This window comes from Corynebacterium guangdongense, from assembly GCF_030408915.1.
Lineage (GTDB): Bacteria > Actinomycetota > Actinomycetes > Mycobacteriales > Mycobacteriaceae > Corynebacterium > Corynebacterium guangdongense.
In genome coordinates, this window is sequence record NZ_CP047654.1 from 2549632 (window position 1) to 2606133 (window position 56502).

50 protein-coding genes and 1 tRNA gene (1 of these 51 only partly in view) are annotated in these 56502 nt (G+C 68.3%); 19 read left to right on the plus strand and 32 right to left on the minus strand.

From position 1 onward, the window contains the following. Positions 1-143 precede the first annotated feature (143 nt). Complete coding sequence (locus CGUA_RS12040; RefSeq protein ID WP_290196004.1) at positions 144-1592, minus strand: DHA2 family efflux MFS transporter permease subunit; 1449 nt, start codon at positions 1590-1592, stop codon at positions 144-146. A 108-nt stretch (positions 1593-1700) separates the two neighbouring features. Further along, on the minus strand, positions 1701-3059 hold the full coding sequence (locus tag CGUA_RS12045; protein ID WP_290196006.1) for a sodium/glutamate symporter: 1359 nt from the start codon (positions 3057-3059) through the stop codon (positions 1701-1703). A 133-nt stretch (positions 3060-3192) separates the two neighbouring features. Here CGUA_RS12045 and CGUA_RS12050 point away from each other — a divergent pair, with 133 nt between their 5' ends. The 3 genes from CGUA_RS12050 (at position 3193) to CGUA_RS12060 (ending at position 6780) form a co-directional block, all read left to right on the plus strand. Next, positions 3193-4359: an NAD(P)-binding domain-containing protein gene (locus CGUA_RS12050; protein WP_290196008.1), complete on the plus strand. Its 1167-nt coding sequence runs from the start codon at positions 3193-3195 to the stop codon at positions 4357-4359. Positions 4360-4481: 122 nt separating this feature from the next. Further along, entirely contained in the window at positions 4482-5549 is a 1068-nt protein-coding gene (locus tag CGUA_RS12055) for an LLM class flavin-dependent oxidoreductase (RefSeq protein ID WP_290196010.1), read from the plus strand. A 46-nt stretch (positions 5550-5595) separates the two neighbouring features. Then, the gene (locus CGUA_RS12060; protein ID WP_290196012.1) at positions 5596-6780 is read left to right on the plus strand and encodes an FAD-binding oxidoreductase; all 1185 of its coding nucleotides are present in this window, start codon (positions 5596-5598) and stop codon (positions 6778-6780) included. 14 nt (positions 6781-6794) lie between these two features. Here CGUA_RS12060 and CGUA_RS12065 read toward each other — a convergent pair whose 3' ends face one another. After that, positions 6795-7607, minus strand: coding sequence for a nitrilase-related carbon-nitrogen hydrolase (locus CGUA_RS12065; RefSeq protein ID WP_290196014.1), 813 nt, complete (start codon positions 7605-7607; stop codon positions 6795-6797). 91 nt (positions 7608-7698) lie between these two features. On the opposite strand from CGUA_RS12065, the gene CGUA_RS12070 reads away from it, so the two are divergent. Together CGUA_RS12070 and CGUA_RS12075 are read left to right on the plus strand one after the other, a co-directional pair. Then, a complete protein-coding gene (locus CGUA_RS12070) occupies positions 7699-7953 on the plus strand; it encodes a hypothetical protein (protein ID WP_290196016.1) in 255 nt (84 codons plus the stop codon). Next, positions 7950-9179 (plus strand): alpha/beta hydrolase, encoded by a 1230-nt coding sequence (locus tag CGUA_RS12075; RefSeq protein ID WP_290196019.1) that lies wholly within the window; start codon positions 7950-7952, stop codon positions 9177-9179. The genes CGUA_RS12070 and CGUA_RS12075 overlap by 4 nt, the downstream gene beginning before the upstream one ends. 22 nt (positions 9180-9201) lie before the next feature. On the opposite strand, the gene CGUA_RS12080 is transcribed toward CGUA_RS12075, so the two are convergent. The 4 genes from CGUA_RS12080 to dnaK all read right to left on the minus strand — a co-directional run bounded on the left by CGUA_RS12080 (position 9202) and on the right by dnaK (position 13629). Further along, positions 9202-9678 carry a heat shock protein transcriptional repressor HspR gene (locus CGUA_RS12080; RefSeq protein ID WP_374725078.1) on the minus strand — a complete coding sequence of 159 codons (477 nt, stop codon included), beginning with the start codon at positions 9676-9678 and terminating at the stop codon, positions 9202-9204. Positions 9679-9693: 15 nt separating this feature from the next. After that, a complete protein-coding gene (dnaJ, locus tag CGUA_RS12085; RefSeq protein ID WP_290196024.1) occupies positions 9694-10884 on the minus strand; it encodes a molecular chaperone DnaJ in 1191 nt (396 codons plus the stop codon). Positions 10885-11068: 184 nt separating this feature from the next. Next, a complete protein-coding gene (grpE, locus tag CGUA_RS12090; protein WP_290196026.1) occupies positions 11069-11773 on the minus strand; it encodes a nucleotide exchange factor GrpE in 705 nt (234 codons plus the stop codon). Positions 11774-11775: 2 nt separating this feature from the next. Continuing rightward, positions 11776-13629, minus strand: coding sequence for a molecular chaperone DnaK (gene dnaK / locus CGUA_RS12095; protein WP_290196028.1), 1854 nt, complete (start codon positions 13627-13629; stop codon positions 11776-11778). A 377-nt stretch (positions 13630-14006) separates the two neighbouring features. Here dnaK and CGUA_RS12100 point away from each other — a divergent pair, with 377 nt between their 5' ends. Next, positions 14007-15527 carry an AI-2E family transporter gene (locus CGUA_RS12100; protein ID WP_290196031.1) on the plus strand — a complete coding sequence of 507 codons (1521 nt, stop codon included), beginning with the start codon at positions 14007-14009 and terminating at the stop codon, positions 15525-15527. Here the strand turns inward: CGUA_RS12100 and CGUA_RS12105 are convergent. From CGUA_RS12105 to CGUA_RS12150, 10 genes are all read right to left on the minus strand, one after another. Continuing rightward, complete coding sequence (locus tag CGUA_RS12105) at positions 15524-16903, minus strand: M20 family metallopeptidase (RefSeq protein WP_290196033.1); 1380 nt, start codon at positions 16901-16903, stop codon at positions 15524-15526. The two genes, CGUA_RS12100 and CGUA_RS12105, sit on opposite strands and share 4 nt — an antisense overlap. A gap of 1 nt (position 16904) precedes the next feature. Further along, a complete protein-coding gene (locus tag CGUA_RS12110; RefSeq protein WP_290196035.1) occupies positions 16905-18548 on the minus strand; it encodes an AbgT family transporter in 1644 nt (547 codons plus the stop codon). Positions 18549-18738: 190 nt separating this feature from the next. Then, positions 18739-19380: a nucleosidase gene (locus CGUA_RS12115; RefSeq protein ID WP_290196037.1), complete on the minus strand. Its 642-nt coding sequence runs from the start codon at positions 19378-19380 to the stop codon at positions 18739-18741. A 19-nt stretch (positions 19381-19399) separates the two neighbouring features. Continuing rightward, positions 19400-20404, minus strand: a complete 1005-nt coding sequence (locus tag CGUA_RS12120; protein WP_290196039.1) for a sulfite exporter TauE/SafE family protein — start codon at positions 20402-20404, stop codon at positions 19400-19402. Between the two features lie 318 nt (positions 20405-20722). After that, positions 20723-21403, minus strand: a complete 681-nt coding sequence (locus CGUA_RS12125; protein WP_290196042.1) for a sirohydrochlorin chelatase — start codon at positions 21401-21403, stop codon at positions 20723-20725. Between the two features lie 5 nt (positions 21404-21408). After that, positions 21409-22704 (minus strand): sulfate adenylyltransferase subunit 1, encoded by a 1296-nt coding sequence (locus CGUA_RS12130; RefSeq protein ID WP_290196044.1) that lies wholly within the window; start codon positions 22702-22704, stop codon positions 21409-21411. Next, positions 22704-23621 (minus strand): sulfate adenylyltransferase subunit CysD, encoded by a 918-nt coding sequence (cysD, locus tag CGUA_RS12135; RefSeq protein WP_290196046.1) that lies wholly within the window; start codon positions 23619-23621, stop codon positions 22704-22706. Before cysD ends, CGUA_RS12130 begins: the two co-directional genes overlap by 1 nt. Before the next feature lie 35 nt (positions 23622-23656). Beyond that, a complete protein-coding gene (locus CGUA_RS12140) occupies positions 23657-24454 on the minus strand; it encodes a phosphoadenylyl-sulfate reductase (protein ID WP_290196048.1) in 798 nt (265 codons plus the stop codon). Between the two features lie 3 nt (positions 24455-24457). Then, positions 24458-24751 carry a hypothetical protein gene (locus CGUA_RS12145; protein WP_290196051.1) on the minus strand — a complete coding sequence of 98 codons (294 nt, stop codon included), beginning with the start codon at positions 24749-24751 and terminating at the stop codon, positions 24458-24460. Then, entirely contained in the window at positions 24751-26427 is a 1677-nt protein-coding gene (locus CGUA_RS12150; RefSeq protein ID WP_290196053.1) for a nitrite/sulfite reductase, read from the minus strand. The genes CGUA_RS12145 and CGUA_RS12150 overlap by 1 nt, the downstream gene beginning before the upstream one ends. A 366-nt stretch (positions 26428-26793) precedes the next feature. Between CGUA_RS12150 and CGUA_RS12155 the strand changes: the two genes are divergently transcribed. Next, complete coding sequence (locus tag CGUA_RS12155) at positions 26794-27327, plus strand: ferredoxin--NADP reductase domain-containing protein (RefSeq protein WP_290196056.1); 534 nt, start codon at positions 26794-26796, stop codon at positions 27325-27327. A 46-nt stretch (positions 27328-27373) separates the two neighbouring features. On the opposite strand, the gene CGUA_RS12160 is transcribed toward CGUA_RS12155, so the two are convergent. The 3 genes from CGUA_RS12160 to CGUA_RS12170 all read right to left on the minus strand — a co-directional run bounded on the left by CGUA_RS12160 (position 27374) and on the right by CGUA_RS12170 (position 30196). After that, entirely contained in the window at positions 27374-28672 is a 1299-nt protein-coding gene (locus tag CGUA_RS12160; protein WP_290196058.1) for a nuclease-related domain-containing protein, read from the minus strand. A gap of 294 nt (positions 28673-28966) precedes the next feature. Next, positions 28967-29626, minus strand: a complete 660-nt coding sequence (locus tag CGUA_RS12165; protein ID WP_290196060.1) for a DedA family protein — start codon at positions 29624-29626, stop codon at positions 28967-28969. A gap of 150 nt (positions 29627-29776) precedes the next feature. Beyond that, positions 29777-30196, minus strand: a complete 420-nt coding sequence (locus CGUA_RS12170) for a thioesterase family protein (protein ID WP_290196062.1) — start codon at positions 30194-30196, stop codon at positions 29777-29779. A 140-nt stretch (positions 30197-30336) separates the two neighbouring features. Here CGUA_RS12170 and CGUA_RS12175 point away from each other — a divergent pair, with 140 nt between their 5' ends. Beyond that, positions 30337-31077 (plus strand): FMN-binding negative transcriptional regulator, encoded by a 741-nt coding sequence (locus CGUA_RS12175; protein WP_290196065.1) that lies wholly within the window; start codon positions 30337-30339, stop codon positions 31075-31077. Here CGUA_RS12175 and CGUA_RS12180 read toward each other — a convergent pair. Continuing rightward, on the minus strand, positions 31074-31643 hold the full coding sequence (locus CGUA_RS12180) for a histidine phosphatase family protein (RefSeq protein WP_290196067.1): 570 nt from the start codon (positions 31641-31643) through the stop codon (positions 31074-31076). The genes CGUA_RS12175 and CGUA_RS12180 overlap by 4 nt on opposite strands. Positions 31644-31829: 186 nt before the next feature. Here CGUA_RS12180 and CGUA_RS12185 point away from each other — a divergent pair, with 186 nt between their 5' ends. From CGUA_RS12185 to CGUA_RS12195, 3 genes are all read left to right on the plus strand, one after another. Next, positions 31830-33560, plus strand: coding sequence for an ABC transporter ATP-binding protein (locus CGUA_RS12185; RefSeq protein WP_290196070.1), 1731 nt, complete (start codon positions 31830-31832; stop codon positions 33558-33560). Further along, a complete protein-coding gene (locus CGUA_RS12190) occupies positions 33560-35527 on the plus strand; it encodes an ABC transporter ATP-binding protein (protein WP_290196072.1) in 1968 nt (655 codons plus the stop codon). The genes CGUA_RS12185 and CGUA_RS12190 overlap by 1 nt, the downstream gene beginning before the upstream one ends. Positions 35528-35770: 243 nt before the next feature. Next, positions 35771-37258, plus strand: a complete 1488-nt coding sequence (locus tag CGUA_RS12195) for an ATP-binding cassette domain-containing protein (protein ID WP_290196074.1) — start codon at positions 35771-35773, stop codon at positions 37256-37258. A gap of 174 nt (positions 37259-37432) precedes the next feature. Here CGUA_RS12195 and CGUA_RS12200 read toward each other — a convergent pair whose 3' ends face one another. From CGUA_RS12200 to exaC, 4 genes are all read right to left on the minus strand, one after another. Further along, a complete protein-coding gene (locus CGUA_RS12200) occupies positions 37433-38224 on the minus strand; it encodes an ABC transporter ATP-binding protein (protein WP_290198390.1) in 792 nt (263 codons plus the stop codon). Further along, positions 38224-39096 carry an ABC transporter permease gene (locus tag CGUA_RS12205; protein WP_290196075.1) on the minus strand — a complete coding sequence of 291 codons (873 nt, stop codon included), beginning with the start codon at positions 39094-39096 and terminating at the stop codon, positions 38224-38226. Before CGUA_RS12205 ends, CGUA_RS12200 begins: the two co-directional genes overlap by 1 nt. Then, entirely contained in the window at positions 39093-40109 is a 1017-nt protein-coding gene (locus tag CGUA_RS12210) for an ABC transporter substrate-binding protein (protein WP_290196078.1), read from the minus strand. Before CGUA_RS12210 ends, CGUA_RS12205 begins: the two co-directional genes overlap by 4 nt. Positions 40110-40355: 246 nt before the next feature. Further along, positions 40356-41876 (minus strand): acetaldehyde dehydrogenase ExaC, encoded by a 1521-nt coding sequence (gene exaC / locus CGUA_RS12215; protein WP_290196080.1) that lies wholly within the window; start codon positions 41874-41876, stop codon positions 40356-40358. 170 nt (positions 41877-42046) lie between these two features. On the opposite strand from exaC, the gene CGUA_RS12220 reads away from it, so the two are divergent. Continuing rightward, the gene (locus CGUA_RS12220; protein ID WP_290196083.1) at positions 42047-42988 is read left to right on the plus strand and encodes an urea transporter; all 942 of its coding nucleotides are present in this window, start codon (positions 42047-42049) and stop codon (positions 42986-42988) included. Here the strand turns inward: CGUA_RS12220 and CGUA_RS12225 are convergent. Next, complete coding sequence (locus CGUA_RS12225) at positions 42985-43359, minus strand: DUF2200 family protein (RefSeq protein WP_290196085.1); 375 nt, start codon at positions 43357-43359, stop codon at positions 42985-42987. The two genes, CGUA_RS12220 and CGUA_RS12225, sit on opposite strands and share 4 nt — an antisense overlap. Before the next feature lie 131 nt (positions 43360-43490). On the opposite strand from CGUA_RS12225, the gene CGUA_RS12230 reads away from it, so the two are divergent. The 4 genes from CGUA_RS12230 to CGUA_RS12245 all read left to right on the plus strand — a co-directional run bounded on the left by CGUA_RS12230 (position 43491) and on the right by CGUA_RS12245 (position 50112). After that, positions 43491-46526 carry a (Fe-S)-binding protein gene (locus tag CGUA_RS12230; RefSeq protein ID WP_290196088.1) on the plus strand — a complete coding sequence of 1012 codons (3036 nt, stop codon included), beginning with the start codon at positions 43491-43493 and terminating at the stop codon, positions 46524-46526. Between the two features lie 80 nt (positions 46527-46606). After that, positions 46607-48061 carry a hypothetical protein gene (locus tag CGUA_RS12235; protein WP_290196090.1) on the plus strand — a complete coding sequence of 485 codons (1455 nt, stop codon included), beginning with the start codon at positions 46607-46609 and terminating at the stop codon, positions 48059-48061. Positions 48062-48125: 64 nt separating this feature from the next. Further along, complete coding sequence (locus CGUA_RS12240) at positions 48126-48761, plus strand: DUF1707 SHOCT-like domain-containing protein (protein ID WP_290196092.1); 636 nt, start codon at positions 48126-48128, stop codon at positions 48759-48761. Positions 48762-48801: 40 nt separating this feature from the next. Beyond that, positions 48802-50112 carry a pyridoxal phosphate-dependent aminotransferase gene (locus CGUA_RS12245; protein WP_290196093.1) on the plus strand — a complete coding sequence of 437 codons (1311 nt, stop codon included), beginning with the start codon at positions 48802-48804 and terminating at the stop codon, positions 50110-50112. Positions 50113-50177: 65 nt separating this feature from the next. Here the strand turns inward: CGUA_RS12245 and CGUA_RS12250 are convergent, their stop codons facing one another. The 5 genes from CGUA_RS12250 to dcd all read right to left on the minus strand — a co-directional run bounded on the left by CGUA_RS12250 (position 50178) and on the right by dcd (position 54588). Further along, positions 50178-50546, minus strand: coding sequence for a hypothetical protein (locus CGUA_RS12250; RefSeq protein ID WP_290196096.1), 369 nt, complete (start codon positions 50544-50546; stop codon positions 50178-50180). After that, positions 50543-51853, minus strand: coding sequence for a UDP-glucose dehydrogenase family protein (locus CGUA_RS12255; RefSeq protein ID WP_290198391.1), 1311 nt, complete (start codon positions 51851-51853; stop codon positions 50543-50545). The genes CGUA_RS12250 and CGUA_RS12255 overlap by 4 nt, the downstream gene beginning before the upstream one ends. 113 nt (positions 51854-51966) lie before the next feature. After that, positions 51967-52521, minus strand: coding sequence for a hypothetical protein (locus CGUA_RS12260; protein WP_290196098.1), 555 nt, complete (start codon positions 52519-52521; stop codon positions 51967-51969). Next, positions 52521-53963, minus strand: coding sequence for a tryptophanase (locus CGUA_RS12265; RefSeq protein ID WP_290196100.1), 1443 nt, complete (start codon positions 53961-53963; stop codon positions 52521-52523). The genes CGUA_RS12260 and CGUA_RS12265 overlap by 1 nt, the downstream gene beginning before the upstream one ends. A gap of 61 nt (positions 53964-54024) precedes the next feature. Further along, positions 54025-54588, minus strand: coding sequence for a dCTP deaminase (gene dcd / locus CGUA_RS12270; protein WP_290196103.1), 564 nt, complete (start codon positions 54586-54588; stop codon positions 54025-54027). A gap of 64 nt (positions 54589-54652) precedes the next feature. Here dcd and CGUA_RS12275 point away from each other — a divergent pair. From CGUA_RS12275 to CGUA_RS12285, 3 genes are all read left to right on the plus strand, one after another. Continuing rightward, positions 54653-54726, plus strand: a tRNA-Gly gene (locus CGUA_RS12275). Between the two features lie 68 nt (positions 54727-54794). Continuing rightward, positions 54795-55157 (plus strand): DUF5655 domain-containing protein, encoded by a 363-nt coding sequence (locus CGUA_RS12280; protein WP_290196105.1) that lies wholly within the window; start codon positions 54795-54797, stop codon positions 55155-55157. Between the two features lie 39 nt (positions 55158-55196). Then, on the plus strand, positions 55197-55439 hold the full coding sequence (locus CGUA_RS12285) for a hypothetical protein (RefSeq protein WP_290196107.1): 243 nt from the start codon (positions 55197-55199) through the stop codon (positions 55437-55439). A 99-nt stretch (positions 55440-55538) separates the two neighbouring features. Here CGUA_RS12285 and CGUA_RS12290 read toward each other — a convergent pair whose 3' ends face one another. Beyond that, a protein-coding gene (locus tag CGUA_RS12290) for a zinc-binding alcohol dehydrogenase family protein (RefSeq protein ID WP_290196109.1) crosses the window boundary here: on the minus strand, positions 55539-56502 show its 3' portion. 20 nt of this gene lie beyond the right edge of the window; 964 of the gene's 984 nt are visible here — the last part of the coding sequence; its start codon lies beyond the right edge, outside the window — the gene reads right to left on this strand; it ends in the stop codon at positions 55539-55541.

The following is a 56502-nucleotide window of genomic DNA, read 5'->3' on the forward strand; positions in this document are numbered from 1 at the left end:
CTTTAGTCGCGTGCACTCAAGTTGACTTCCATTCTAGGCGGATGCCCGGCCGCCCGCAGTAGCCCGAAGGGCGGGGACGACCGGCCCCGGCCTGCGAACTTCACGTCCGGCCCGCGCGCCGCGACCGGCCCGCCCACCATCCGCTAGTCGAGGCTGTCCACCACAACCTCACGGGTCCCGGCCGGCCGGGTGATGAAGAAGGACAGGGCGACGGCCACGAGGCTGACCACGGCGGCGACCAGGAATGCCCGGGCGGTGCCGTCGGCCATGGCGGCCCGGTTTCCTCCCCCCGCGACGTTGATATAGGAGAACACCGCGATCAGCACGGCGGTGCCCGCCGCCCCCGCGAGCTGAAGCAGGGTGTTCATGATCGCCGAGCCGTGACTGTAGAGGTCGGCGGACAGGGATCCGAGGGAGTTCGTCATCAGCGGTGTGAGCACCATCGCCAGGGCGACCGAGAGAACGGCGAACATCCACACGACGGTGCCGATCGCGGTGTTCTCGTCGATGGTCGACAGCCAGAACAGCGACGCGGACATGATGATCGTGCCGGTGATGATCAGCGGGCGCGGACCGACGCGGTCATAGAGGGCGCCGGCGATCGGCGAGAGCACGGTCTCGACCAGGCCACCGGGCAGGTTGACCATCCCGGCCGCCAGCGCGGTCGCCAACAGCGCGCCCTGCAGGTACATCGGCAGCAGGTTGACGACGCCGAAGAGGGCGAACTGGATGGTGACCATGGCGGCCAAGCCGAAGCTGAAGTTCCGGACGCCGAAGGGCCCGAGGTCGAGCAGCGCCCGCCCCTTTTTGCCCATGGCGATCTGGCGCCAGATAAAGAGCACCAGCGAGAGGACTCCGACGAGGGCCGCGGCGACGACGATCAGCGCGCCACGGCCACCGTCGAGGACGATGCCGATCGAGCTCAAACCGTAGATGAGGCCGCCGAAGGCCAGCGCCGAGAGCAACACGGAGATCAGGTCCAGCGGCGTGGCCTTGAGCTCACCGACGTTGCCCAGCTTCCAGGCGCCGATCACCCCGGCCGCGGCGATGCCCGGGACGAGCACCCAGAAGATGAGGTGCCAGGAGCCGATGGTCATCATCAGGCCCGCGAAACTCGGCCCCAGCGCCGGGCCGACGGCCATGACCACGGAGATGACGCCCATGATCGAACCGCGGCGTCGCGAGGGGACCACCGTCATCACGACGGTCAGGAGCAGTGGCATCATCACGGCCGTCCCCATCGCCTGGAAGACCCTGCCCAGGAGCATGACCCAGAACGCCGGCGAGACCGCCGCCAGCACCGTGCCGAGAAAGAACACGATGACCGCGAAGAGATAGACGGCGCGCGTCGTGAAGCGATCCAGGATCCAGCCGGTGGTCGGCATCATGATCGCCATCGTCAGCATCACGCCGGTCAGCAACCACTGGGCGATCGCCGCGGTGACGTCGAACTCCGCCATGATGTGCGGCAGCGCGACCGAGAGCGAGGTCTCGTTGATCATCATCACGAAGGAGGTGAGCACCAGCACGACGAGGGCCATGACGACCTCGCCGGACAGGCGGTCGGCGGGGCGGTTATCGGGAGTCGACAAGGGTGTTTTCCTTCCACGTGACGCCTCCCGCGGGGGCGGAAAGCAACGAGGGCCACCGGCTCTGGGCCGGTGGTCACCGTCGCAATACTACTGGGGGGTGGGGCGGTGTCAATCGTCCGCCAGGGTGGTGGCGGAGGGCCGCCCCTCCCGGACCGGAACCCACTTCAGGAAGAAGGCCGCGCCCATCACGACGACGGCGATGATGAGCGCGGTCCAGCCGAACCCGGCGGTGAAGCCGGCCAGGACAGCGATCGGCGCGAAGATGGTCATGGCGATCTCGAAGGGGGCGAAGCCGACGTAGGCCAGGCCGTACTCGTTGAGCGTGCCGGACTTCTGCTTCGGGTCGACCATCTTCAGCAGGGCGATGCCCGTGGCGACGGCGGCGGTGCCCCAGCCCCAGGAGAAGATGCCGCGCTCGAGCCAGTTCCTGCCGAAGAACACGGGCGAGACAACCAGCAGGAAGATGACGCAGAAGACGACGCCGAGGACGAAGAGGACGAGCAGCTCCACCCAGTAGCTGACGATGGCGGCCGGGACGATGGAGGCGATGCCGAAGGCGATGAGGTAGTCGGTGGCGGCGCCGGAGATCGAGCCGATCGTCGGCTTGTCCAGGTAATCCGGGCGCTTGGTGACGCCGAGAATGACCCGGCCGAGGAGGCCGATGACGAAGCTCATGGCGAACAGCGGGATGGACACGCTGGGGAAGAGGTCGTTGACCAGGCCGTTGACGAGGTAGGCCACCAGCACAGTGAAGACGACCACGCCAATATGCAGCGCCATCGGTTCGATCGAGGAGGGATTGGTGGTGGCGCGTCCGATGGAGGGGCGCTCCTCGAGGTTTTTGATGTAGCCGGTGCGCATGTCGTCGGGGAGCTCCCCGTCGGTGAAACCGGATGCCCGGCCGGTGCGCATGCCCCAGTTGGCCACGATGATGCCGCCGACGATGGCGGCCAGGGTGCCGACGGTGGCGGCGGTGAAGCCCAGGGAGCTGGCCCCGGCGGCGTCGGCCGCCTCCAGGGAGGAACCGACCGCCGCGGCGGTGCCGAAGCCACCGACGAAACCGACCGGCAGCATCATGCCGAACCAGTCCTCGGTGCCGAAGACCGGCTTGAAGAAGTACACGCCCAGCAGGACGAACAGGCCCCACTGCCCCATGAACATGCCGGTGGAGTAGCTCCACATGTTGCGCGCGCCCTTGGTCACGGTGCCGCCGAGCTCCATGGAATACGCCATGGAGGCGAACACGATGGCGATCAGGATGGTCGTGTAGGTGCCGATCCGGTCGGAGAAGCCGATCCAGCCGAGCACCTCCGGGCCGAACGCGAGGCCCAGCAGGCCGGCGGTGATCGAGGCCGGGAGCAGGAGCTGCTGGAAGATCCTGACGCGGTTGCGGAGGAAGTTGCCGATGATCATCAGCAGGGAAATCCAGCCGACGTCGATGAGCATGTTGTACGGCGTGTACTCCACGCGAAACACCTGCCTAGATAAGTAGTCCGATAAGTAATGCCGGGCTCATGTTAGGGGACGTTGAACACCGTCAAGGCGGGCAGCCCCCTTCCAATCCTGTTGACACGTCAGCAATCTGGCGTAGGATGGCGCCATGACACCCCACTTCCAGGCCATCATCATCGGGGCCGGCCAGGCGGGCCTGGCCGCCGCCCACGAACTCGCCCGGCGCGGACTCGTCCCCGGCGTCGACTTCGCGGTCCTCGACGCCAACGAAGGCCCCGGCGGCGCCTGGCGCCACCGCTGGGACTCGCTCACCCTGGGCAAGGCCCACGGCATCGCCGACCTGCCCGGCCTGCCCATGAAGCGCCCGGACCCGACCGTGCCCTCCTCCACGCTGGTCACCGAGTACTACGGCGACTACGAGGACACCTTCGACCTCAAGGTCATCCGCCCGGCGAAGGTCTCGCGCGTGGAGCCCGCCACTGAGCGCGAGCCCGCCGGACCGCTGCGCGTGATCAGCCAGGCCGGCGAGTTCACCACCGACGTCCTGCTCAACTCCACCGGCACCTGGGACAACCCCTACGTCCCCTATATTCCGGGCATCGAGGACTTCGAGGGCCTGCAGCTGCACACCAGGGACTACGTCAGCGCCGAGGAGTTCCGCGGCAGGAAGACCCTCGTCGTCGGCGGCGGCCTCTCCGCCATCCAGTTCCTGCTGGAGCTCGAGGATGTCACCGAGACCGTCTGGGCCACCCGTCGCCCGCCGAACTTCACCAACCGCTGGAAGGACGAGGACAAGCAGTGGGGCCTCGACGTCGAGGACGCCGTCCGCGAGCGCACCTTCGCCGGCGAGCGCCCGGCGTCGGTCGTGCGCACCACCGGCATCGGCATGATCCCGGACTACGTCGATGGGGTGAGGCGCGGGCTGCTGGTCTCGCGCGGAATGTTCGACCAGATCACCCCCAACGGCGTGATCTTCGGCGAACCCCTGGCCCAGAAGGCCGAGGGGCTGGGCCCCTCCGAGAACGCCGAACTGGTCTTCCCGGAGTCCTGGGCCCCCTTCCCCGCGGGCACCGTCCTCGGAGACGTCGACGTCATCTTCTGGAACACCGGTTTCCGGCCGTCGCTGCGCCATCTCGCCCCGCTCAAGCTGCGCAGCCGCCTCGGGGGCATCGAGATGGCCGACGAGGTCACCACCGCCGTCAACCCGCGCGTGCTGCTGGTCGGCTACGGCTCCACGGCGTCGACGATCGGCGCGACGCGGGCCGGCCGCAAGGCGGGACGGGTGGCGCACCAGTTCCTGCGGGCACAGGCGTGACGACGCCCCTTCGCCCCCCCAGCCCCCGCCCCGAAACTTTAAACTTCACCCTTGTCGCACGTTGACATGTCACCTATACTGGCCTGCAGGCCAACACACAATTCTTTAGGAGAACACCCACCATGAAGGCTTTCGGCTTTCTGAGCTTCGGCCACTACGCCATCGGCGGCCAGCAGGGCCCGGGCGCGGCCCAGGTTCTCAAGGACGGGCTGGCGATCGCCCAGGCCGCCGACGAGATCGGCGTCAACAACGCCTCCTTCCGCGTCCACCACTTCGCCCCGCAGGGCGCGTCGCCGATGCCGCTGCTCGGCGCGATCGTCGGCTCGACCAGAAACATCGAGGTCGGCACCGGCGTCATCGACATGCGTTACGAGAACCCCCTCTACCTGGCAGAGGAGGCCGCCGCGCTGAACCTGCTGTCCGACGGACGGGTCGCTCTCGGGGTCTCCCGCGGTTCACCGGAGCCGGCCTGGAAGGGATGGGAGGCCTTCGGCTACACCGCGGAGGCGGAGAACGGCGCGGACATGGCCCGGACCAAGTTCGAGTCATTCCTGGCCGCGATCGACGGTTATGGCGTCGCCAAGGCCGCCCCCGTCGAGAAGCAGTACCCGCGCATGTACCGCTCGGGCACCCCGCTGCCGGTGTTCCCACAGGCCGAGGGGCTGCGCAAGAACATCTTCTGGGGATCCGGCACCAACGACACCGCGATCCAGGCCGCCAAGGACGGGGTGAACCTCATGTCCTCGACGCTTGTCTCGGAGGCCGACGGCCGCACCCTGGGTGAGGTCCAGGCGGAGCAGATCCGGGCCTTCCGCCAGGCATGGAAGGAGGCCGGCCACGACTGGACCCCGCGCGTGTCCGTCTCCCGTTCGATCTTCCCGATCGTCAGCGACCGCGACCGCCAGCTCTTCGCCACCTCCGCGACCGGGGAGGATCAGATCGGTTCGCTGGGCGAGGGCCGCAACGTCACCTTCGGCCGTTCCTACGCCGCCGAGCCCGACGTGCTCATCGAACAGCTCAAGGCCGACCCGGCGATCGAGGCCGCGGACACGCTGCTGCTGACCATCCCGAACCAGATGGGCGTGGATCTCAACGTCTCGATCCTGCAGAACTTCGCCGAGCACGTCGCCCCGGCGCTCGGCTGGATCCCGAACACCGAGGGCAAGGTCACCGGTTACGCGATCGACTAACCGGGCCGCCACGAAAGAGGCGGGCGCGTCAGGCACAATGGAACCCATGTCTGACACGCCCGCCTCCTTCGCTCCTCTGGCCGGGCTTCTGCGCGAGCACGCCGAAGAATTCCGTGTGCTCGCCCAACAGCGGCTCTACACCCGTGAGCTGCAGGCCCGCCAGCTCTTCCCCATGCGCGACGCCGACGCCCACACCCAGCTCGCCCCCTCACTGGCGTGGGTGCTGGAGCGGTCGACGCCGGGTGCGCGCATCCCCGACGAGGTCCTCGCCCGCATGCGCCGGGTCGGCCTCGCCCACCGCCGGCACGGCTTCCCCGCGGAGCTCTACCGGGACTTCGGGCAGGCGCTGACCGAGACCCTCCGTGAGCTGGCCGGGCGCCACGGCGGCGTCGACAAGGGGCTTCTCGACGCCGCGGAACGGGCGGTGGGCGGCGTGGTCACCGCCATGAGTTCCTCGGCCCGCACCGCCGACGTCGCGGGGATTCCGGCGGCCTGGATCGGGGAAGTCTCCCAGGTCCGGCGCGTGACCCGTCGGCTGGCGGTCGTCCACCTGGAATCGGGCCTGCCCTTCGACTATCGCGCGGGCCAGTCACTGCCGGTGTCGTCGGGTTACCTGCCCGGCATCTGGCGCATGCTCACCCCGGCCACTCCCCCAAACGAGTACGGCACGCTGGAGCTGCACGTCAGGCTCGTCGAGGAGGGCCGGGCCTCCCAGTTCCTCGCCACGCCGCGCCCCGGCGACCTCTGGTCCTTCGGCGCCGGCCGCGACGGGGTCAGCCTGCCGGAGGGGCCCTGCACGATCGTCGCCTACGGCACCGGCCTGGCCGCGGCGAAGGCGCTGATCCTGGATCGGCTGGGCACCCGGCGCGCCCCGGTGCACCTCATCCTGGCGGCCGAGTACCCCGCCGAACTCTACGACTGGGACGTGATGTCCACGCTGGCCGCGCAGCTGGACTGGCTGAAGGTGACGCCGGTGAGCCGCTTCGGCCACAACCCGTGGGCGCTGCGCGCCGCAGCGCCGGGTCCGGTTCCCGAGATCGGCGGCACCGTCGCGGAATTCGTCGACTCCTGGCTCGACCCGGCGCGTCTGGGCGACCAGGAGGTCATGGTGCTCGGGCCGGCCGCCGAGGTGGACGCGACCATCGTGCGCCTGAGCTTCCGCGGGCTGGCCTGGTCGCGCATTTCCATGCTGCGCTACGACGAGGGCGTCCCCTGGCCCCGACCGCTGTAGACGGCGGCGACCCGCTACAGCCCCAGGACCGGCAGTGCCCTGCGGACCTTGTCGATCTCCGCCACGTCGACGTCGACGACGAGGATCTCCGGTTCGTAGCCGGCCTCGGCCAGGCGGCGGCCGTTCGCGGCGACGACCGCGGAGTGGCCGATGCCGGTCGGGCCGCTCTCCTTCCCGGCCTGGTCCACCCCGCCCGGCCGGGCCTGGCCGGTGGCGACGATGACGCTAGTCGAATCCAGGGCCCGGGCCGCGGTCAGCGTGCGCCACTGCTCGAGCTTGCCCGCCCCGTCCGCCCAACTGGTGGGGAGGGCGATGATTTTCGCGCCCTGGCGGGCCATCCGGATGAACAACTCGGGGAAGCGGACGTCGTAGCAGACCGCGACCCCCACGCCGACCCCGTCGACCTCCACGACCAGCGGCTCCTCCCCCGGGTGCACGGTGTCGGACTCGCGGTAGTTGAAGGCGTCGTAGGTGTTGATCTTGTCGTAGCCGGTGTGCAGCCCCGCGCCCGTGACCAGCGCGGTGTTGTAGACACGGTGGATGGATTTCCCCCGGTCGTTCTCGATGGTGTCGGCCGGGCGGAACATGCCCGCCACGATCACGACGTCGAGCTCGGCCGCCAGCTCCCGCAGACCCGTGGCGAAGGGCCCCTCGAGATCCTGGGCCTGGCCGTCGAGGCGCCCGGTGTCGAAGGCCTGGGAGGTCGCCTCCGGCAGGACGATGAGACGGGCGCCCCGGGCGGCGGCCTCCCGCACCTGCGCCGACGCGTGCGCGAGATTCTCGGTGGTGTCCGGTCCAGTGGTCATCTGTACGGCAGCAATCCTCATGCGCCCAGGCTACCTGTGGACAACGCGAGTTATCCACAGGCCGGCGGCGGCCCGCGCCCGCGCAGACCGCTCCCGTCGCATAATGCGGGGCATGACGCTCACCACCACCACCTCCAGCCATGACCACGCCCTGGCCTGCCGGGACCGTCCCCGCACGGTCGCCCTGCCCGCCGTCGTCCCCGCCGGGTCCCGCACCGCGGCCGCCCTCGCGGCCTGCCTGGCCGACTGGTCCCGGCAGATCGGCGCACTGGCGCACACCCTCCACCGGGACTGGTCGGAGGTCGTCCGCGTGCACCGGCGCGTCGAGACGCAGGACGGGGACACCGCCGCGGAGCTGCGCCGATGACCCTTCCCCTGGGCTCCCGGGAGCTGGGCGAGCAGGCCGGGCTGCTTGCCGACGCCGCCGACCACCTGCGCCGTGAACGCGCCGCCTCCTACGCCGAGGCAGACCTGCTGCCCGGGACCGGCTTCACCGGGCTCTCCGCGGACGCGGCGCTGCGTGCCCTCACCACCGCCGCCGGCGGATGGACGCCCACCATCCTCGCCCTGAGTCGGGCCGCCGAGGTGCTGCGCCTGGCGGCGTCGCTGCAGCTGGACCTGGAGGCGGTGCTGTCCCGGCTCACGGTCCTCGCGGGGCCCCGGTTGGACGTCAGCGCGCCGGTGGTCCTCCTCCTGGGCTGGCTTCACGCCTCGGGTGAGCTGCTCGACGCCATGACCGCCACCTCCCTACTTGCGCTGCGCCACGGCGATGGCGCCAGCGTCGACCCGCCCGCCGGGTGGGGGGAAGACCGGGCCGCCGAACTGCAGGCCGCCCACGACCTGTACTACGACGCGGCGTCACCCCGGGTGCGCGAACTCGCCGACGCCCACGGTCTCACCCTGCTGCAGCTTCCCGAGGTCGGCTTCGTCGCCGCGGCGGCGGATCCGCCGACCCTGGCCGCGAGCACGCACCTGATCACGCACGTGCCCGGCGTCGGCAGCCTCGACCCCGGCAGCTGGGACAGCCACGTGAGCCAGGCCCGCGACATGGCCGCGGCGGTGGACGGGGAGGGAGGCGGGGTCGGGGTGGTGTGGCTCGGCTATCAGGCCCCACCCACCGTGCTGCACGGCGGGGACTCCTTCCCCGCCCGCCGCGGCGCGGTCGACCTGGCTAGTTTCCAGCACCAGCTGGGGCTGCGCTTCCCCGACGCCGCCAGGACGGTGGTCGGGTACAGCTACGGCTCGGTGGTGGTCGGTTATTCCGCCCACCCGCGCACCGGCGGGTTGTCCGCCGACGACGTCGTCTTCGTCGGTTCCCCGGGGACCGGCGCGCGCCACGCCTCTGAGCTGCAGTTGCTCAGTCAGGATCCGCGGGTCCACGCGGTCACCGTCGCCGGGGATCCCATCTCCCTGGCGACCGGCCCCCTCGCCGGGGTGCACGGGGTGGACCCCACCTCCCCGGGCTTCGGGGCGAACGTGTGGGAGATCGACGCCGGCGTCATGGGCGATCACTCCTGGTATTTCCGCGCCGGGCCGGACTCGACGTCCGCGTTCCTCGACGCCTTCGGAAAGGAGGTGGGCCCCCGCCCGTAGGCGGTGGCCCGGTCCCCGTCGACTACCTCACGCTGCGGCGACGGTTGCGCAGTCGGCGTGGTTCCCACATCACCACGGCGGAGCTGCGCGGGACGTGGACCAGCTCCCGCCCGGGCGGGACGCTCGATCCTTCCGCGATCCGTTCCCGCAGCTCGCGGTTGCTGGCGCGCTCGGCGGCGAGCTCGGCCCGGAGTCGATCGTTTTCCCGGGTCAGCCGGATGATCTCCTTGATGCCGGCGAGGTTGACGCCGTCCTCCTGGGACAGCCGGGAAATCTCGCGGAGCCGGTCGACGTCACGCCAGGTGTAGCGGCGCCCGCCGCCGGACGTGCGGCGCGGCGTGACCAGGCCGATGCGGTCGTAGGTGCGCAGGGTCTGCGCGTGCAGCCCCGACATCTCGGCCGCGACAGAGATGACGAAGACCTCGGCAGTGTCCCTGGCCCCCTGCTTGTCGGTGGCCTCGGCGCCCTTGTTCTTGGCGTCCCCTTCGGAACTCATCAGATCGTCACCTCCTCATTACTTGGCGTTACCGGCCCATCCGGCACGCGGGTCGAATCCGGAGTCCTTCTCCGCCTGCGCATAGGTGCGCAGCGCGCTGGTGGCCGCAGGGTCCAGGGTGGTCGGCACCTTCACCTGCACCGTGACCAGCAGGTCGCCGGCGCTGTCCCCGCGCTTGGGGACGCCGCGGCCGCGCACGCGCAGTGTGCGGCCGTCCGGGGTGCCGGCGGGGATCTTCACCTTCACCGGGCTGTCGAGGGTCGGCACCGTGACGGTGCCGCCCAGGCTCAGTTCGGCGAAGGAGACCGGCACGGTCACCTCCAGGTCGTCGCCGTCCCGGGTGAACACCGCGTCCGGCCGGACGTGGACGGTGACGAAGAGGTCGCCGGAGGGAGTCCCGTTCGGGCCCGCCTCCCCCTGTCCCGCCAGGCGCACCTTCTGCCCGTCGATGACGCCGGCGGGGATGCGCACGGTGATGGAGCGGGTGCGGTGCACCGTGCCGGTGCCGTGGCAGCTCGGGCAGGGGTCCTCGATGACCTTGCCGGTCGTGCCGCACTTGTCGCACGGCTGGGAGAGCCCGAAGGCGCCCTGCTGCTGGGTGATGTAACCGACGCCGCCGCACTTGTCACAGGTGACGGGGTGGCCGGAGCGGGAACCCGAACCGTGGCAGGTCGTGCACGGGGCGTTGCCGCTCAGCTGGATCGGGAACGTCGTCCCCTTGGCCGCTTCCCGGAAGTCGAGCGTGATTTCAGTTTCGACGTCCGCTCCCCGCTTCGGCCGAGCTGTCCGGCCAGCACCGCCGCCACGGTTAAAGAGGCCACCGAAGATATCGCCCAGACCGCCGTCCGCGCCAAATCCTCCGCCCGCTGAAGCCGATCCGAAGACGTCGGAGAAGTCGAAGTCGCCGGGCGCTGACGTCGTCGTGCGAAACCCGCCGGGGAATCCGGCGCCTCCGAACCCACCGCCGGAGCGGAGCATCCTGCGCAGCTCGTCGTACTCCTTGCGCTTGTCCTCGTCGCCGAGGACGTCATAGGCGGTGGCCGCCCTCTTGAAACGGTCCTCGGCGGCCTTGTCGCCCGGGTTCTTGTCGGGGTGGTTTTCTCGAGCGAGCTTGCGGTACGCCTGCTTGATCTCGTCGGCTTTGGCGGACGAGGAGACGCCGAGATCGGCGTAGAAGTCCTTCTCCGCCCATTCACGTGGGGCTGTCATCGCACGCTCCCTCCTTTCTGAATCGTGGTCATCTCTGGTCGTGTCCTAATTCTTCGTTTATCGCTAAGTATCTAATCACGTGAAAACGCACCGCCACCCAGGATGAGCGTGCCTTCCCAGGGGTCGATCCTGGCGGGCCGGCTGTCGCGGGTGGCGGTGCGTACGTCACGAACTGCGGGAACGGTTACTCCGAGGCGGCGGCGTCGGCGTCCCGATCCGCGATGATGACCATCGCGGTCCGGACCAGGCGGTCGCCTACCCGGTAGCCCTTACGCAGCACCGTGCCGAGAGCCTTCTCCTCGCCGGAGGACAGGTCCTGCACGGCCTCGTGGATCTCCGGGTCGAAGGCCTCGCCCTCCTCGCCGAAGGGTTCCAGCTTCTGGCTCTTGAGGGTGTCGCGCAGCTTGTCCGCGAACGCCCTCAACGGCGAGCCCTCCTCCAGATCCCCGTGCTGCTGGGCGAGCTCGAGGTCGTCAAGCACCGGCAGCAACGAGGTCAGGACCGACGCCTTGGCGCTGAGCACTAGGCCCTCCCGGTCCCGCTCGGTGCGGCGACGGTAGTTGGCGTACTCGGCACTCACGCGCTGCAGATCCTCCGTGCGCTCGGCCAGTTCAGCCTCGACGCTCGGAGCGGATTCCTGGTCGGCCAGTTCCGCCTCGATGTCGGAGAGAGCTTCGTCGACCTCGGCGGACAGGGTCGCCTCCATGGTCGGGTCGATCTCTCCGTCAACGGTCGGGTCCGGCTGCGTGGTGTACACGTCGTCGTCCTCGTCGACACCCTGGGCCTCAGCCGCAGCGGCGGCTTCAGCTTCAGCCTCGTTCGGGCTGAGGTTCTGCTCGTCGGTTTCGTCCGGGTTGCCCGGATCGTTCGGCATGCCTGGGGTGGTCATTCTTACTTGTCTCCGTCCTTCTTGTCGGACTCCTCGTCCTCGACGACCTCGGCGTCGACCACGTTCGGGTCGGCGTCGGCGTCGGCGGCACCGGCCTGGGTGGCGCCCTCGTTGGCCTGGGCCTCGTAGATCTGCTTGCCCATCTCCTGGCTCTCGGTGTTGAGCTTCTCGACGGCGGCCTTGATGGCCTCGAGATCCTCACCCTTGAGTGCCTCGTCGACGGCGTCGGCGGCCTCGGTGACCTTGGTCTTGACGTCCTCGGAGACCTTGTCGCCGTTCTCCTCCAGGAACTTGCGGGTCTGGTAGGCGGCGGACTCGGCGGAGTTGCGGGTCTCCTGCTCCTCGCGGCGCTTCTTGTCCTCCTCGGCGTGCGCCTCGGCGTCCTTGACCATGCGGTCGATCTCCTCCTCCGACAGGGCGCCGCCATCCTGGATGGTGATGGTGTTCTCCTTGCCGGTGCCCTTGTCCTTGGCGGACACGGAGACGATGCCGTTGGCGTCAATGTCGAAGGTGACCTCGATCTGCGGGACGCCGCGCGGTGCCGGGGCGATGCCGCCGAGCTCGAAGGAGCCGAGCAGCTTGTTGGCCGAGGCCATCTCGCGCTCGCCCTGGAAGACCTGGATCTGGACCGAGGGCTGGTTGTCCTCGGCCGTGGTGAAGGTCTCGGAGCGCTTGGTCGGGATGGTGGTGTTGCGCTCGATGAGCTTGGTCATCACGCCGCCCTTGGTCTCGATGCCGAGGGACAGCGGGGTGACGTCGAGCAGCAGCACGTCCTTGACCTCACCGCGCAGGACGCCGGCCTGCAGGGCGGCGCCGACGGCGACGACCTCATCCGGGTTGACGCCCTTGTTCGGCTCCCGGCCGGTCAGCTCCTTGACCAGGTCGGTGACGGCCGGCATACGGGTGGACCCGCCCACGAGGACGACGTGGTCGATGTCGGAGACGGAGAGATCCGCGTCCTTGATGACCTGGTTGAACGGCTGCTTGGTGCGGTCGAGCAGGTCCTGGGTGATCTTCTGGAACTCGGTGCGGGACAGGGTCTCGTCCAGGAACAGCGGGTTCTTGTCCGCGTCGACGGTGATGTACGGCAGGTTGATGGAGGCCTGCTGGGAGGCGGAGAGCTCGATCTTCGCCTTCTCGGCCGCCTCGCGCAGACGCTGCATGGCCATCTTGTCCTTGGACAGGTCGACGCCGTTGGAGGTCTTGAACTTCTCGACGAGCCAGTCGACGATGCGCTGGTCCCAGTCGTCGCCGCCGAGCTCGTTGTCACCGGCGGTGGCGATGACCTCGACGACGCCGTCACCGATCTCCAGCAGGGAGACGTCGAAGGTGCCGCCACCCAGGTCGAACACGAGGATGGTCTGCTCCTTGTCGCCCTTCTCCAGGCCGTAGGCCAGTGCGGCCGCGGTCGGCTCGTTGACGATGCGCAGGACGTTCAGGCCGGCGATCTGGCCGGCTTCCTTGGTGGCCTGACGCTGGGCGTCCTCGAAGTAGGCCGGAACGGTAATGACGGCGTCGGTGACGTCCTCACCCAGGTAGGCCTCCGCGTCGCGCTTGAGCTTCATCAGCGTACGGGCGGAGATCTCCTGCGGGGTGTACTTCTTGCCGTCGATGTCCTCGGTGGTCCAGTCCGTGCCCATGTGGCGCTTGACGGAGCGGATGGTGCGGTCGACGTTGGTGACCGCCTGGTTCTTCGCCGACTGTCCGACGAGGACCTCGCCGTTCTTGGCGAAAGCGACGATCGACGGCGTGGTGCGCGAACCCTCGGAGTTGGCGATAACGGTGGCCTCTCCGCCCTCAAGGGCGGAGACCACGGAGTTGGTGGTACCGAGGTCGATTCCTACTGCGCGTCCCATAACGGGTTTCCTCCTGAATTTGTTGGGATTCTCTCTAAAGTTGACCGGTCGAGACTCAACTTCTGACAAAGAGTGTAGCACACGCCTTGAGTCGAAGACACTCAACCTGACACACCTAACAACGGCCCACTCCACCAACTTGTTCCCGACCGACTCAAGTTTCCCCGTTTACCCAGCATGGGTGGAGTGAACCCCGCCGGGGAGCATCTCGACCGGACCGGCGACGACAGCGCCGGATCCATTCACCTCGGCCCCTCTTCCGCTCCCCCACGCCAGGATCTCCGTCCAGTGACTAGAGTGGCGCACTGTATCAGCCGCCCTTTTCCAGTGGCCCGGGCACTTCCCGCACCACTGCCGTTCCAGCAGGAAGCCCCAACATGAACTCAGACCCGAACCCGTCGTCGCGTCGCAACTCGCGTGACTTCTCGGATCGCGTCGTGGACTCCCCCGGCGTCTCGGAGCAGGTGTTCCCCGCCCCGGCCGACCCCGACTCCACGAACCACGTCGCCACGGACGAAGCGCCCCGGAAACCCGCGCCCGACACCGCGGACGAGACCTGGGACCGCTCTTCCATCCTCGGCCACGACGGCCGCGTCCTGGCGGGCTGGTCACTGCGCTTCATCATCGTGGCCATCGCCGCCTTCCTCGGTTTCCGCCTGCTCGGGTACGTGTGGATCGGCATCCTGCCGGTCGTCCTGGCGCTCATCCTGGCCTCGGTGCTGTGGCCCGTCTCGCGCAAGATGCGCAACGCCGGGGTGCCGGGCGCGCTCGCCGCCCTGAGCACACTGCTCGGCTTCTTCGTCATCTTCGTGGCGATCTTCGCGGCCATGGCGCCGACCGTCCGCAGCCAGGGACGCGAGATCATCGACCAGGCCTCCAGCGGCATCGACCAGATCATCGGCTGGCTGCAGGGCCCGCCCCTCAACCTCAACATCGAGCAGTTCAACGTTGACGGCCTGCTCCAGGACGGGGTGAACTTCCTGCGCAACCAGTCGCAGAACATCCTCTCGGGCCTGTCGTCGGGCATCTCCATCGCCGCCACGGTCGGCACGACCATGTTCATCATGCTGGTGATCACGTTCTTCATCCTCAAGGACGGCGAGAAGTTCCTGCCGATGGTCCGCCGCTACACGGGATACCGGGCCGGTTGGCACCTCTCCGAGGTCCTGACCCGCTCCTGGAACACCCTCTCCGGCTACATCCAGACCCAGGCGATCGTCTCCTTCGTCGACGCGACGCTCATCGGCGCCGGCCTGATCATCCTGCAGATCCCGATGGCCGTGGTGCTTGCGGTGATCACCTTCTTCGGCGGGTTCATCCCCATCGTCGGCGCTTTCGCCGCCGGCGCCCTGGCGGTCGTCGTCGCGCTGGTCACCAACGGGCTCACCGACGCGTTGATCGTCCTGGTCATCGTCCTGGCCGTTCAGCAGATCGAGGGCAACGTCCTCCAGCCGGCCCTGCAGTCCAAGGCCATGAACCTGCACGCCGCCGTCGTCCTGCTCTCGGTGACGGTCGGTTCCGCGCTCTTCGGCATCCTCGGCGCCTTCCTCGCGGTCCCCTTCGCCGCGATCCTCGGGGTCTGGTTCCGCTACCACTCGGAGATGGTCGGCCTGCGCGCCGGTGAGATCACCGTCGACGACATCGAGCTGGCCACGGCGAGAGGCAGGTCACTGAGTTCGCGGGAGGCGTTCCTCGCCGTCCGCGAACAGCTCAAGAGCGTCGGCAAGAAGGACGAGCGCAAGGCCCCGGAGCCGGAACCGGCCTCCCTGGGCGGTTCCACCGCGGCCAGCAAGTCCGATGACTACACCATCGCCAAGGAGGCCTCGGAGGAGGACATCACCGACTCCACCTCGGACGGCACCGTCGCCACCGACCCCGAACACGACAGGAACGCCTAGTCGCCGCCCAGATTGAAGAGCTCGTCGACGCCGACCGGTCCGCCGGCGGCGTCGAACTCCTTTCTGGCGTCGGCAAGCAGATCCGGATCACGTGCCAGGTCGGCGACGACCTGGGCCAGCCCGGCTGCGGAGTCGAGCGTCGCGCGGTCGGCCGCCGGGCCGCGCGAGCAGCGCTCGAAGGCCTCGGTGTGCAGCGCGACCGACTCCGGGGCGACCTTGACCATCGGGTGAATGCCCGGCACCAGGTGCGAGACGTTGCCGAAGTCGGTGGAGGCCGCCAGGGAGTCGGGGACGATGCCACCGGGCATGGCGACGCGGCCGAGGCGCGCCTGGGTGCCCGCCCAGCGCCGGGCCAGGGTCTGGTTGTTTCGGATCGGCAGACTGGCGGGGTGCGGATCCCAGTCGATCTCCACGGCGACGCCGGCCATGAGCGCCGCGCCGCGCAGGATGTCGTCGACGCGGGCGGACAGGTCCTGCAGGGCGTCGGCCAGCTGGGAGCGCACGTAGATCGTCAGCTCCGCCTCCCCGGGGACGACGGAGGGCCGTTCGCCGCCGTCGGAGATGACCGCGTGGACGCGGTCGCTCGGCGGCATCTGCTGACGCATGAGGCCGATGCCCTGGTAGGCGAGCGTCGCGGCGTCGAGCGCGTTGCGACCCATGAACGGTTGCGAGGAGGCGTGGGCGGGGACGCCACGGTAGCGGGCGGTGAGCACGCGGCGCCCGATCCAGGTGTGCGAGGCGATGTCGTAGGAGAAGGGATGGACCATGACGGCGGCGTCGACGTCGGTGAGCATGCCGCCGCGGATCATGTACTCCTTGCCGGAATGGCCCTCCTCTGCGGGCGTCCCGAGCAGGCTCACGCGGACCGGCGCGCCCGGGGTCTCCGCCAGGGCACGGACGGCGGCGAGGTAGGCGCCCGCGCCGGCGGCGGCGATGATGTTGTGCCCGCAGGCGTGGCCGATGCCGGGCAGCGCGTCGTACTCGGACATCACGGCGACGGTGGGGTGCCGGGCGGCGTCGAAACCGGGTGCGGCCCACTCGGCCCGCAGCGAGGTCGCTACGCCATGTACCCCCACCTCGACGTCCTGGTCGTGCCCGCGCAGCAGATCCGCCAGCGCGTCGCGCGAACGGAATTCCTCGAAGGCGGTCTCCGGGTGCCCGTGGAGGTCCTCGGCCAGGGCCGTCAGGTCCGGGGCCAGCGAGCCGACGTGCGCGTCGATCGCCGCCCACAGCGCGGCCTGACCCGGATAGTCCTCCCCCGGTGGCCGGGTGCGCCCGGCGCGGGCGGTGAAGGTCTCGACGCGGCGCGCGACACTCGCGCGGGTGTGCTCGAGGAAGGCTGTCGAGGGGGTCAGGCGGGGGTCGGAGTCAGCCATGTCAGCCCCCGATCATGATGCCCGCGCCCGGGCCCAGCGGCAGGTCGGCGTAGAACCACAGCGCCAGCAGCAGCACCCAGGCAACCCAGAACGGGATGACGAAGGGCATCATGCGACTCATCACGGTGCCCAGGCCCGCCTGGGGTTCGTAGCGGCGCAGCATGCCGATGATGAGGATCATGAAGGGGTTGAGCGGGGTCATCACCTGGGTGGCGGAGTCGCCGACGCGGAAGGCCGCCTGAATGAAGGCCGGTTCATAGCCGAGCAGGGCGAACATGGGGACGAACACCGCCCCGAGCAGGGTCCACATGCCCGAACCGGAGATGATCAGCAGGTTGAGCAGGGAGGCCAGCACGATGAACGCCAGGATGGCCGGAAAGCCGGTCAGCCCGATCGACTCCAGGAAGGAGGCGCCCTGGACCGCGGTCCAGGTGCCGATGCCGGTCCAGGAGAACAGGGCGACGAACTGCCCCAGAATGAAGGCCAGGACGAGGAAGCCGACCATGTCCTTGAGCGATTCCCCCATCATCGTGACCATGTCGCCGACGCCGCGGACGGTGCCCACGGCCGCCCCGTAGACAAGGCCGGCGACGAGGAAGTAGACGAAGACGATGAAGACGATCGAGCTGAGCAGCGGGGAGCTCGGCAGGAAACCGCCGTCCTCGTTGCGCCAGGGCGACCCGGCCGGCAGTGCGGCCGCGAGGATGACCAGGGTGACGACGAGAACCGAGATGAGGGACCCGGCCAGGCCCCGGTTCTCCGCGGGGCTGAGCTCGACGGGAAGGTCGTTGCCGTGCTCGTCGCGGTCGCCGCGGGCGGCCTCGGCGGCCCGGTCCTCGACGATCTGCTCGGTCGGCACGTCCTGCCGCCACAGTCGCGGCTCCAGCACCCGGTCGATGATGACGCCCGCGATGAGGCCGAGCACGACCGCGCCGGCGACGTTGAAGAAGTAGTTGGACAAGACGTTGACCTCGGTCGCGCCCATCTCCGGCAGCGTCGTCATGACCGCGTTGGTGATGCCCGCGAACAGGGCGTCCAGGCTGGTGGGGACCAGCGCCGTGGAGTAGCCCGCGCCGACGGCGGCGAATCCGCCGAGCAGACCCGCGACGGGGTGGCGCCCGGCCGCCTTGAACACCATCGCCGCCAGTGGCGGGACGACGACCCAGGAGGCGTCGGCCATCACCGAGGCGGTCACGCCGACCAGTCCGACCGCGTAGGGCAGCACCCATTTCCGGGCGGTGCCGAAGAGCTTGCGGATGAGCGCCGAGAGCATCCCGGAGCGCTCGGCCACGCCGACGCCCAGCAGAATCGGCAGCACGGTCAGCAGGGGCGGGAAGCCGATGTAGTTCTCGGCCATGGTGGTCGTCAGCCACACCATGCCTTCGCCGGTGAACAAGCCCCTGACTTCGGTGATCTCCTCGGCCCCGGGAACCTGGACCGTGACGTCCCGCCAAGCCATGACGGTCGAGAGGACGCCCGTGATCAGGAACAGGCCGAGGAAGAGGGCGAAGGGTTCGGGGAGTTTGTTGCCGAGCCACTCGACGCCGTTGAGGAATCGGTCGAGGACGCCGGAGGATTCCCGCCCCCGCTCCTGCTCGTCGACGCCGGGGGCCTGCTGAAGGGTGGTTTCCTGGGGTGTGCTCACGAGGGCACTCCTTAGTCGTCGGTCGGGCTGCCCCCGGATTCCGAAGGCCGGGAATCGGAATTCCCGCCATCAGAGTTCACTGATGAGGCAGTTCGGCTGTACCCGCGCAACGTTAGGTGTCTCACATCAGTATGTCCGCGTTCCCGCCCTTTGTTATCTTTTCGTGATCTGGCGGGGGTGTCCGAAACGGCTAGGCCGGCCAACGAACCGGGGGAACGGACTCCCCGCGCCCGGAAATCTGCGCGGCGACGCCCGCCAGCGTCTCCGCCAGCGACGCCGAGCCCGCAATGGCCGACTCCACCCACTGGCCGGCGGCGTCATCATCGGCCGAGTCGGAGACCTGCTTGATCAGCGTGACCGGCACCCCGTACTCGGCGGCGACGCGGGCGACGGCGTAACCTTCCATGTCCACCAGCTGCGCGCCCCGGCCCGCGATGCGCTCGCGCTCGGCGGCGCTGGAGATGAAGGAGTCGCCGGTCGCCAGGCGAGCCGCCGGCAGGTCGGTGACCGCCGGAATCTCGAGCAGGTTGGGCCACGGGCGCCCGACAATCGCGCCGATGAGCTCGTCGGAAAGGTCATGCTGGAAGGCGGAGGTGACCTCGTGGAAGCCGTGCACGGGGGCGTGGGTGTCCACGACAGCGCCGGCGGTGCCGACGTTGATGATGTGGGCGTAGGCGCCGGGGCGCTCGGCCAGGCGACGGGTCAGCGCGATGCTCGCGTTGAGCAGCCCGATGCCGGTGATGAGCAGATCGGTGTCGGCGGCAGCCTCGGGGCCGGCCGGGATGTCGGCGGCCTCCTGCGGCGTGGCCACGACGAAGAGAATGCGGGTCATCCCCTCAGACTAGTCCGGCTCAGCGCAGGGACCGGCCCCCGGAACCGGTCTCCACCGCCGATTCCGGTCGGGCTTCCGCCTCCGCCTCCGCCTCCGCCACCGTCTCCGCCTCGGAGCGATGCGGTGCGACGGTGACGGAGGCGGGCACGACCTCCGCCACCGCGTTGCGGCGGGCGCGCAGGACGCCGAGCAGGGCGGCCCCCAGACCGACGAGCAGGATGAGGGCGCGGGCGATCGTCATCCACACCCCGGTGACGCCGAGCTCGGTGAGCACCGTGGGCAGGTTGATGAACACGATCATCGTGCCGACGACGCCGCCGAGCGCCACCGCGTTGATCCGGGAGACCGCCCACGCGGCGATCGGGGCGCCGAGAGCGCCGCCGATGAGCAGCGCGAGGACGGCGGCCAGGTTGGCGATGAGGTCGTCCCAGAGACCGATGGCGAAACCGGCGGTGGCGGCCGCCGACACCAGGAACTCGGCGGTGTTGACGGTGCCGATGATGCGGCGCGGCTCGTTGCGGCCCGCGGCCAGCAGCGTGGATGTGGTCACCGGCCCCCAGCCACCACCGCCGGAGGCGTCGATGAAGCCGCCGAACAGCCCGAGGACACCGTAGAAGGGTGTGGAGTGCTGCTTCGCCGCCACCTCGCGGCGTACCCGTCCCCGGGAGAAGCGGATGACGAGCACGATGCCGATGACGGAAAGAATCGCCGTGGTCACCGGCCGGGCGGAGGCCGTCGAGATCGACGAGAGGAAGGTCGCGCCGGCGAAGGCGCCGACGGCGCCCGGGACGCCGATCCGGGCGACGGTCGGCCAATGGACGTTACCGAAGCGCCAGTGACTGAAACCCGACACGAGCGTCGTCCCGACCTCCGCAGTATGGACCACGGCGGAGGCCGCGGCGGGCGTCAGGGCCGCGAGGGTGATCAGCATCGTCGTCGAGGTAACGCCGAAGCCCATCCCCAGGCCGCCGTCAACCAGCTGGGCGGCCAGGCCCGCCAGGGCAATGAGAATCAGGGTGCGCATGAGGGCGCCTCCTCAGGTACGGATGCGTAGTGGATGTGACGACTCACACCCTACGGACGAATGGACCATACTGTCTACAATTGACACATTTCCATTCATGCAGCACAGGGCGAATAAAAAGAGAGATTAGCCGGAATAGAAACACCGCCACATCGAGACTGTGCAGACCGACTGGTCTAGATTTTGCTGGCCGAGGATCCCCGGCCACTCCCCGCCGAGGCTACCGAGTGGAACGGAAAGATTCCGCGCAACCGGCGGGACGCACCCATTCCGGACCGGCCGGAAGGACGCGGCGCCGCCGGCGGGGCACGTCGGGGATCAGCGCGACAGGGCGAGGGCGGCGCGGTACCGGTCGGCGACGACGCCGGCCAGCTCCGCACCCAGCGGACCGGAGGCGGTGGAGCTCTCCCCCAGGGCCCGGTGGGCCAGATCCAGTAGCAGCCCGTCGGTGACGAACAGCGGCAGCAGGTGCACGGGGTCGAACTCCGCGACCGCGTCCGCGACGGAGCGCTCCATGTTCGTCGCGGAAATGAACTCGACTGCCCGCCCGGTGCGATCGGCGATCATCGGCGCCAGGGCGCGCACGTTGTCCTGGGCCTGTCCGATGGAGGAGCCCACGGAGTAGAGCACCACGTGCGCGTCGGGAGCGGCCCGTTCCCGCACGGAGGTCGCGAGCAGCTCCGCCATGTCCGCGCCGGCCCCGAGAATGTCGGCCAGCCGCAGCCGGGCGCCGGTGGCCTCCTCAGCCGCGACGATCTCCTGCGGAACGTCGTAACGGGTGTGGAAACCACCCGCGAACAGGAGCGGGACCACGACCGCCCGGTCCACGCCGACGGCCACCTTGTCCAGCGTGCGTTCCTCGTCGAAGTCGAGGTGGGCGACGCGCACCGACGCGGCGGCGTCGCCGAGCAGGGCGGCGGTGGCCCCGGCCAGCTTCTCCACGCCCTCGTGGGCCCGCGGGTGACGCGAGCCGTGGGACAGCAGAATCAGGTGGGTCATCGTCGTCAGCGCAGGCGCGTGCCGACGAAGCCGGCGGCCAGGGTGTTGCCGGAGGCCTTGTCGATGAGCAGGAAGTTGCCGACCGCGCCGCGGGCGGCGTACTCCTCGACCGGAATCTCCTGCGCGACCTCGATGGTGACGTGGGCGATCTCGTTGAGCTGGACCACGCCCGGCTCCTCGCGGTCATGGGCCGGATCGTCGATGTCGAGGACACGGTCGATGGCGGCGACGCGGCCGCGCTCCAGGCGGGCGCCGTAGCGGACCTTGACCTGCTGACCGAGCTTGATCTCGCGCTCGCTCATGCCGACGAGGGTCGCCTCGAAGGTGCGGACCGACTCCGGGCGCTCGCCGCCCATGATGAGGTCGCCGCGGACCAGGTCGATGTCGTCGGCCAGGCGCAGGGTGACGGAGTCCCCGGCGTTGGCGGTCCTGGCCGTCTCGAGTCCGTCGGAGGTGTCGATGGCGGTGACGGTCGAGGTGCGGCCGTACGGCAGGGAGACCTCGTCGCCGACGCTGACGGAGCCGGCCTCGACGCGGCCGGCGTAACCGCGGTAGTCGGTGGCGTGCTCGCGGATGACGTACTGGATCGGGAAATGGAAGTCGAGCTCGTCGGCGCGGCCGTGGGCCACCGGAACGGACTCGAGGACCTGCAGCACGGTCGGGCCGGTGTACCAGTCCATGTTGGTGCTGGCCTCGACGACGTTGTCGCCCTTGAGCGCGGAGATCGGGACGACATGGGGTTCGGCGACGCCCAGCTCGGCGGCCTTCGCGGTGAAGGTCTCCTCGATCTCGCGGAACACCTTCTCGGAGTAGTCGACCAGATCGATCTTGTTGACGGCCAGGATGACGGTCTTGACGCCCAGGAGGGAGGCGATCGTCAGGTGGCGGACGGTCTGCTCGACGACGCCGTGGCGGGCGTCGACAAGCACGACGACGACCTGCGAGGTGGACATGCCGGTGACGGTGTTGCGGGTGTACTGCACGTGGCCCGGGCAGTCGGCCAGGATGAAGGCGCGCTCGTCGGTGGCGAAGTAGCGGTAGGCGACGTCAATGGTGATGCCCTGCTCCCGCTCGGCGCGCAGGCCGTCGACCAGCAGGGACAGGTCCAGGCCCTCGAAACCGCGGTCCTCCGAGGAGCGCTGGACGGAGTCCAGGGTGTCGGCGAGGACGGACTTGGTGTCATGCAGCAGGCGACCGACGAAGGTGGACTTGCCGTCGTCGACGGAGCCGGCCGTGCACAGGCGCAGGGTCTCGCGGTCGTCGAAGATGTGGCGGGTGGTCTCGGTAACGGGAGCACTCATCAGAAGTAGCCCTCCTTCTTGCGGTCTTCCATGGCGGATTCGGACAGTCGGTCATCGGCGCGGGTGGCGCCGCGCTCAGTGAGGGTGGACACGGAAATCTCGGCCAGCACCTCGTCGATGGTGGTGGCGTCGGAGTCAACGGCGCCGGTGCAGCTCATGTCGCCGACGGTGCGGTAGCGCACGGTGCGGGTCTCGAGCTCCTCCCCCTTCTTCGGCTGGCCCCACTCACCGGCGGTCAGCCACATGCCGCCCCGGTTGAAGACCTCGCGCTCGTGGGCGAAGTAGATGCTCGGCAGCTCGATGCCGCGGGCGCCGATGTACTCCCAGACGTCGGTCTCGGTCCAGTTGGAGATCGGGAAGGCGCGGACGTTCTCACCCGGCAGCTTCTCGCCGTTGTAGAGGCTCCACAGCTCGGGGCGCTGGCGACGCGGATCCCAGCCACCGAAGGAGTCGCGCACGGAGAAGACACGCTCCTTGGCGCGGGCCTTCTCCTCGTCGCGGCGGGCGCCGCCGAGGACGGCGTCGTAGCCGCGCTCGGCGATGGTCTCCACCAACGGGACGGTCTGCAGCGGGTTGCGGGTGCCGTCCGGGCGCTCCTGCAGGTCGCCGCGGTCGATCCAGTCCTGGACCAGGGCGACGTGAAGCCGGGCCCCGGTTTCGGCGACCAGCCGGTCACGGAACTCGATGACCTCCGGGAAGTTGTGGCCGGTGTCCACGTGGACCAGCTCGAAGGGCACGGCCGCCGGGGCGAAGGCGCGCCGGGCCAGCTCGAACACCACGCAGGAGTCCTTGCCGCCGGAGAACAGCAGGCCGACCTTGTCGAACTGGCCGGCGACCTCGCGCAGGATGTGGATGGACTCGTTCTCCAGGTCCCGCAGGTGCGGGGACAAGGCTGTCTCAGTCACTGTCGTCGTCATTGTCTTCTCGCTCATTCGTTGGGGATGGTCGTCGGCTAATCGGTGTGCAGTCCGCACTCGGTCTTGCCCGAGCCGGCCCAGCGGCCGGCCCGCGGGTCCTCGCCGGGGGCCACCGGAAGGGTGCAGGTGGCACAGCCGATGGAGGGGTAGCCCTGGTAGGTCAGCGGGTGGCTGATCAGGTCGTGGCTGCGGATGTAGTCCTCGGTGTCCGCCAGGCTCCAGGTGATGATCGGCGAGATCTTCAGGCGACCGGTCTTGTTCAGGGAGAGGGCCGGCGCGTCGGCGCGGGTCGGCCCGTCGGCGCGGCGCAGGCCGTCGACGGCGCCGACGTAGGCGCTGAGCTCACGCTGGATGGGTTCAACCTTGCGCATGCGGCAGCAGGCGGTCGGGTTCCACTGGTACATGTTCTTGCCGTAGGTCTCGTCCTGCTCCTGACGGGAGAGGATGGCCTTCGCGCGGATGAGCTTGTTGCCCGGGTAGCGCGCCTCGACCTCGTCGGCGACGGTGAGGGTCTCGGCGAAGTGGTACTCGGTGTCGAGGAAGACCATGTCGACGCCCGGCAGACGCCCCTGCGCCAGGTCCACCAGCACGGTGTTCTCCATGCTCATGGTCAGCACGACCGGTCCCGGCGCGTACTCCCTGGTCCAGTCGAGGATGTTGTCGGCGGTCTCATGGTAGAGCCGGTCGGCCCAGGCGTCGACAAGCTCCTCGTTACGCGCGGCGATGTCCGCGGGCAGCGGGTCGGCGCTGCGCTTGCCCTCCGGGCTGACGGCCGGGTCGCGGAAGGCGGCCTCGCCGCCCCCGCCGCCGAGCAGATTGATGCTGGTGACCATCGTCTACTTCTCTCCTTCGTGCTGTGAATCTGATCCAGTCTCCCCTGAAACGCCGAATTTTGCACTGTGACCGTGCCGATCGAGCGACTTCTGCCACGCCTCCTCGGTGGACACGGCGGGGGCAGGCTGATGGACCGGATCATTCTGGCCGTGGAACATCACCGAGAACACGCGCAGACATTCCTGGCAGGCCCAGGCGAAATCGCCTTCCTCGTCGGGGAAGAGATCCATGCCGCCGCAGTAGGGGCAGTGGGTCGGATGGTTGCGGTTGGGGTTCGGTTCCCGGCGGAAGGCCATTACTTGATGTCCTCCTCGTCGGCGCGCAGCACCCAGTCCCGGAAGATCTCGCCCTCGGCGCGCTTCTCCTTGTAGTTGGAGACGACGCGGACGACATAGTCCGTCAGCTCGGTGGAGGTGACCTTGTGGCCGCGGATCTTGCGGCCGAAGTTCGCCCCCTCGCCGACGGTGCCGCCCAGGTGGACCTGGAAGCCCTCGACGCGGTTGCCCTCGGCGTCTGTGACGGTCTGGCCCTTCAGGCCGATGTCGGAGACCTGGGTGCGGGCGCAGGCGTTGGGGCAACCGTTGAGGGAGATGGTGATCGGGGAATCCAGGTCCCCGAAGCGCTCCTCCAGCTCGTCGGCCAGCTCGATGGCGCGGGATTTGGTGGTCACGTGCGCCAGCTTGCAGAACTCCAGGCCCGTGCAGGAGAGCAGGCCACGGCGGAACTCGGAGGGGCTGGCGTAGAGCCCGAGCTCGTCGAGCTCGCGGGAGAAGTCCTCGATCTGATCCTTCTCCAGATCCAGGAAGAGGATCTCCTTGAAGGGGGTGTGTCGGATGCGGGTCAGGCCGTACCTCTCGGCCAGGTCGGCGACCGCGATGAGCTGCTCACCGGACATGTGGCCCAGGGTCGGCTTGGCACCGATGTAGAACCTGCCGTCGGCCTGCTCATGCACCCCGATGTGGTCGCGGTCGATGAGGTTGCTCGGCGGATTCGGGCCGTCCGGCAGCTTACGCTCGAGGTACTCGTCCTCGAGGATCTGGCGGAACTTCTCCGGCCCCCACTCGGCGACGAGGAACTTCAGGCGCGCACGGTTGCGCAGGCGACGATAACCGTAGTCACGGAAGATGCCGACCACACCGGCCCACACCTCCGGGACCTCGTCGACGGTGACGAAAACCCCGAGGGACTGGGCCAGCATCGGGTTGGTCGACAGGCCGCCACCGACGAAGACCTGGAAACCGGGGCCCAGCTCCGGATGAACGACGCCCTGAAAGGCGAGGTCCTGAATCTCGTGGGTGACGTCCTGGCGGGCGTTGCCGGAAATCGAGGACTTGAACTTGCGGGGCAGGTTCTGGAACTCCTCGCGCGGCAGCAGGTGCTCGTGGATGTAGTCGATGGCCGGCTGCCCGTCGACGATCTCGTCGGCGGCGACGCCGGCGACCGGGGAACCGAGGATGACACGCGGGACGTCGCCGCAGGCGTCGAGAGTGTCCAGGCCGACGGTGGCCAGCTTCTCCCAGATCGCCGGCGCGTCCTCGATGCGCACCCAGTGCAGCTGGATGTTCTGCCGGTCGGTGAAGTCGACGGTGGAGCGGGCGTAGTCGCGGGAGATCTCACCCACGACCCGGGCCCGTTCCGGGGAGGACTGGCCGCCGTCGAAGCGGATGCGCATCATGAAGTACTTGTCGTGCAGCTCGGCGTTGTCCTTGCCGGTGTGCTCCCCGCCTAGGTTCTGCTTGCGCTGGGTGTACATGCCCACGAACTTCATGCGCGGGTACAGATCCGTCTCCTCGATGGAGTCGAAACCCTCCTTGGAGTACGTGTCGATGACACGCTGCATCACGGAGATGCCCGGCGCCACCTGCTTGATCTCCTCATCATGGTTGAGGGGGGTCATGCCGTCGATCTTCCACTGGCCCTCGGGCTTCTTGGCACGCGGCTTCCGGGCCGGCGTCGCGGTCGTGGTCGTCATGGGAATCGTCTCCAAACTCGATCAAATGCAGACAGAGCAGTCTGCTCAAGCCACTCGGGCACGGCCGTCAAACACGCGGCCGTGCGGTTCGGATTGAACCTAACTGAACCACTCTGTCTGCGCAATAAGTCCCGACCAGCCCGGAGTGGGCCGGGCGGGGATTTCCGGTCGGTTAATGGCCTGAGCACCAATTATGGACAACCCGACCCGGCTGAATCAAATGCCGGACCAAGAATGTAAAGGCCGGAAAATGAATAATACTTGCCCTTCGGGTGGACCCTGCACTAGATTCACAGACCAAGCGGTCTAGAGAGGTTCATGAGTGACCGCCCAAGCCTTAAGAGTCCCTGAAAGGTACGCGAAGCAATGAGCACACGCACCCAGCTGCAGATCGCCGTCATCGGCGCCGGCCCCTCCGGCATCCACACCGCCGAGACTGCCATCTGCCACGGCATGCGCGACGTTGCCGACGTCCGCGTCGACCTCATCGACTCACGGCCCACCGCGGCCGGACTGGTTCGCGCCCACTCCCCCATCGAAGGCTCCGTCGACGCGCTCGACCGGCTCGACGAGGAGCAGATCAGCCCCCATCTCCGCCTCATCGGCAACGTCACCGTCGGGACCGACATCCCGGCAGTCCTGCTCACCGGCTACTACGACGCCGTCATCAGCACCGTCGGTCTGCTTGACGGTGCCCTACAGTCCCCCGGGCACCTCGACCTGCGCTCCCTGGGTCCCGGCTCCACGGACGGCTCCGACCTGGTCGACGACCTGCGCGACGCCGGTCTGGCCGTCACCACCTGGCACGGCTGGTACCGCCTGGACGACTCCGTCCGTCGCGGTCAGCGCGGCTGGGAACGCGCCGTGGCCCAGGCCCACGCCGTTCCGGAGATGCCCTGACCCCCGCACCGCCGCGCGGGGGGCAGGTGGGCGGGCGGTTCCGCCCCTAGGCCAGTGGCCCCTCGGCCCCGTCTTCCCGCCCTGGTCGGGGGCCAGCCTCCGGGCGTCCAGGACGCGGACGGACGCCAGGCCCCTCAGTGCGTTCCTGATTCCCCGCGAGCAGGGTCACCAAACGTTGATGCCGCCGCGCCGGCGCCCCCTGGACGGGCCCGGCCGGAGACAGATTCTGCCCCTGGAGCAGTGAGCGAATCACGCGGGCCGTGTCGGCGGCGTTCACCAGCAGCGGTTTGGCGTCACCCGCGTTGAACGTCTCGACCAGGCCCCCGTCGGAGGAATGGATGGCGATCATCGCGACAACCTCAGTGTCGGGCGGAAGGTGCCCCGCCACGACCCTCGCCGCCTTGGCGTGGCTGTTCGGCATGCTGAACCTGCCGTTCCTCTCGTAGTCCTCGATATGGTCACCCACCCAGGCGTAGGTGCCGTTCCGGTAGAACTTCGAGTCAATGAGGATCACCCGGTTGCCGTACACCACGGCATGATCCACGTCCCAGGTGTCGCTGCCCGGAACCTTCAAGTTCTGAATCAGGGTCAGTCCCGGGTACTCCCCCGCGACGTCCCTGATGATGTCGGTGGTGAGTTTCTCCCCCTTGATGCCCTGCCACACCGCCCGCCGGTTCAGTCCCTTTCCGACCCCCGACAGCAGGGTGATTCCGGCCATCCCGAACACCTCAAAATCCGGGGGCCTGACGACACGGGGCTGGCGCAGCTCATTCCGCGTCTCCGGGCGGGCCAGATCCAGGTGAGCCGCCACCCACGAAAATTCCTCGCCGAGATCCTCCACCAGGCGCGTCTGCTCATTGACCACGTCCTCGACGATCCATTTCACCTTGATGGACTCGGGTGCCGTCCGGAGGACGCCGAGGAGGTATCCGACGGTGACGTAGGTCGGCGCGAACAGCCACAGGCTTTCGTGCCCCTGCACCGCCAGCCGCCAGCCGAGCCAGGTGGCCGGGAGTGCCACCCACGCCAGGATCAGCCCGAGGGCGACCTTCCACGCCGTCAGGCGCGAACCCAGAACCAGGCCCAGGCCGACCAGCCCCAGGTGGACGGCCACCGCCAGGGCCACCAGGAGAGCGACCAGGGCGAGGTCCGCCACACCGGACATGGCCCGCAGATAGTCCTCGATTTGGGGGAGGCGCTCCCGAAACTGCGCGAGAAACTCCAGGACGACGGCGCAAGGCACCAGGGTGACGATGCCGAGGTTGACGGCCCTCGCCGCGGCGGAAGCCCCGGCAATGGCCGCCCCCCGATAATCCGCCCGGGCCTGACTAGCGTGCCTGGCCATCAGCGTCGCTCCCCCGCTCTTCCCGTGAGGCCGGCCGGATTCTGCCAATCCCCGGCCCGGAAAATGACGGCCGGGAGCCCCCAGTCGTTCCCATCGATCATCAACTTTCGTGGTGTGAGGTCCCCGGAGTCCACTCCGGTTCCCGTGCGGACGCGTCCGGTTCCAATCCCCCGACACGAGGACATGATCATATCAATCTATTTTCCCTGGCGAGGGGACTACCGCCCACATCCCACCCCCGGCCGACCCGCACCAGCTTCATCGGTGTCTTACTCGGCACCTTCATCGACATCTTCATCGAGGAGGACAGGACTCCCCTCCCTGACGGGCCGCCTCGCCCGTGCGCAGAAGCCAGGCGTCCAGCCGGCGGCCACCGAACCACGCGGCGATGAACCCGATGACGACGAGGGCGGCGATCACCCAGGTGGCGTCCTTGATCCAGCGCTCCGCCGCGACTCCGAGCAGCGCCACTGCGCCCGTGATCAGCCCGGCCCAGGCTGCGGCGCCGGCGAGGTTGGCCAGGAAGAACTTCGGGTAGGGCATTCGCATCGAACCGGCGAGGGGACCCGCGAGCATGCGCAACAGCGCCACGAAACGGCCGCCGGCAACCACCGGGAAGCCGTGCTGCCCCATGAGAGCCCGCATTCCGTCGAGGCGCTGCGGGGTCACCGCGGTCGGGAACCGGCGCTGCAGGCGGTCGAGAAGCACGTCGCCGTAGCGACGGCCGAGCGCGTAGCCGACGTTGTCTCCCACGGCGGCCCCGAGGACGGCGGCGAGGAAGACCCCGAGCACCGAGATCGAGGAACTCTGGGGGAGGGCCAGCAACGCCGCTGAAATCAGGATCGTCTCGCCCGGGACCGGGATGCCGACCGACTCCAGGCCGGTGGCCAGGGTGATTGCCGGATAGAGCGCGAGGGCGGGCAGGGCCAGGACGGCCGCGAGGAGCCCGCTCATGAGCGGACACCCCGCCAGAGCGGCAGGCTGGCGCCCGGCGCTGCGCCCCACCGGGGATGCGGGGGACGGGTGGGGGAATAAGCCCAGGAGGAGGCGGTCGTGGCTGTCATTGTGCTCCTCCGCTCCTCAAGCTCCGCCGACGGCGGGACCCTAGATCTCCCTGGTCGGCGAGGGCAGCCGGGAAATGAACTTCTCCCGGTCGACGACGCCGCGTCGGTGGGTGCCCGTGCTGATGACGCCATGATCGTCGGTGGCGGTGACCCGGAACGTCAGGGAACGGCGGTCGATCTCGGTCAGCTCTACGTCGACGCTGACGGTGGAGCCGGGGACGGTCGGCGCCCGGTGGGAGAGATCGACGTGGACGCCCAGCGAAATCTCGTTCTCCCCCAGGTGCGGGGCGATCGCCTGCATGCACGCCCATTCAATGACCCCGACCAGGTAACCGGTGGCCAGGACGTTCGGCATCGACGCGAACTCGGCGGCCTCGGGCAGCAGGTGGGGCACGGTGCGCTCGGCGGTCACCGGGTAGGTCATCCGGTGGGTCAGTCCTGGGGTGAGAGTGTCCTTCATGGGGAAAGCCTAGCGCGTCGGCAAGCGGAAAAAGCGCGCAGCGGGGATCGCCCCCACTCCCCCGCCCCCGATTCTCCGGCGCTCCGCCCGAACGGCCACCGAACCCGCTTTCCTCCGGATTTTCCTGTTTGAATGGGGCCATGACCGACATGTACACGCTTCCCGACGCCCACCTGTCCGATCTGCTCGACCGGGCCCATTTCGGCTCCCTGGTCACCACCCATGAGTCGGGCCTGCGCACCACGCCCATCCCCTTCTACGCCGAGAAGCGCGCCGACGCCTGGCTCGCCGTCACCCACCTCGCCCGGCACAACCCGCAGGTCACGAACCCGATCACGGGCCCGGCGACCGCCGTCTTCCACGTCATGGACGCCTACGTCTCCAACACCTGGTACGCCTCCAACGAAGCCCTGCCCAACGTCCCGACCTGGGACTACGTCAGCATCCAGATGCCCGGCACCGTGAAAATCATTGACGACCCGCAGCGCGCGCTGCAGGTCGCGGCGAAACTAACCCACAAGATGGGCGACGGCGGCGAACTGAAGAAGGTGGCCTCGAACCGAAGCATGACCATGGCCACGCACATCGTGGCGGTGGAACTGACCGCCGACCGGGTCATCGCGCGGGCGAAGATGTCGCAGGACCGCCACCCCGACGACATCCGTGGCGTCATCGAGCAGCTCGAGGCCGCCGGCAAGACGGACATGGCGGCCTTCCTGCGCGAGGTCAGCCTGCCCGTCGCCGAAAGACGCTTCGGACACGTGCCCGCGCACCACACCGCCAACGAGATTCCGCTGCACGGCAAGGTGCTGGGCACCAGCGGCAACCCGGAATGGGAAAAGGCCCAGGGCAGGCAGCTGCGCCCGCAGGCCGGGTTCTAGCCGAGCCGCGAGTTCCAGGCCATCAGCGCGCGGCGGCCCTTGTAGGTGCCCAGGCGGGAGATGGTCGCGGTGTCCAGGGGCATCTTCGCCCCGTACCGCAGCGGCAGGTCCATCCAGAGGCAGGCCAGGACGCGCAGCGCGTGGCCGTGGGCGAAGATGATGATGCGCTCGTGCCCGGAGTCCACCACGCGGTCGATGACGCGGGAGTAGCGGGCGAGTACGTCCTCCGGACTCTCCCCGCCCGGCGCGCCATGGGTCCAGATCTGCCACTCGGCGTCCTTGGCGGCGATTTCCGCGCCGGTCAGGCCCTCGTAGTCCCCGTAGAACCATTCGGCCAGATCCTCGTCGACCTCGAAGTCCCCGAACCCCGCCAACTGTGCGGTTTCCTGAGCCCGGCGACGCGGGGAGGCCAACACGTGATCGAAGTCGGCCGGGTTCAGCAGGCCTTTCAGGCTGCTCGCCTCGTCACGGCCGTGCTCGGTTAGTCCCAGATCGGTGATGGACGTGTACTGGCCGGACGCGGACCATTCGGTCTGCCCATGGCGAACGAGAAAAAGCTCAGTCATAAGTTGGATACTACCGACGTGCAGCGCCGGTGGGGAATGCCCACCAAACCTCGTCGCCCGCCGCCCAATCTGGGGTGGTGCCCCGTGTCGGCCCCGGGTGTTAAATTGAGGCAACCGCATTCGTTGATGTCATCGCAACAACAGCCGACGACGTCCACGCCTCCCCACGAACCCTCAAGGACAGCCGTGGAACTCTACAAGCTTCTGGCGTCCCGGGCCAGACCCTATTCCGGCGCCATCGTCGCCATCGTCATCCTGCAGACGATATCCACGATGGCCACCCTCTACCTGCCCTCCCTCAACGCCCGCATCATCGACGAGGGGGTGTCCCAGGGGGACGTCGCCTTCATCTGGAACATCGGCGTCGTCATGCTGGCGGTGGCGTTCGTCCAGGTCATCACGGCCTGCGTGGCCGTCTGGTTCGGCGCCCGCACCTCGATGGGCACCGGCCGAGACCTCCGCGCCGCCGTTTTCGGCCGCGTCACCCGCTACTCCGCCGAGGACGTCTCCCACTTCGGCGCCGCCACCCTCATCACCCGCGGAACCAATGACGTGCAGCAGGTGCAGATGACCTACATGATGATCCTGAATTTCATGGCGCCGGTGCCGATCATGATGGTCGGCGGCGTCATCATGGCCATGCGCGAGGATCCTGGCCTGTCCTGGCTGGTGTGGGTCTCCGTCCTGGTTCTGTTCGTCGCCGTCGGCGCGCTCATCGCGGCGCTGATGCCGCTGTTTCAGGGGCTCCAACGAAAGATCGACAACATCAACGGCATCCTGCGCGAGCAGATCACCGGCATCCGCGTGGTCCGCGCCTTCACGCGCGAAGCGTACGAGACACAGCGTTTCGGCGCCGCCAACTCCGATGTCACCCGGCTGTCGGTGAAGATCGGCAACCGTTTCGTGCTGATGTTCCCGCTGATCATGCTCATCCTCAACGTCGCCACCGGCGCAGTCATGTGGTTCGGCGGGCGCCGGGTCGACGCCGGCGCGGTCCAGGTCGGTTCACTCACCGCGTTTCTGCAGTACCTGATGCAGATCCTGGTCGCCGTGATGATGGGCGCGTTCATGGCGATGATGCTGCCGCGCGCCATCGTCTGTGCCCGCCGCATCACCGAGGTCCTGGACCGCGAGCCCTCCATCGTGGAACCTCTCGTCCCGGCGACGCCGGGGGCCGCCGCGGGCGTCGTCGAATTCGACAACGTCACCTTCACCTACCCCGGCGCCGACGCCCCGGTCCTCCACAACGTCTCCTTCACCGCGGAACCGGGCAGGACCACCGCGATCATCGGGTCCACCGGCTCCGGCAAGACCACCCTGCTCTCCCTGATCCCCCGGCTCTTCGCCGCCACCGAAGGCCGGGTGCTCCTCGACGGCACGGACGTCACCGAGATGGCCCGCCACGACCTCGTCGAGCGCGTCGCCATGGTGCCGCAGAAGCCCTACCTGTTCTCCGGCACCGTCGAGTCCAACCTGCGGATGGCCGACCGGGACGCCACCGAGGAGCGGCTGTGGTCGGCCCTCGACATCGCCCAGGCCGACTTCGTCCGGGGCAGTGAGGACGGACTGGGCATGGCGATCTCCCAGGGCGGCACCAACGTCTCCGGCGGCCAGCGCCAGCGCCTGTGCATCGCGCGTGCCCTGGTCGCCGAGCCGAAGGTCTACCTCTTCGACGACTCCTTCTCCGCCCTCGACGTCATCACCGACGCGCACGTACGCTCCGCGCTCAAACCGCGCACGGCCGACGCCTCAGTGATCATCGTCGCCCAGCGCGTCGCCTCGATCATGGACGCCGACACCATCCTGGTGATGGAGGCCGGCGAGATCGTCGCCCGCGGAACCCACGCCGAGCTGCTGGAGACGTCGCCGACGTACCAGGAGATCGTCAGCTCCCAGATGTCGGAGGAGGTCGCCTGATGGCCCGGAACACGAAGCCCGAACTGACCGAGGAGGAGATCCTCGAACTCCAGGACAAGGTCGGCTCCAGCGGCCGTCACGGGCCCGGCGGCGCCCCGCGCCAGGCGAAGAACTTCGGCCTCGCCGCCAAACGCCTGCTGGGCCTGATCGCCCCGCACAAGATGCAGATGGGTGTCATCCTCACACTGGTGGCGATCTCGGTTCTGCTCAACGTCTACGCCCCGCGCGTGACCGGCCGGGCCATGGACGTCATCTTCTCCGGCGCGATCTCCGCGCAGATGCCCGCCGGAGCGACCAAGGAGCAGGTCATCGAGGGCCTGCGCGCCCGGGGTGAGAACACCTTCGCCGACATGCTCAGCGCCATGGAGCTCAACCCCGGCGCGGGCATCGACTTCGACCGCCTCGGCCAGCTGATCCTGCTCATCCTCGGCCTCTACGTCGGCGCCTCCTTCCTCATGTGGCTGCAGGGCTTCCTGCTCAACCGCATGGTCATGGGCGTGGTCTTCGGGCTGCGCGCGGACGTGGAGGCCAAGATCAACCGGCTCCCGCTGAGCTACTTCGACACGCGCCAGCGCGGCGACGTCCTCTCGCGCACCACCAACGACGTCGACAATGTCCAGCAGGCGCTCCAGCAGACCCTGTCCCAGGCGGTCAACTCCATCCTCATGGTCATCGGCATCACCGTCATGATGTTCTGGGTCTCCTGGCAGCTGGCCATCGTCGCGCTGCTGGCCCTCCCGTTGACCGGCCTGGTCGTCGGGGTCATCGGGTCCCGTTCCCAGAAGCAGTTCGTCACCCAGTGGCGCTCGACCGGCATGCTCAACGGTCACATCGAGGAGACCTTCTCCGGCCACCAGGTCATCCAGATCTTCGGCCGCACCGACACCGCCGCCGAGCTCTTCGACGAGCGCAACGACGAGCTCTTCCGTTCCTCCTCCATGGCGCAGTTCCTCTCCGGGCTGATGATGCCGATCATGCAATTCATCTCCTACCTGTCGTACGTGGCCATCGCCGTTTTCGGCGGCCTGCGCGTCGCCAACGGGCAGATGACCCTCGGCGCCGCCACCGCCTTCATCCAGTACTCGCGCCAGTTCAACCAGCCCCTCGGTGAGCTCGGCGGCATGATGCAGATGGTCCAGTCCGGCGTCGCCTCCGCCGAGCGCGTCTTCGAGCTCCTCGACGCCGAGGAACAAACCCCCGACACCGCCACCGCCCAGGTCGCGGGCCGATCCAAGGGCCTCGTGGAATTCCGGGACGTGGATTTCTCCTACGTGCCGGACGCCCCGCTCATTGAGGGCCTGAACCTGCGCGTCGAACCCGGCCAGACCGCCGCGATCGTCGGTCCCACCGGCGCGGGCAAGACCACGCTGGTCAACCTCATCATGCGCTTCTACGAGCTCAACGACGGCGCCATCCTCCTCGACGGCGTCGACGTCCGCGACCTGTCCCGCCACGAGCTGCGCTCCCAGGTCGGCATGGTCCTGCAGGACGCGGTCCTCTTCGAGGGCACCATCATGGAGAACATCCGCTACGGCCGCCTCGACGCCACCGACGAGGAGGTCATCGCCGCGGCGAAGGCCACCTACGTCGACCGCTTCGTCCACTCCCTGCCGGAGGGCTACGACACCGTCATCGACCAGGACGGCGGCTCACTCTCCGCCGGCGAACGCCAACTGGTGACCATCGCCCGCGCCTTCATCAAGCAGCCGGCGCTGCTCATCCTCGACGAGGCCACCTCCTCCGTCGACACCCGCACCGAGGTGCTGGTCCAGAAGGCGATGAACGCGCTGCGCGCCGACCGCACCTCCTTCGTCATCGCCCACCGCCTCTCCACCATCCGCGACGCCGACCTCATCCTGGTCATGGAGAACGGCACCATCGTCGAACAGGGCACCCACGCCGAGCTGCTCCATGCCGAGGGCGCCTACCACCGCCTGCATCAGTCGCAGTTCTCGGAGGACAAGTAGTCGGTCGGTGCCCGATTCCGCGCGCTGAATTGTGTTTCCGCAGGTGGCCCGTCGGCGGATGCGGAATCGGGCACCGCTCGTGTCAGATCCGTTGCGTCCCGGTGCTGCAGATGACACCCGCCCCGGCTTTTCCGCAGGCCGCGATCCGAGAGGTGTCATCCACAGCACCGACCCGCTACGCTGAACCGCATGAAGAACTGACATGCCCTCCCAGTCCCATCACTTCGGCCACAGGAGCTCCGCATGTCAGTTCTGTCCTTTTCCCATGTCACATTCTCCCACACCACAGAGCCGCTGCTCAGCGATCTGAGTCTGAGCGTCGGCGCCGGGGAACGCGTCTGCCTCGTCGGCCCGAACGGTGCCGGCAAAACGACCCTGCTGCGCCTGGCCGCCGGCGACCTGAGCCCCGAGTACGGCACAATCACCTCCGCCGTGACAACCGCGACCGCCGCCGACACCGTGGGCGAGCTGCTTGCCGACGCCACCCGCACCGACCGTCTGCTCCAGCAGCGCTTCGAGGCGCTCACTGCGGATCTCACCGACGACCCCACAGGCAAGCAGGCTGCCGAATACGACCGCGTCCTCGCCGAGATGACGGCCCGTGACGTGTGGTCGCTGGCAGCCCGCGTCGAGACACTGCTGGCCGGGCTGGGCCTAGCGGGCCTCGACCATGACCGGGCGATGGCCGCCCTCTCCCCCGGTCAGCAGGGGCGGCTGACGCTGGTGGCGCTGCTGCTGACCAACCCGGAACAGCTGGTCCTGGACGAGCCGACCAACCACCTCGATGACGCCGCCCGTGACTTCCTCATCGGGTTCCTCCGCGACTTCTCCGGACCAGTCCTCTTCGCCAGCCACGACCGTGACTTCATCGAGCGCACCGCCACCTCGATGGCCGACCTGGATACGGCGCCCTGGGAGGCGGTGGCGTTGGCTGACGACGCCCGGCCCCCGACCGGCGTCCACAAGCAGGCGGGCACGTACTCCGATTTCCTCGTGACCAAGGCGATCGCACACCAGCGCCACCTCGACCTGCATGCGGCGCAGCAGGCGGAGAAGAGGTCACTGAACCGCCACCGCCGGGAGGCCGACTCGGCGTTCAGGAAGTTCGACCCGGCCAAGGTGGAGAACAAGATCACCAAGAAGTTCTACGGCGACCGTATCGCCAAGGTGACTTCCCAGCGCAAGACCGCCGACGAGCGAAAACTCGCGGCCCTCGAGGCCCGCGAGATCCGTAAACCGCGGGAGACCCTCTACGATTTCGCGTTCCCGCCCGCGACTCACGTGGCCCCGATCGCGGTGCGGATCCGCGGGCGTGTCGAACTCGATCTCGCCGGCGGGGAAAAGCTGCTGGTCAACGGGCCGAACGGCGCGGGCAAGTCGACGCTGCTGAGGCAGATCGCGGCGTCGACGAGCGCGGGCTTCCTGCCCCAGGAACTGCCCGCCGACGGCGAACCGATCGGCGAGCCGGGCAAGGGCTTCCTGCACCCGAAATTCTTTGACGTGCCGGTGCGACTGCTCTCCGACGGCAACCGACGGCGCACCCAGCTGGCGAGGCTGGCGGCGCAGGCCCCGGACGTGCTCATCGTCGACGAGCCGACGAACTACCTCGATCTGGAGGCGATCGAAGGCGTCGAGAAGGCGCTGCGCGAGTGGAACGGGACGGTGATTCTCGCGACGCACGACCGCTGGCTCATCGAGCACTTCGAAGGGCGGCGGGTGGAGCTGGGATAGGGGCGGTGCTGCAGATTACATCCGTCTCGGCGTTCCCCCAGGTCGCCATCCGGGAGATGTAAAGTACAGCACCGCCCGCGTCAGAATCTGACGCGGGCGGCGCCCGATTCGACACCCGCGACTACGTTTCCGCAGGTCGACTTCCGTTGGACGCGGAATCGGGCGCCCAAACAATTACCCGAGGAAGGCCTGATCCGAGAGCGTGGCCCCCTTGATCTTCACGAACTGCTCGAGCAGGTCGTGGACGGTGAGCTTCTTCTTCAGCTCGCCGTCGGCCTCGTAGACGATTCGGCCCTCGTGCATCATGATGAGGCGGTTGCCCAGGCGCAGGGCCTGTTCCATGTTGTGGGTGACCATGAGGGTGGTCAGCCCGCCCTCCTCGACGATGCGGTGGGTGAGATCGGTGACCAGTTCGGCACGCTGGGGATCGAGGGCGGCGGTGTGCTCGTCGAGAAGCATGATCTTCGGCTTCGTCATCGACGACATCAGCAGGCTGAGCGCCTGACGCTGGCCGCCGGAGAGGAGACCGACCTGCGCGGAGAGGCGGTTCTCCAGGCCCAGTTCCAACGTCTTCAGCTTGTCGGCGAAAAGCTCCCGGCGCTTGCCGTTCAGGGCGCGGCCGAGGCCGCGGGACTGCCCCCGCCGATAAGCCAGGGCCAGGTTTTCCTCGATGGTGAGGCTGGGCGCGGTGCCCGCCAGCGGGTCCTGGAAGACCCGGCCGACCTCGGCGGCACGCTTGTGCTCGGCGTTCCGGGTGACCTCGCGGCCGTCGATGAGCACTTCGCCCTCGTCGACGCCGAGACGCCCCGACACCACGTTGAGCAGCGTGGACTTGCCCGCACCGTTGGAGCCGATGATGGTGACGAAATCACCCTCGGCGAGCTCCAGGTCGAGGTTGATCAGCGCCTTGCGCTCGTTGACCGTGCCCGCGAAGAAGGTCTTGGAGATGTTCCTGACTGTCAGCATCATGCCGCCTTTCGGGCCGGAAGCTTCAGCCCCGCACGGAAACGCGGCACCAGCAGCGCCACGACCACCAGGACCGCGGAGACCAGCTTCATGTCATTCGGGTTCAGGCCGACGGTCAGCGCCAGGAAGATGATGAGGCGGTAGAGCACCGCGCCCAGCACCACCGCCAGGACCGCCACGAGCAGCCACCGCTGGCCGAGGATGGCCTGGCCCAGAATCACCGAGGCCAGGCCCACGACGATCAGGCCGATGCCCATCGAGATGTCGGCGAAACCCTGGTACTGGGCCACCAACGCCCCGCAGGCGCCGACCAGGCCGTTGGACAGGGCCAGGGTCAGGATCTTGGTGTTGTCGGTGGAAACGCCGAAGGAGGTGATCATCTGGCCGTTGTCGCCGGTCGCGCGGATCGCCAGGCCAAGGTCGGTGGTGAGGAACCACCACACGATGAGTGCCAGGATCAACAGGCCGGCCAGGAAGATCCCGACGCCGCCCCAGCCGCCGAGGAGTCCGGCGTCGCGCAGCGGGCTCATCAGCGTGTCCGCGCGCAACAGGGGGACATTCGCGCCGTCCATGATGCGCAGGTTGATCGACCACAGGCCGATCTGGGTGAGGATGCCGGCGAGCAGGCCGTCGATCTTCCCCTTGGTGTGGAGCAGACCGGTGATGACGCCGGCGAGGAAGCCGGCCACGAAGCCGGCGGCCGTGGCCAGCAGGGGGTGCCAACCAGCGAGGATGAGCATGGCGGCCGTGGCCGCGCCGGTGGTGAAGGAACCGTCGACGGTCAGGTCGGCGAAGTTGAGGACCCGGAAGGTGAGGTAGACGCCGAGCGCCATAACCCCGTAGAGAAGTCCGAGTTCCAGGGCGCCGATCATACGCGCTCGGCCTCGTCCAGGATCTCCTGCGGGATGGTCACGCCCTGGGCCTCGGCGGCCTCCTCGTTGACGACGTAGGTGAACTCGGTGGCGGTCTCCACGGGCATGGTGGCCGGGTCCTCGCCGTCACGCAGGATGCGCAGGGCCATCTCGCCGGTCTGGCGGCCCAGTTCCTTGTAGTCGATGCCGATGGTGGCGACGGCGCCGCCCTCCACGGTGCCGGCCTCGGCGGCGATGACCGGGATCTGCTTGTCCTCGGCGACCTGGACCAGGGAGGAGATGCCGGAGACGACCATGTTGTCGGTCGGGACGTAGAACGCGTCGACGTCGCCGATGGCCTCCGCGGCCTGCGGAATCTCGGTGACGTTGGTGACCGTCTGGGTCTTGACCTCGATGCCACGCTCCGCAGCGGCGGCCGTGACCTCGTCGACCTGGATCTGGGAGTTGATCTCGCCGGAGGCGTAGACGATGCCGATGGTCTTGGCCTCGGGGACGATCTGGGTCAGCAGGTCGAGCTGCTGCTCGAAGGGGGCGGCGTCGGAGGTGCCGGTGACGTTGCCGCCCGGAGCGTCCAGGGAGTCGACCAGGTCGGCCTCGACCGGGTCGGTGACTGCGGTGAACAGGACGGGGATGTCGGTGACGTTCTGGACGGTGGCCTGGGCCGCCGGGGTGGCCACGGCCAGGACCAGGTCCAGGTCGGAGGAGGAGAACTGCTGGGCGATGGTCAGCGCGGTCGGTTGCTCACCGTTGGCGTTCTGCTCGTCCCACTCGACGTCGACGCCGGCCTCCTCGAAGGCCTCCTTGAAGCCCTCGGTCGCGGAGTCGAGGGCAGGGTGCTGCACCAGCTGGTTGATGCCGATGGCGTAACTGTCTTCCGAGCCCCCGGCGGCGCCGCCGGAATCGGAATCGGAGTAGCTGTTTGAACAGGCGACGAGGGAGGTGGCGGCGACCACGGAGGCGGTGGCCACCTTCAGTGCCCGGGACAGCCCCGAGGACAGGCGCGGAAGAGACATGGAGTACTCACTTTCCAGTTGGTGTGCTCAGTCACGAATGGACGTTGTCTGGATTTTAGCTGTATTGGTCCTCATAATTCCAGGGGTCCAGACCGTTCAGACGGCCCGGAAAACGAGGACGACCAGCGGAGGTCGCCTCCGCCGGTCGATTACGGTGCCCGATTCCGCGCCTCACCCGAGGTTTCCGCAGGTCGGCTTCCCCCGGGTGCGGAATCGGGCACCGTCTACCGCTTCTTGACGCCCGGTCTAGAACAGGCCGGTCGGGTTCTCCGCGTAGGAGACGAGGAGGTTCTTGGTCTGCTGGTAGTGACCGAGCATCATCAGGTGGTTTTCGCGCCCGATGCCGGACTCCTTGTATCCGCCGAAGGCGGCGTGCGCCGGGTAGGTGTGGTACTGGTTCACCCACACGCGACCAGCCTGGATGGCGCGGCCGGCGCGGTAGCAGTTGTTGGCGCTGCGGGACCAGACGCCGGCGCCGAGGCCGTAGTCGGTGTCGTTGGCGATCGCGATGGCCTCGTCGAAGTCCTTGAAGGTGGCTACCGAGAGCACCGGGCCGAAGATCTCCTCCTGGAAGATCTTCATGTCGTTGGTGCCCTTGAAGACGGTCGGCTCAATGTAGAAGCCGTTGTCCAGCCCTTCGATCTTGTTGATGTTTCCGCCGGTGAGGGTTTCGGCACCCTCCTTCGGGCCGATCTCGAGGTAGGAGGAGATCTTGTCCATCTGCTCCTGGGAGGCCTGCGCGCCCATCATGGTGTCGGTGTCGAGCGGGTTGCCGGTCTTGATGGACTGGACGCGCTTGACGCCGAGTTCGAGGAATTCATCGGCGATGGACTCGTGGACCAGCGCGCGCGACGGGCAGGTGCAGACCTCGCCCTGGTTGAGGGCGAACATGGCGAAGCCCTCGACAGCCTTCTCGCGGAAGGCGTCGTCGGCGTCCATGATGTCCGGGAAGAAGATGGACGGGGATTTGCCGCCGAGCTCGAGGGTGACCGGGATGATCTTGTCGGCGGCGGCCTTGTTGATGATCTTGCCGACCGCGGTGGAGCCGGTGAAGGCGATCTTGCGGATACGGTTCGAGCCCGAGAGCGCGGCGCCGGCCTCCTCGCCGAGGCCGTTGACGATGTTGAGGACGCCGTCCGGAAGCAGGTCCTGAATCAGGGAGACGACGTAGAGCAGGGACACCGGGGTCTGTTCGGCGGGCTTGAGCACGATGGCGTTGCCCGCGGCCAGGGCCGGGGCGATCTTCCAGGTGGCCATGAGGATCGGGAAGTTCCAGGGGATGATCTGCCCGACGACGCCGAGCGGCTCGTTGAAGTGGTAGGCGACGGTGTCCTCGTCGATCTGGGAAAGACGCCCCTCCTGGGCGCGGATGGCCCCGGCGAAGTAACGGAAGTGGTCGATGGCCAGCGGAATGTCGGCGGCCAGGGTCTCGCGGACGGCCTTGCCGTTCTCCCAGGTCTCCGCCACGGCGATCTTCTCGAGGTTCTCCTCCATCCGATCCGCGATGCGGTGCAGGACGAGGGCGCGCTCGGCCGGGGAGGTCGCCCCCCAACCCGGCGCGGCCTTCTCGGCCGCATCGAGGGCGAGCTCGACGTCCTTCTCACCGGATCGGGCGACCTCGCAGAAGACCTCTCCGGTCACCGGCGTGATGTTCTCCATGTAGCGCCCGTCGACCGGCGGCACCCACTGGCCGCCGATGAAGTTGTCGTAACGCTTCTCGTAGTTCATTACTGCGCCGTCGGTACCCGGATTAGCATAGACAGTCATTATGAATGGTCTCCGTCACGTTAAGGGGATCAAGTGACCCCCACCCTATTCACGATGAGCGCCACATCACAAGGGTGCGTCGAAAAGATTCCCCCCATTGCCTATTGCGCGACCGGTATCGGAGGAGTTAACTTACCCTGTCCTTCTTCCGGTACAGAAAGCCGACCCTCATGGCACCGCGTTTCCTTACGCCTCTCACCACCGTGCTCCGCAGCGTGTCGCAGATCTTCCTCCTGCGCAACGCCCCCGCGGGCGCGCTGATCCTCCTGGCGCTCGCCGTGGTGGACGTGCGCTTCGCGGGGATGGTCCTGCTCGGCGCCGCCGTGGAATCCCTCACCGTCTACTACCTCGACACCGATCTGCGCCAGGAGATCCGCGACGGCCTGCGCGGCTACAATGGGGCGCTGATCGGCGCCGCCTGGGCCATCTTCATCGGCTACACGGGGCTCTCCGTCACCCTGACCGTGCTGTGCGCCCTGGCGACGATCGTCGTCTACGGCATCCTCCAGCGGATGTTCGCCTCGACCCGCCTGGCCGACGCCCTGCTCCCCGTGGCGACCGGCCCCTTCTGCATCGTCATCGGCGGCACGTGGACCGCGCTCGACTCCGTGGTCGTCACCCCGCCCGCCCCCTCCGGCCCCACCGTCGAGCTGGGCCTGCTCACCGACTTCCTGTCGACGTTCGCCGACGTGGTCCTCGCCTCCGGCGCCCTGTCCGGGCTGCTCATCATCGTCGCCCTGTTTGTCGCGGACTGGCGCGCCGGAGCCTTCGGCGTCTACGGCGCGGCCCTGGCGATGGCCGTCGGCGGCGCCCTGGGCCTGAGCTGGTCGCCGCTGTCCGGCAGCCTGCACGGCTACAGCGCGGTGCTCGTCGCCATCGCCCTGGGCGCCACCTTCTGGAACAACCGCTCGCTGCTGACCAGGTTCCTCGGGGTCAGCCTGGCCGTGGTGCTGACGCTGGCCGTCGAACCGCTGCTGATCCTGCTGCCGGGCCCGACCCTGACCTGGCCGTTCCTGATCTCCCTCTGGGCCGTCATGCTGCTGGGTCGTGGCGTCGACAAGCGCCGGGAGCTGCACGTCCCGGCGAAGATCGTCACCTACGAACCCGCCTAGGAACGCAGGACGCTCTCCATTTTCTTGCCGCGGCCGAGCTCGTCGACGAGCTTGTCCAGCCAGCGCATCCGCTGCATCAGGGGATCCTCGATCTCCTCGACACGCACGCCGCAGACCACGCCGGTGATCAGCGGGGCCGCCGGATTCATCGGGGCGGCGGCGAAGAAGGCCCGGAAAGACGTCCTGGTCTCGAGGTGCTCGTCGATCTCCGCGGCCGAGTAACCGGTGAGCCAGGTGGCCGCCTCATAGAGGTCCGCGACGGGGCGGCCCTTCTTCTCCACCTTGGTGACGTAGTGCGGCCACACCTCGGCGACGGGCATCGCCTTGAGCCGCTCCTGGTTCTTTTTCTGACGCTCGGTCAATTCAGCCATGACGTCAGGCTAGCCCGAATCAAATCAGGCGGCGGAACTTGTCATGTCCGGCACGCACCTTAGAGTAATGGGTACCCGAAGCCCGCCTGATCCGGGCTGGCCCACGTGCATGAAAGGCACCTGCCCCTGCCATGACCTCTGCCATGTCCGCCACGACGGTCACGCTCGGCGTGATCGGGGTGGCCCTGTCCATTCCGGCATTCCTCTATTTCCTCTACGCGGCGCTTAAACTCGTGCGCTTCGTTGCGGCGGGGAACTCGCTCAAGGGCCGTGTCGACCAACCGGCGCAACGCCTGTGGCGCGTGCTCGTCGAAGTCTTCGGACACACCAACTTCTGGAAGTCCCGCCCGCTGGCGTCGGTGGCGCACTGGTTGGTCATGGTCGGGTTCCTCGGCGGCATCGTTGTCTGGTTCGAGGCCTACATCCAGACCTTCAATCCCGCCGGCGGCTGGCCCATTCTCTCCGACTGGCTGGTCTACCACTTCATCGAGGAGCTGCTCGGTGTGGGCACCGTCCTCGGCATCACCGCGCTGGTCCTCATCCGCCTGAAGCACGGCTCCGCCCGGCGCGAGAGCCGTTTCCACAACTCGATCATGTCCAGCGCCTGGCTGGTCGAGGCGATCGTGTTCATCGAGGGACTGGGCATGCTCCTGGTCAAGGCCGGCAAGATCGCGACCTTCGGCAGCGGTTCGGCCTGGGCGGACTTCGTCTCCATCCGCCTCGCCGCGCTCCTGCCGGCGTCCCCGGTCCTGATCAGCGTCTTCGCCCTGATCAAGCTGCTCTCCGGCCTGGTCTTCCTGGTCGTGATCGCGATGCACCTCAACTGGGGCATCCTCTGGCATCGCTTCACGGCGTTCTTCAACATCTTCTTCCAGCGCAACCCGGACGGGACGAAGGCCCTCGGCCGGCTCAAGCCGATGACCGACCACGCCGGCGAGCACGTCACCCTCGACACCGTCGAAGACGACACCGTTCTCGGCGTCGGCACGCTCACCGACGCCTCCTGGAAGATGCTGCTCGACACGACCGCCTGCACGGAGTGCGGCCGCTGCCAGGATCTCTGCCCCGCCTGGAACACCGAGAAGCCGCTGAGCCCGAAAAAGTTCATCATGGACCTGCGTGACGCCGCGGTCGCCAACTCCGCCGTGCTGCTCGACCCCTCCACCGGGGAGGCCGAGAACTCCCACGCCGGCGTCGACGTCCTCCGCCTCGCCGGCCAGGGCGGCGTCATCTCGGACGACGTCCTGTGGTCCTGCACCAACTGCGGCGCCTGCGTCGACCAGTGCCCCGTCGACATCGAACACATCGACCACATCACCGACCTGCGCCGCTTCCAGGTTCTCACCGAATCCGACTTCCCCTCGGAGCTGCAGGGCATGTTCACCAACATCGAGACCAAGGGCAACCCCTGGGGCCGCAACAACTCCGAACGCGCCGGCTGGGTCGAGGAGGCCCGCCGCGACGGCATCGAGGTCCCCGTCTTCGGCGAGGACGTCGACGACTTCTCCGATTCCGAATACCTCTTCTGGGTCGGCTGCGCCGGCGCCTATGACGAGCACGGCAAGAAGACCACCCGCGCCGTCGTCGACCTCCTCCACACCGCCGGCGTCAAGTACACCGTGCTGGCCACCGGCGAAACCTGCACCGGTGACCCGGCACGCCGTGCCGGCAACGAGTTCCTCTTCCAGATGCAGGCCGCCCAGAACATCGAGACGCTCGACGACGTCTTCGACGGCGTCCCCCAGGGCCAGCGCAAGATCATCACCACCTGCCCCCACTGCTTCAACACCATCCGGAACGAATACCCCGACTTCGACGGCCATTACGACGTCTTCCACCACACCCAACTGCTCAACCGCCTCGTCCGCGACAAGTGGCTCACCCCGGTCCCCCGCACCGAAACCGACCGCAAGCCCATCACCTACCATGACCCCTGCTTCCTCGGTCGCCAGAACCAGGTCTACGACCCGCCGCGCGAACTCCTGGGGGTCACCGGCGTCAACCTCGTCGAAATGGACAAGTCCCACAACGAATCCTTCTGCTGCGGCGCCGGGGGCGCCCGCATGTTCATGGAGGAGAAGATCGGCCGCCGCGTCAACGAGGTCCGCACCGAGCAGGCCATCGACACCGGCGCCGAAGAAATCGCCACGGCCTGCCCCTTCTGCACCAACATGTTCACCGGCGGTGTGAAGTCACTGAGCCAGGACTCCTCCACGCCCGCCCCCGTGGTGCAGGACGTCGCCGTCCGTCTGCGCGAGAGCGTGCTTGTCGACGGCCTGCTCCCCGCCCCCCGCGAGAAGTCCTTCTACTCCGACGATCGCCGTTCCCTCACGATCACGCCGACACGCAAGCCCAAGGACCAGAGCCCGTCCGGCTCCACGGCGGCATCGGCTTCGCCTGTAGCACCGAGCACCCAGAGCGCACCCGCCGCACCAGCCGTCTCTTCCGCTCCCGCCGCGCCGAGCGCGCCAGCCGCACCGCCCGCACCCGCGACACCCGCCGCCCCTGCCGCACCGGGTGCACCCACCGCTCCGGCCGCCCCCACCGCGCCGAGCGCGCCAGCTGCTCCGGCCGCACCGCCCGCCCCCACCGCGCCGAGCGCGCCAGCTGCTCCGGCCGCACCGCCCGCCCCCACCGCGCTGAGCGCGCCGGCCGCACCGCCCACTCCCGCCGCTTCTGCCGCTCCCGCCGCCCCCACCGCGCCGAGCGCGCCAGCTGCTCCGGCCGCACCGCCCGCCCCCGCGGCTCCAGCCGCACCGCCCGCTCCGAGAGCTGCCGTGCCTGGCGCCCCAGGTTCATCTTCGGCTCCGAGCGCACCCTCCGCACCTGCTCCCGGTGTGCCCACACCCCCTGCGGCACCTGCGGCTCCGAGCGCACCCTCCGCACCTGCTCCCGGTGTGCCCACACCCCCTGCGGCACCTGCGGCTCCGAGCGCACCCTCCGCACCTGCTCCCGGTGTGCCCACGCCCCCTGCGGCACCTGCGGTTCCGGCAGCCCCTACCGCAGATGCCCCCGCGCCTCCGGCCGCACCATCCGTTCCGGCTTCGCCAACTGCGGCCTCGGCACCGGGTGCGCCAGCAGCGCCGGTCCCTCCCGCGCCACCCGTCCCTGGCGCACCCCAGGCCCCGAAGCCACCTGTGGCGGATACTGAGGAGTCGGATTCCTGAAGGGCCGAAGATTCTGATAGATAATCCCCCAACCCGGGCTTTTTCATAGTATTTTCTCACTTTCGCTAGACTTGAACGCCGTGAGAAGCCCGGACACACGTGTCGCAGAACGTCGGCCCCGTGAGGGCAGCACGCCTCGGAACGCCCTTTCCTACGCCGTACTTGTTTTCCTTGCGGGGTTCGGCGCGCTCCACACCCTCGCACTGATCGAGGGCTACCCGGATGATCTCCGGGAACCGTTCACGTACTGGTCGGAGACGCTTGGCCACGCCATCTTCCTGCCGATGGCGGCGGCGGGTTGGCACCTCGCCGGGGCCCAGCTCCCCCGCACCCCGCTAAGCCACCACGCCGGGAAGGTGGGTGCGCTCCTGGCCCTCGCCCTGTCGGCGATGGTGCAGCTGATCTGGCTGTTCACCCTGCACCCGGCACCCAGCTGGCTGCTTCCCCAGCCGCATAGTTTCAGCCTCGTCGGTTGGTACCACGCAGCCTTCACCTGCCTCGTCACCGCCCTCATTGGCCAACAAATCGGCGAGTACATAGCCAGCACGAGTCGCCCCTGCGTCGCTACCGACGTCCCGCCGGAGAAGCACCGGCTCAGGAGAACCGGCGTCGGCGTGGGCTGGGCAGGGCTGATGGGGATGTTCGTTGCGGTGCTGGCCGATCACCTTCCGCACCTGGCCGACCCGGGCAGTCAGGCAACCGTCGGGGCGGCGCTCCTCCTGGCCGCCGGACCGCTGCTGGCGGGCGCACTTCTCCGCCCGGTCAGGTCACCCGGTTGGCCGCAGAACCCCGGCGAGCCTAAGGGTACGATCAGCCCCATGACACATTCCTCTCACATTCGGCCCGAGGGCGCGCGCTCTCCGGGCCGCCGTGAGTCGTATGTCGTCAGCGTCGCCTTCGCTGTCACGGCGTTCATTCTGGGCTTCGTCGTCCTACTCGCGCTGGATTTGACCGTGGAGCCCACCTCCGGCGGGGCCCGGGTGTATTCCTTCTGGTCCACCATGCTCGGCTACTCCCTTTTCCTGCCGGCCACCCTGGCCAGCTGGCAACTCGCCCGCGCTCAATTTCCGCCGTCGAGCGCGGGTCGGCTCGTCGGGGTGCTCGTGGGGCTGTTGGCGGCGGCGGTGATGCTCTATTGCCAGGCGGTGTGGATTCTGGATCCTGATCCCCGTCCGAACTGGACCCTGGGGGCGCCGCACTCCTTTAATCTGCTCGGCTGGTACAACACGGTGTTCACGGTGGCGGTGTCCGGCATCGGCGGCTTCATCATCGGGGACCTGCTGACCCGCCTCAACTCCGGGCCGGGGGTGCGGGAAATGCCGAAGGAGCGTCGACAAGTGGCGCTGGCCGGCCTCACCCTGGGGACCGCCGGGTTGGTCGCCTTCGGCGTGACCGTGCTGCTCGATCACGTCGCGTACCTGGATCATTTCTCGAGCCAAGCGACGGTGATCACCACGCTCCTCGTCACCGGCATCATGATTCTGGTTCTGCGGCTGATGCGTCCGGACACCCGGAGTCTGCACACCGAGCCGTAGGGCAAAGAATCCGGGATTTCCCGGATGTCGCCGGGTTGCGTCGCGGACTAGGCTGGGGTTCATCATGAGCACTTCGTCTGGTCACCGTCGCAGCCCTGCCGTCCGTCTCAGCGACAACGAACGCAACTCCGCCATGGCGGCCCTGGGGCGCGCCTTTGCCGAGGGTCGGCTCACCATCGACGAGTATGACCAGCGCTGCACTGAGATCACCCGCGCCACCACCCGTTCCGATCTGGAGCCACTGTTCCTCGACATCCCACAGAACCCGGACGGATCGGGAACGGAGCTGGACGTCAGTTACTCGGCGCAGGAGATCGCGGCCGCGCACAAGTCCTCGCGCAACACCCGCCTGGGCATCATGAGCCTGACCGCGGTGGTGACGCTGGCGGCGGTGCCCGTCCTTCTCGCCAACGGTTTCCTAGCCGCGACGGCGCTCTACGCGGTCATCCCGGTGGTGTGGATTCTGCTCTACATCATGAAGGTGGGCCCGGCGCAGTGGCACATGCCCTCGCCGAAGCAGATCGAGAAGGAGCGGCTGCGCGAGATTCAGTCGGCCGACGCGATCCGCAACGCAGAGCGCAAGGCGGAGGAGCAGGCCCGTCAGGCGGAGCTGCGGGCGGAACGCCAGCGCCTGGCCGGCGAACTGACGAACGAGGCGATGGGTATCGCCAAGCGAACCATGGACAAATTCAAAAAGTAGCATCAGGTTCCTGCGCTTCGCGTGTGGCACTATATGTCCCATGAGCGAGCAGGAATACACGTCCGATTTCACCGGAATCGAAAACATCAGCATCGACGCGGTGCCGACTGCGCCCGCCCCTAAGCGGCGGGCGCGCCGCACCTTCGATCAGGCGGACAAGCTCAAGAACGTCTTCTACGACATCCGCGGCCCGCTGGCCCAGGAGGCCGAGAAGATGGAGGCCGACGGCCACACCATCCTCAAGCTGAACACCGGCAACCCGGCCGTCTTCGGCTTCGACGCCCCCGACGTCATCATGCGCGACATGATCGCGAACCTGCCGACCTCCCAGGGCTACTCCACCTCGAAGGGCATCCTCCCGGCCCGTCGCGCCGTGGTCACCCGCTACGAGCTCATCGACGGTTTCCCGGAGTTCGACGTCGAGGACGTCTACCTGGGCAACGGCGTCTCCGAGCTCATTTCCATGGCCACGCAGGCGCTGCTCAACGACGGCGACGAGGTCCTCGTCCCGGCGCCGGACTACCCGCTGTGGACCGCCTCGGTGACGCTGGCCGGCGGCCACCCGGTGCACTACCTCTGTGACGAGGAGGACGACTGGAACCCCTCCATCGAGGACATCCGTTCCAAGATCACCGAGAAAACCAAGGCGATCGTCGTCATCAACCCGAACAATCCGACGGGCGCGGTCTACCCGAAGAAGGTGCTCGAGGAGATCGCGCAGATCGCCCGCGAGCATGAGCTGCTGGTCTTCGCCGACGAGATCTACGACCGCATCCTCTACGACGACGCCGTCCACTGGTCCATGGCCCAGATCGCCCCGGATCTGCTGACCCTGACCTTCAACGGCCTGTCCAAGGCCTACCGCGTCGCCGGTTACCGGGCGGGCTGGGTCGTCATCACCGGGCCGAAGGAGCAGGCCCGCGGCTTCATCGAGGGCCTGGATCTGCTCGCCGGGACCCGCCTGTGCGCCAACGTCCCGGGGCAGCACGCCATCCAGGTCGCCCTCGGCGGCAAGCAGTCCATCTATGCGCTGACCGGCGAGGACGGCCGCCTGCTCAATCAGCGCAACATCGCCTTCGAGGGCCTCAACTCGATTCCGGGCGTGAGCGTCGTCAAGCCGATGGGCGCGCTGTACGCCTTCCCGAGGCTCGACCCCGACGTCTACGAGATCCACGACGACACCCAGCTCATGCTCGACCTGCTGCGCGCCGAGAAGATCCTCATGGTGCAGGGCTCCGGCTTCAACCTGGGCGACAACCAGCACTTCCGCGTCGTGACGCTGCCCTGGGCCTCGCAGCTGGAGAACGCCATCGAGCGCCTCGGCAACTTCCTGGCGTCCTACCGCCAGTAAGAGCCCGCTTATCGACGCGAGCCCGTCCCCGCTCACCAGCGGGGACGGGCTCGTCTCGGCCTCCCCTACTCCACGATCGTGCCGTCGGCCAGCGTGAAGTGCCCGGACCCGGCGACGTAGACGCCCAGGCCCAGCTGCCGGGCCAGGCTGCGGGCCTGCGCTTCGGCGGAGTCGGCGACCGCGTCGGCGAAACGGGAGTAGACGCAGGTCGAGCCGATGATGTAGCGGGTGGTGCCGTCCGCGCCGTCGACGACCGGCGGGTAGGCCGAGCGCATGGTCTCCAGCCACTCGACCAGCGCGGGGCCGGTGCCCTCGGTGGAGTCGAAGTCGCGGTCCTCGACCCACTCCGTGGTCAGGTCGTACCAGTGGAGGAACTCGGCGATGTCCCCGTGCGGGACCTCGGCCGGATCAAAGACAGTCAGAACGAAACTCACAGAGACCTTCCCAGTGCGCGAATGGACCAGCCGGCGGCCTGCCACGCATCCACGTCGAGGACGTTGCGTCCGTCGATGATGCGCTTGACGGCGACCAGCTGACCACAGCCTACCGGGTCCATCTCGCGGAACTGCGGCCACTCCGTCGCCAGAATCACCAGCTCCGCCCCGGCCAGGGCCTCGTCGAGGGAGTCGGCGTAGTCCAGCGTCGGAAAGACCCGGCGGGCGTTGCCCATCGCCTGCGGGTCGTAGACCGACACCGCGGCCCCGGCCAGGGAGAGCTGGCCGGCGATGTTGAGCGCCGGGGAATCACGCACGTCGTCGGAGTTGGCCTTGAACGCCGCGCCCAGGACGGTGACCCGGCGGCCCATGACCGAGCCGCCGAGATCCTCCTTGGCGAAGTGGACCATGCGGTCGCGCTGGCGCATGTTGATCGAATCGACCTCGCGCAGGAAGCTCAGCGCCTGGTCGGCGCCGAGTTCCCCGGCCCGGGCCATGAAGGCGCGGATGTCCTTGGGCAGGCAGCCGCCGCCGAAGCCGAGGCCGGCGCCGAGGAATTTGCGTCCGATGCGGTCGTCGTGGCCGATGGCGTCGGCAAGCCTGGTGACGTCGCCGCCGGAGGCCTCGCAGACCTCGGCGACGGCGTTGATGAAGCTGATCTTGGTGGCCAGGAAGGCGTTCGCCGCCACCTTGACCAGCTCCGCGGTGGCCAGGTCCATGACCAGGAAGGGGATGTCCTCGGCCAGCTGGGCGGCGTAGACCTCCCGCAGGATCGGCTCGGCGGCCGACCCGGCGCGCAGGCCGACGACGATGCGGTCGGGGTGGATGGTGTCCTCCACGCCGTGGGATTCGCGCAGGAACTCCGGGTTCCACACGATCTCCACGGTGGTGCCCGGGCCCGCCAGGGCGTCGACCCGTTCCTGGAGCTCCTCGGCGGTGCCCACCGGCACCGTCGACTTGCCGACGATGAGGTGCTCGCCCTCGAGCAGCGGAACGAGCGTGTCGACGGCCGCGTGGACGTACTTCAGGTCCGCCGCGTAGGAGCCGCGCTCCTGCGGGGTGCCGACGCCGATGAAGTGGACGTGCGCGCCCGCTGCGTCGGCGTAGTCGGTGGAGAAGCTCAGCCGCCCGGTGTCCAGGTTGCGGCGCAGAATCTCCGGCAGCCCGGGCTCGTGGAACGGCACGACGCCGTCGGCGAGCTGGTTGATCTTGTTCTCATCCACATCCACGCCGACGACTTCATGGCCCAGTTCGGCCATGCAGGCGGCGTGCGTCGCACCGAGGTACCCGGTGCCGATCACCGACATTTTCATGTCGCCAAGGGTAGCCCGCCCGCGCCGACCCCGCTCGGGATGTGGATAACCCCCTGTATCCGCAGGCTTGCCGACGCGCACTTGCGTCCTCCTCCCCCTCGCCTTGCTCAACGGGTGAGAAACTCCGCTGCGATCTCCGGGGAGGTGAGCACCGGGAAATCCAGCAGCCCGGCGGCCCCGGCCATGGAGGCCTGGGCCAGCACGATCACGTCCGCCTCCGGCGTGAGGGAACGGGCGGTCTCGGCGATCCGTTCCAGGTAGTCCCCCGATCCCCAGGCACCCTCGGCGAGGCGGACGACCATGTCCCCGACGCCCTCCTCGCGCAGCAACCTCGTGGTCGGCTCGATCGTCGACTCCAGCGCGACGACGACACCCACGCGTCCGCCCAGCTCGGCGGCCCTGCGGGCCATCGGGCGGTCGATGCGGATCACGCCGGGGGTGCGTTCGGCGACGTCGCCGATCGTGGAGCAGGACACCACGACCGGTCCGTCGGTCTGCTCCTGCAGCTGCGCGAGGCGCGCCGCGACCCGCCCGGCGACGGCGTCTGGGCCGGACGAGCGGGCGTCGACAAGCAGGGACTCGTCGACGAGATGGACGCTGCCGGGAAGCAGCCGCTCCATCGTCTCGGCCACGGCGGGCGCGGTGTGCAGGAAGGCGGGCATCAGAGCGAGTCGCCGAAGTCCTCGCGGAACTTGGCGAGCAGCTGCTGCGGCCAGTCGGAGGTCGGGCGCATGCGGCCGTAGAAGAAGCGCAGAATCTCCGGCTCCTCCTCCCACTCCAGGCCGCCGATGAGCCCACGGTTCTCGTGCAGCCAGGTCACCCGGTCGATGAGGTAGTTGACCTGGGAGAGGGTGAACACGCGGCGCGGCATCGCCAGGCGCACCAGCTCCATGTTGGCCAGCGGCTCGACGCCGTCGGCGTCGCGCTCCTCGGACATCGTGCCGCGCTCCATGCCGCGCACCCCGGAGGTCAGGTACAGCGCGGCGTTCAGGGCGCCGGCCGGGTACTCGCGCTGGTCGAGGTGGGAGACGAAGTCCATCGCGTTGAGGTGCGCACCCAGGCCACCCGCCGGCTTGACGACGGGAACGCCCCGCTTATCCAGCTCGGCCACGGTGTACTCGATGAACTGCGGACCGTGGGAGATCATGTCGTAGTCCATCGTCTCCTCCAGGCCGACGGTGATCGCCTCCATCTCGCGGACGGACATGCCGCCGTAGGTGAGGAAGCCCTCGAACATCGGGACCAGGCCCCGCATGCGCTTGTACATCTCCTCCTCACGGATGAGGATGCCGCCGCCGCGGGCGAAGCCGAGCTTGCGGGCGGAGAAGTAGAAGATGTCGCAGGCGTCGGCGACGGCCAGGGCGATCTCCCGGATCGTCATGTCGCGGCACTGCTCCTCGCGCTCCTTCATGAAGTACAGGTTGTCCTGCAGCAGGGAGGCGTCCAGCACCAGCGGGACGTCGAACTCCTTGGCCAGGGCGTGCACGTCGCGCAGGTTCTGCAGGGAGAAGGGCTGGCCGCCGATGAGGTTGGTGCCGGCCTCCATGCGCACCAGCGGGACGTTGACGCCCGACTCCAGCAGCGCGCGCAGCTGCCCCAGGTCCATGTTGCCCTTGAAGGGGTGCAGGGCGGTGACGTCAATGCCCTGCGGGTAGAGGTACTCCTCCACGGAGCCGCCGTTGGCCACGATGTGGGCCTTGGTGGTGGTGAAGTGGTAGTTCATCGGGACGACGTCGCCGTCGTCGACCAGCGTGGAGAAGATGATGTTCTCGCAGGCGCGGCCCTGGTGCGCCGGCAGGAAGTAGTCCATGCCGAAGAGCTCGGTGACCTTGTCCTTCAGGCGGGTGTAGGTGGCGGAGCCAGCGTAGGCGTCGTCGGCGTTCATCATGGCCGCCTGCTGCTCCTGGCTCATGGCGTTGACGCCGGAGTCGGTGAGCATGTCGAGGAAGACGTCGCGGTTCTGCAGCAGGAAGGTGTTGAAGCCGGCGGCCTCGATGGCGCCCAGGCGCTCCTCGACCGGCAGCAGGTTCAGCTTCTGGATGATGCGGACTTTGTGCATTTCCAGCGGGTACTGCTGGTCGCCGTAGAACTTGACGTTCGCCACGAAGGGACTCCTCGTATATTTCGATGCCCTGGTGAAGGGCTGTTTTCAGGTCCCGTACAGACTACCGGAAGTTCAGATACGCCTTCGAAGGGGTCGGGCCCCGCTGTCCCTTGTACTTGGAGCCGAGCTTGCCGGAGCCGTAGGGGACCTCCGCGGCCGAGGACATCTGGAAGATGGCCAGCTGGCCGATCTTCATGTCCGGCCACAGCGTGATCGGCAGGTTGGCGACGTTGGACAGCTCCAGGGTGATGGTGCCCTCGAAGCCGGGATCGATGAAGCCAGCGGTGGAGTGGGTCAGCAGCCCGAGGCGGCCCAGCGAGGACTTGCCCTCGAGGCGGCCGGCGAGGTCGTCCGGCAGGGAGAAGGCCTCCAGCGTCGAGGCGAGGACGAACTCGCCCGGGTGCAGGACGAAGGCGTCCCCCTCCGGGACCTCGACCGGCGTGGTCAGGTCGTCCATCTCCAGCTTCGGATCGATGTGCGTGTACTTCGAGTTGTTGAAGACCCGGAAGTACTTGTCCAGGCGGACGTCGATGCTCGACGGCTGCACCAGGGCGGGATCGAAGGGCTCGATGCCGAGGCGGCCGGAGTCGATACTGGCGCGGATGTCACGATCTGAGAGAAGCACGTCCCCCACCCTAACCGGTGTCGTTTCGGGCCGGGCCCGGGCGGTGTGTAAAGTAGCCCATATTGCCGGTGTAGTTTAGTGGTAGAACATCAGCTTCCCAAGCTGAGAGTGCGGGTTCGATTCCCGTCACCGGCTCCACGGCCCGTCGACGCCGCCACTCCGCCCCGGAGCTGGCGGCGTCACTGTTTTCCCTGATCGGAGACCCAATGGCAGGCGGCTCGAACAAGATGATCGGCGACTTTTCCGCCAAGCCCGCCACGGACGCCTACGCCCGGGAGATCGACGGGTACGTCCGCTCCCTGGGACCGGTGACCCGTCAGCGGCGAGCCCAGGTCAGCTACCGGGTGAAGCGGAAGTTCCTCTGGCTATGGGTCTACGAGCAGACCGCCGACGGCACCCTCTTTCTCAGCGTGCTCCTGGATCACGAGCACCCGGTTCCCGGCGTCCAGGCGATTACGCGGAGCAGTCCGAACCGCTGGTCCCACAGCGTGGTGCTCAGGTCCCCCGAGGCGGCCGCCAGCGGGTGGCTCCGGGAGCTGATCGGGGCCGGGTACGAGTTCGCCACATGACCTGTGCTCGGCGGCCGCCGCGGGCCTAGGATCGGGGGCATGGACAAGAACCGCGTCATCGCGTTCCTCAACTCGGAATCCTTCAACGCAGCCAAGGGGTCGGTGGTGGCCACCCTCGTCGGGGTGGGCCTGTACCGGGCGCTCAAGGGCAGGAGCCGCTTCACCCCGGCGATCGTGGCCCTCGGTTCCTCCGCCGCGGGCACGGCCGCCGCCAACCTCTGCCTGGTCAACCCGTTCTTCGGTCTCCCGATCGTCGTGGACAAAGCCCGCGCCAGGCTCTAGAGCCCGCTCCAGACCCGCCGCAGCTGCCCGTCCGGTCCGAGGTCCAGTCCGCGGTGGGCACGTCGACGGCGCGGGTGACGCTCAGCGCGTCGTAGAGTTTTATTCTTCCCACCCGCTGAGCACCACCTTGCCGGCGCTGCGGCCGCCGCGCACGATCTCGTGGGCGCGGGTGAGGTTCTCGGCGTTGATGGGACTCAGCTCCTGCGCGATGACCGGTTCGAGCAGGTCGTCCTCCACGAGCGTGGCGACATGCGCCAGCAGCCGGTGCTGCTCCACCATGTCCGGGGTGCGGTGCAGCGGGCGCGCGAACATCGACTCCCAGTGCCAGGCGATGCCCTTGATCTTGAGCACCTGGAAGTCCTCGAGGCCGGCGTCGACGCCGACGATGTGCCCGAAAGGCTTGACGACGCGCGCGTAGGTCTGCCCCATGCCCCGCGAGTGCGCGCTGAACACCCAGTCGACCCCCTCGGGCGCGACCTCGAGAATCTGCTCCGCGAGGTCGGGTTCGCGGTGGTTGACGGTGTGCTCGGCGCCCAGCATCCGCACCCACGTCGCCCGCTCCTCGTCGGAGGCGGTGGCGACGACCGTGACCTTCGGCATCAGCTCCTCGACCAGCTGGAGCATGACGTAGCCCACGCCGCCGGTGGCGCCGACGACGAGTAGGGTCCCCTCGCTGTGCTCGTCGAGGCCGAGGTGGTCGACGAGGCTCTCCCAGGCGGTGATGCTGGTCAGGGGCAGCGCGGCGGCCTCCGCCCAGGACACCGTGCGGGGGGCGGGGCCGGTGATGCGCTCGTCGACGAGCTGGTAGCGCTGGTTGCTGCCCGGCCGGTCGATCTGGCCGGCGTACATGACCCGGTCGCCGGGCCGAAACAGCGTCACGTCCGGGCCGACCGCGCGGACGGTGCCGGCGGCGTCGAAGCCGAGGACGGTGCCGTCCCCGGCGCCGCCCGCGACGGCCACGTCGAGGGGGTTGACGGAGACGGCCTCGACCTCGACCAGCAGGTCGTGGCCGGTGGCGGCGGGGGTCTCCACCTCGCGTTCCACGAAGCGCGAGCTCTGGACT

Excerpts from the sequence above, each read along its gene's own strand:
- CGUA_RS12210 (WP_290196078.1), bottom strand. The coding sequence starts at position 40,109 with ATGTCTCTTCCGCGCCTGTCCTCGGGGCTGTCCCGGGCACTGAAGGTG.
- CGUA_RS12140 (WP_290196048.1), bottom strand. The coding sequence starts at position 24,454 with ATGGTCACCAGCATCAATCTGCTCGGCGGCGGGGGCGGCGAGGCCGCC.
- CGUA_RS12060 (WP_290196012.1), top strand. The coding sequence starts at position 5,596 with ATGTCTGACACGCCCGCCTCCTTCGCTCCTCTGGCCGGGCTTCTGCGC.
- CGUA_RS12100 (WP_290196031.1), top strand. The coding sequence starts at position 14,007 with ATGAACTCAGACCCGAACCCGTCGTCGCGTCGCAACTCGCGTGACTTC.
- CGUA_RS12065 (WP_290196014.1), bottom strand. The coding sequence starts at position 7,607 with ATGAGGATTGCTGCCGTACAGATGACCACTGGACCGGACACCACCGAG.
- CGUA_RS12050 (WP_290196008.1), top strand. The coding sequence starts at position 3,193 with ATGACACCCCACTTCCAGGCCATCATCATCGGGGCCGGCCAGGCGGGC.
- CGUA_RS12240 (WP_290196092.1), top strand. The coding sequence starts at position 48,126 with ATGAGCACTTCGTCTGGTCACCGTCGCAGCCCTGCCGTCCGTCTCAGC.
- CGUA_RS12125 (WP_290196042.1), bottom strand. The coding sequence starts at position 21,403 with ATGACCCACCTGATTCTGCTGTCCCACGGCTCGCGTCACCCGCGGGCC.
- CGUA_RS12170 (WP_290196062.1), bottom strand. The coding sequence starts at position 30,196 with ATGAAGGACACTCTCACCCCAGGACTGACCCACCGGATGACCTACCCG.
- exaC (WP_290196080.1), bottom strand. The coding sequence starts at position 41,876 with ATGACTGTCTATGCTAATCCGGGTACCGACGGCGCAGTAATGAACTAC.
- dnaK (WP_290196028.1), bottom strand. The coding sequence starts at position 13,629 with ATGGGACGCGCAGTAGGAATCGACCTCGGTACCACCAACTCCGTGGTC.
- CGUA_RS12245 (WP_290196093.1), top strand. The coding sequence starts at position 48,802 with ATGAGCGAGCAGGAATACACGTCCGATTTCACCGGAATCGAAAACATC.
- dnaJ (WP_290196024.1), bottom strand. The coding sequence starts at position 10,884 with ATGACAGCCCCACGTGAATGGGCGGAGAAGGACTTCTACGCCGATCTC.
- CGUA_RS12180 (WP_290196067.1), bottom strand. The coding sequence starts at position 31,643 with ATGACTGAGCTTTTTCTCGTTCGCCATGGGCAGACCGAATGGTCCGCG.
- CGUA_RS12225 (WP_290196085.1), bottom strand. The coding sequence starts at position 43,359 with ATGGCTGAATTGACCGAGCGTCAGAAAAAGAACCAGGAGCGGCTCAAG.
- CGUA_RS12165 (WP_290196060.1), bottom strand. The coding sequence starts at position 29,626 with ATGAGCGGGCTCCTCGCGGCCGTCCTGGCCCTGCCCGCCCTCGCGCTC.
- CGUA_RS12075 (WP_290196019.1), top strand. The coding sequence starts at position 7,950 with ATGACCCTTCCCCTGGGCTCCCGGGAGCTGGGCGAGCAGGCCGGGCTG.
- CGUA_RS12105 (WP_290196033.1), bottom strand. The coding sequence starts at position 16,903 with ATGGCTGACTCCGACCCCCGCCTGACCCCCTCGACAGCCTTCCTCGAG.
- CGUA_RS12190 (WP_290196072.1), top strand. The coding sequence starts at position 33,560 with ATGGCCCGGAACACGAAGCCCGAACTGACCGAGGAGGAGATCCTCGAA.
- CGUA_RS12175 (WP_290196065.1), top strand. The coding sequence starts at position 30,337 with ATGACCGACATGTACACGCTTCCCGACGCCCACCTGTCCGATCTGCTC.
- cysD (WP_290196046.1), bottom strand. The coding sequence starts at position 23,621 with ATGACGACGACAGTGACTGAGACAGCCTTGTCCCCGCACCTGCGGGAC.
- CGUA_RS12230 (WP_290196088.1), top strand. The coding sequence starts at position 43,491 with ATGACCTCTGCCATGTCCGCCACGACGGTCACGCTCGGCGTGATCGGG.
- CGUA_RS12155 (WP_290196056.1), top strand. The coding sequence starts at position 26,794 with ATGAGCACACGCACCCAGCTGCAGATCGCCGTCATCGGCGCCGGCCCC.
- CGUA_RS12285 (WP_290196107.1), top strand. The coding sequence starts at position 55,197 with ATGGACAAGAACCGCGTCATCGCGTTCCTCAACTCGGAATCCTTCAAC.
- CGUA_RS12070 (WP_290196016.1), top strand. The coding sequence starts at position 7,699 with ATGACGCTCACCACCACCACCTCCAGCCATGACCACGCCCTGGCCTGC.
- CGUA_RS12220 (WP_290196083.1), top strand. The coding sequence starts at position 42,047 with ATGGCACCGCGTTTCCTTACGCCTCTCACCACCGTGCTCCGCAGCGTG.
- CGUA_RS12120 (WP_290196039.1), bottom strand. The coding sequence starts at position 20,404 with ATGCGCACCCTGATTCTCATTGCCCTGGCGGGCCTGGCCGCCCAGCTG.
- CGUA_RS12205 (WP_290196075.1), bottom strand. The coding sequence starts at position 39,096 with ATGATCGGCGCCCTGGAACTCGGACTTCTCTACGGGGTTATGGCGCTC.
- CGUA_RS12145 (WP_290196051.1), bottom strand. The coding sequence starts at position 24,751 with ATGGCCTTCCGCCGGGAACCGAACCCCAACCGCAACCATCCGACCCAC.
- CGUA_RS12255 (WP_290198391.1), bottom strand. The coding sequence starts at position 51,853 with ATGTCGGTGATCGGCACCGGGTACCTCGGTGCGACGCACGCCGCCTGC.
- CGUA_RS12130 (WP_290196044.1), bottom strand. The coding sequence starts at position 22,704 with ATGAGTGCTCCCGTTACCGAGACCACCCGCCACATCTTCGACGACCGC.
- CGUA_RS12200 (WP_290198390.1), bottom strand. The coding sequence starts at position 38,224 with ATGCTGACAGTCAGGAACATCTCCAAGACCTTCTTCGCGGGCACGGTC.
- CGUA_RS12115 (WP_290196037.1), bottom strand. The coding sequence starts at position 19,380 with ATGACCCGCATTCTCTTCGTCGTGGCCACGCCGCAGGAGGCCGCCGAC.
- grpE (WP_290196026.1), bottom strand. The coding sequence starts at position 11,773 with ATGACCACCCCAGGCATGCCGAACGATCCGGGCAACCCGGACGAAACC.
- CGUA_RS12150 (WP_290196053.1), bottom strand. The coding sequence starts at position 26,427 with ATGACGACCACGACCGCGACGCCGGCCCGGAAGCCGCGTGCCAAGAAG.
- CGUA_RS12260 (WP_290196098.1), bottom strand. The coding sequence starts at position 52,521 with ATGCCCGCCTTCCTGCACACCGCGCCCGCCGTGGCCGAGACGATGGAG.
- CGUA_RS12055 (WP_290196010.1), top strand. The coding sequence starts at position 4,482 with ATGAAGGCTTTCGGCTTTCTGAGCTTCGGCCACTACGCCATCGGCGGC.
- CGUA_RS12160 (WP_290196058.1), bottom strand. The coding sequence starts at position 28,672 with ATGGCCAGGCACGCTAGTCAGGCCCGGGCGGATTATCGGGGGGCGGCC.
- CGUA_RS12195 (WP_290196074.1), top strand. The coding sequence starts at position 35,771 with ATGTCAGTTCTGTCCTTTTCCCATGTCACATTCTCCCACACCACAGAG.
- CGUA_RS12280 (WP_290196105.1), top strand. The coding sequence starts at position 54,795 with ATGGCAGGCGGCTCGAACAAGATGATCGGCGACTTTTCCGCCAAGCCC.